Here is a 57,313-nt window from a genome sequence, read left to right on the forward strand (position 1 = left end):
GGAGGCACGGGTCGGCGCCGCCTCGTGCCTCCAGGCCGCCGCCGGCCACGTCCCGGGCTGCGCGACCGTCCGCGGATCCCCGAGCGCGTGCGGTGTCGTGCAGACCGGAAGGTGCCCGGACAGACCAGGCCTCGGCATGGTTGTGTGGGAGCACAGGTTCGCTGCACCACACGTCAAGGAGGACGGATGGCTATCGACCGGAGGATGTTCCTGCTCGGGGGAGCGGGGGTGCTGCTGCTCGCCGGCTGCTCCACCCGTCCCGAACGCACGCGCGTCGAGGACTGGCCCACGGAGCCGCCCGAGGGCGAGGCGACGATCAGCTGGTGGGCCGGTCAGGTCGCCTCGAAGGACGGCGGCGACCTGCGCCGGCGGCTCATCGCCGAGTTCCAGAAGGAGCACCCGAACATCCGGGTGCGCATCGTCAGCGCCCCGAGCGACACCGACACGAACCGGACCAGCCTGACGACGCAGATCGCCGCGGGGTCGAGCACGCCGGACGTGTACCTCGGCGACGTCGCGTGGCCCGGGCAGTTCGCCAAGAACAAGCTCGCGACCCCGCTGAACACGCTGGTCGGCCAGGACTTCTTCGACCAGTTCCCGGAGGGCCTCCGCCTGGCGGCGAGCGTCGACGGGACCTACTACATGTTCCCGCTCTACATCGACGAGTCGTTCTTCCTGTACCGGAAGGACCTGTTGGCCAAGCACTCGCTGCAGGTGCCGGGGTCGTGGGAGGAAGTGCGGGACACCGCGGCGAAGCTCGTCGACACCGGTGACGTGAGCTACGGCTTCGCGTTCCAGGGCGACGTGTACGAGGGCCTGACCTGCAACGTCACCGAGTTCGTCGCCGACGCGGGCGGTTCGCTGCTCAACGACGACCTGACGAAGCCCGAGACGACGAGCTCGGAGACCAAGCGCGCGTTCGAGTTCATGCGCTCGCTCGTGACGTCGGGAGCGTCTCCGCGGGCGACCCTGACGTACCAGGAGCAGGACACCAACGACGCCTTCTCGGGCGGCCGTGCGGCGTTCCTGCGCAACTGGTCGTACGCGTGGGGGATCGCGAACGGGCCCGACAGCCAGGTCGCCGGCAAGGTCGGCCTCGCCGCCCGGCCGACGTTCGACGGCATGGACGAGCACCACTCGACGATCGGCGGGTGGGGGAACTACATCAACCCGCACACCCAGCAGCCCGCTGCGGCGCTGACGTTCGCGAGCTGGATGTCGAGCGCGACCGCGCAGCAGTTCCTGACCCGCGAGGGCGGCGTCCTGCCGGCCCGCTCCGCCAGCCTGGTGAGCGAGGACGCGAAGCGCCAGCAGCGCCCGACGTACGACACGGCGGCGGGCATCACGCTCGTGCCCCGCCCGACGTCGACGGCGTACTACCCGAAGGTCTCGCAGGGCGTCTACCAGAACGGCAACAGCATCCTCGGCGGCCAGGCCTCGGTCGACGGCGGCACGCGCTCGATGGCCTCCGCCATCTCGCTCGCCCTCGAGGGGGCGGCGCTGTGAGCGCCGGCACCGCGACACGGCCGACCCGGCCGGGAGGCACGGATCGCCTCGATCCGCCGCCCCGGCTGACCGGGCGGTCGCGTCTCGACCGCATCCGCGCCCGCGGCGCCTGGGGCTTCGCGGCCCCGGCGCTCCTGGTCGTCGCGGCGGTGACGATCTTCCCGGTCGTCTACTCGATCGTGCTGAGCTTCGCGGACGTCGAGGTCGGGTACGAGGGCTTCACGATCCAGTCGTTCGGGCTCGACAACTACGCCGCGCTGCTGCAGAGCGCGGACTGGTACCGGGCGCTCGGCTTCACGGTGCTCTACACCGTGGTGACGGTCTCGGTCGAACTCGTGCTCGGCATGCTCGTGGCCCTGGTGCTCGAGCGCCTCGGGGCCACCCGCGGGTGGATGCTCGCGCTCATGCTCATCCCGTGGTCGCTCGTCACGATCGTGAACGCGCAGCTGTGGAAGTACATCTACGACAGCACCTACGGCGTCGCGACGTGGTTCTTCGGCCTGTTCGGGGACGCCCCGGTGATCCTCGGCGAACCGGTGCCCGCGATCACCGGCCTGATGGTCGCGGACATCTGGAAGACCACGCCGTTCGTCGCGATCATCCTGCTGGCCGGGCTCGTGCAGATCTCGGAGGACCACTACGAGGCCGCCGAGCTCGACGGCGCGAGCACCTGGCAGACGTTCTGGCGCGTGGTGCTCCCGCAGCTCACGCCGACCCTGACGATCGCGGTGCTGTTCCGCATCCTGCAGGCGTTCGGCGTCTTCGACCTGCCGTTCGTGCTGACGAACGGCGGACCGGGCACCGCCACCCAGTCGCTCGCGATCATGGGCTACAAGGTGCTCTTCCAGGACATCAACATCGGACCGGGCGCGGCGATCGCGACGTCCACCGCGATCATCGTCGCGGCCGGGTGTCTGCTGTTCCTCCGGGCGTTCCGGAACCAGGCCAAGGGAGGGGACGACTGATGCCTCGTCAACGTGTCCGCAGGGGCTGGCGCAAGTGGGTCAACACCGTGAACGTCAGCGGTGTCGTCATCGCGGTGCTCACGGCCCTGCCGCTGTACTGGCTCGTCTCGACGTCGCTCAAGCCGGCGTCGGAGATCGGGCAGTCGCCGCCCACCATCTGGCCGAACTCCTTCACCCTCGACAACTTCGTGGTGGCCTTCCGCGACAACGCCCTGGGCCAGTACATGATCAACAGCGTCATCGTGTCGGTGTCGACCACGGTGATCGTGCTCGCGCTCGCGTTCCTCGCCGGGTACGCGCTCGCCGGCCGGTTCATCCGCGGCCGCACGGCGATCATGACGTCGCTGCTCATGCTGTCGGTGTTCCCGGCGATCGCGGTCCTGACGCCGCTGTACCTGCTCGAACGCAACCTCGGGCTGCTCAACTCGTACCCCGGCCTGATCGTGCCGTACGTCGCGTTCAACCTGCCGTTCGCCATCTGGATCATGCGGAACTACCTGCAGGGCATCCCGTCGACCATCGAGGAGGCGTCGGAGATCGACGGCGCCGGTGCGTGGCGGACGGTGCTGTCGGTGATCCTGCCGATGGCGAAGCCCGGACTCTTCACGGTCGGCGTGTTCACCTTCACGGCGTCGTGGAGCGAGTTCCTGATGGCCCTGACGTTCAACAGCGAGAACTCGTTCCGCACGATCCCGGTCGGGATCGCGCTGTTCGGCACGCAGTTCACGGTGCCGTTCGCGCAGATCTTCGCCGCGAGCGTGGCGGCCACCGTCCCGATCGTGATCCTGGTGCTGGTGTTCCGGCGGTCGATCGTCTCGGGCCTGACCTCGGGGGCGGTGAAGGGCTGACCCGTCGCGGCACCCGGTGCGGATCGGTGGCTAGATAGGTAGGGAACTGACCTAGCTGCGCTTGCTGGACATTCGTCCGGGTGCCGCCTCGTGCGCCCGTACTCTGCCGTCAGGGGCTCGGGGAGCCGAGGTCGACCGCTGCCGCGATGCGGTCGATGATCCGCACCAACCTGCCCCGCTCTCGTTCCGACAAGGAGGCCAAGAGGTCGTGCAGCTGCTCGTTCGTGCCGGTCATCGCGCGCGCGTAGTCGCGCCGGGCCTCGGCGGTCAGTTCGATGTGACGGCTGCGCCCGTCGGCGGGGTTGGGGACCCGGCTGATGTGCCCGCTCTGCTCGAGCCGGTCGACCATGCCGGTGACCGCCGGACCCGTCAGTCCGAGGTGTCGCGACAGGTCCTTGACGCGGACGGTCCGACCGGCCTCCTCGGCACGCGACACGAACTGCAGCAGCGTCAGGTCGCCGCCGGAGACGCCGAGCTGGTCCCGCAGGCGGTCACGGAGTTCGGCGACCGCCGCCTCGAGTCGGGTCAGCGCGGCGCGGACATCGAGATCGCTCACGGCAGCGCTCCCTCTCGTCGGGTCGGGTCGGCGGTGCCACACGCCGTCGTCACCGAAGCAGCTTATCCACATAGCGCGAACTGTGGTTCGGACGTTATCCGGAACGCGCACCCGAGCCGCCGTGGTTGAGCGGCTGCGCGCCGGCGACCCCGTCGTCCCCCTGGGTGCCCCGGTCCGGTTCGAGGTCGCGGGTGCCGACCCGGACTCGGCCTCGCGCGACCTGGCGGCGGTGCACGGTGCGGAGCGCTGGTCGGTGCGACGCACGGTCGGCGACTTCGCGTATCGCTACACCGCGGTCGGCGACTCCGAGGTGAACATCCGGCGCTCGCAGCTGCGCGGCGCCCTGCGTGGCTCCGTGCCGGTCGGGGCCGACTACGTCGTGACGTGGCTCACCAGCGGGACGGCCTCGCTCGACTCCGGCCGGGTGCGGCTGGACCTGCACCGCGAGGTGCCCGTGCTCCTGCCGCCCGAGGAGCCCTTCGAGTTCGTGGCCGCCGACCACGACCAGCGGCTCGTGCACTTCGGCCGGTCCTACGTGCAGCGCATCGCCGCCGAGCACCTGGAGATCGTCGACCGACCCCTGCGCTTCGACCCGGTGCGGCCGCCCGAGCCGGGCACGGCCGAGCGGTGGCAGGACGCGCTCGTCGCGCTGTCCCGTGCCCTGCGGACCGACGGCCCCGACTCCGACGCCTGGCACCAGGCGAAGCGGTCGGCCGCCACCGCGTTCCTCGACACCTTCCCGCCGCGGGTCGACGACCTGCCGGCGGCGCTCTCGATGCCCCGGAACGCCCGACTGCGGGCCGCCGTGGAGTACATCCACGCGCACGCCGCCGAGGACGTGACGGTCGCGGAACTGTCCGAGGTCGCCGGGCTGAGCGTGCGCTCGGTGCAGGAGTCGTTCCGCCGGGTGTTCGACGTCTCGCCGCTGACCTACCTGCGCGGGGTCCGCCTGGACCGCGTACGGGCGGAACTGCTCGAGCTCGACGCGCACGCCGGGGTGGTCGGTGACGTCGCCAGGCGGTGGGGGTTCGCGCACCTCGGGCGGTTCTCGGCGGCCTACGCGGCGCGCTTCGGCGAGTACCCGAAGCAGACGCTGCGGCGCTGACGGGGCAGGTGCCGCTGCGGCGCTGACGGGGCAGGTGCCGCTGCGGCGCTGACGGGGCAGGTGCCGCTGCGGCGCTGACGGGGCAGGCGCCGCTGCGCCACTGACGGCCGGCAGCTGCCGCGCCGTTGCCGTCAGGCCGCGCTGGCGACGACGGCCGGGGCCGGAGCCGTGCTGGCGCGGACCCGCAGCGTCGTGGAGAGCCGGACGTGCTCGGCAGCGGACTCGCCGCGCAGCATGGTGAGCAGCATCTGCACCGCCTGTGAGCCGAGCTCGGCGAGGGGCTGGGACACCGTGGTGAGCGGCGGCGTCGTGGTGGACGCCTGCGGCACGTCGTCGAACCCGACGACCGACAGGTCCTGCGGTACCCGCAGCCCGACCTCGGCGGCGGCACGGAGCACACCGATGGCCGAGGAGTCGTTCGCGGCGAACACCGCGGTGGGGCGGTCGGCGAGCGTGAGCAGGTCGCGTGCGACGGCGGCGGACTGGTCCTCCTGGTACCCGCCGTCCCGCAGCAGCCGTTCGTCGACGGCGATGCCGGCGGCGGTCAGCGCGGCGCGGTACCCGGCGGCCCGCAGCTGGGCGGACGCCAGGTCGGCGCGGCCCTGCAGGTGGGCGATGCGCGTGTGCCCGAGCGCGATGAGGTGCTCGACGGCCTGCACGGCGCCGCCCTCGTTGTCGGCGTCGACGGTGGCGTGTCCCTCCGGCCCGGTGTGCGGGTCGATGGCGACGACGGGGATCGACGAGCTGGACAGCGCCGTGGTCGGCGTCACGACGATGGCTCCGTCGATCAGGGTGCCGGACAGGCGGGACAGCGACCGGCGCTCCCAGCCAGGACGGTCGGCCCCGGTCATGAGCCCGGCGTACGCCAGGAGCTCGTACCCGGTGCCGGTCGCGGAGCGCGAGATCCCGCGGAGCAGCTCGGTCGAGAACGGTTCGAACTCGGGCACCAGGATCCCGATGACGTCGGTGCGCGAGCTGCGCAGGCTGCGGGCGACCAGGGAGGTCTCGTAGCCGAGGTCGGCGACGACCTGCTGCACGCGGAGCATCGTCGCCGGGGCCACGCCGTCGCGCTGGTTGATCACCTTGGAGACCGTGGGGATCGAGACCCCGGCCACGCGGGCCACGTCGCCGATCGTCACCCGGCCGGCACCGGGACGCGCGCCCAGAGCCGAGTCCATGTGCACACCGTACCGCTGCGGTTGGCGGCCATCGGTAAAGAAAACGTTATCGATATCGATTGACAGACCTCCCGAGCGGGTGGCACGCTCTCCGCAGCGGCAGTGGATGTCGCTGTATGTCAACGACGACACCGAGGAGTTCCACGATGACGAGGAAGATCCGTGCCGCGGCAGCCATCGCGCTGATCGGGGCGACAGCACTGGTGGCCAGCGGCTGCTCGGCGGGCAGCGATGCCTCCGAGGACGGCGGCAAGGTCACGATGACCTTCTGGCACAACTCGACCACCGGACCCGGCAAGGCGTACTGGGACTCGACGGTCAAGGCGTTCGAGGCGAAGTACAAGAACGTCACCATCAAGACCCAGGCGATCCAGAACGAGGACCTGGACGGCAAGCTCCAGACCGCCCTCAACTCGGGCGACGCCCCCGACGTGTTCCTGCAGCGCGGCGGCGGCAAGATGGACGCGATGATCGCTGCCGGGCAGCTCATGGACATCTCCGACTCCATCAGCGCCGACGCGAAGAAGTCGATCAGCGCCGGCACCTTCGCCGGGTACGAGAAGGACGGCAAGACCTACGCGATGCCGGGCGCCGTGCTCCCCGAGGGCATCTGGTACTCGAAGGACCTGTTCAAGGAAGCCGGCATCGAGGGCACGCCCGAGACGATGGACGAGTTCAACGACGCCGTCGACAAGCTCAAGGCCAAGGACATCGACCCGGTCGCCGTCGGCGCGAAGGACGCCTGGCCGGCCGCGCACTGGTACTACAACTTCGCGCTCCGCGAGTGCAGCCAGAAGACGCTCGAGGACACCGCGAAGTCGCTCAAGTTCGACGACGACTGCTGGACCAAGGCGGGCGAACAGCTCGAGGACTTCAACGCCACCGAGCCGTTCAACAACGGCTTCCTCACCACGGCCGCCCAGCAGGGTGCCGGCAGCTCGGCCGGTCTCCTGGCCAACCACAAGGCGGCCATGGAACTCATGGGCGCGTGGGACCCGGGCGTGATCGCGTCGCTGACCCCGGACGCCAAGCCGCTGCCCGACCTCGGCTGGTTCCCGTTCCCGACCATCGACGGCGGCAAGGGTGACCCGAAGTCGATGATGGGCGGCGTCGACGGCAACTCCTGCTCCGCGCAGGCCCCGAAGAAGGCGTGCACCGACTTCCTGAACTTCATCGTGCAGAAGGACAACCAGGAGAAGTACTACACGGCCTTCAACGCCATCCCGGTGAACCAGGAGGCCCAGTCGGTCGTCGACGCGGACTACCTCAAGACGGCCCTGGCTGCCTACCAGGAGGCACCGTTCGTCTCGCAGTACCTCGACACCCTGTACGGCCAGAACGTCGGCAACGCCCTGAACACCAGCGTCGTCGACCTGCTCGCCGGCAAGGGCAGCGCGAAGGACATCGTCTCGACCACCAACCAGGCCGCGGCCAAGGGCTGAGCATGGCCCTCGACACGTCGCTCGGTACGACTCCGGCCTCCGGGTCGGACACGGCCGCTGGGACGTCCCCGGCGGGGAGCGGTTCGCCGCTCCCCGCCGGTCGGCGGACCACGCGCCGCATCGCGGACTGGCGCCAGCGCGTCGAGATCGCGGTCCTCGCCGGACCCGCGGTCATCGTCTTCGTGACGTTCGTGATCCTGCCCGTGGGCCTCGCCGCCTACTACGGGTTCTTCAAGTGGCAGGGCTACGGCCCGCCCACCGACTTCGTCGGGCTGCAGAACTACCTGATCATCTTCCAGGACAAGGCGTTCCACCAGGTCCTGATGCACAACGGCTTCATCGTCGTGCTGTCCCTCGTGCTGCAGGGGCCGATCGCGATCGTGCTCGCACTGCTGCTCAACCAGAAGATGCACGGCCGCGGCCTGGTCCGCGTGCTCGTCTTCGTGCCGTACGTCATCTCCGAGGTGATCGTCGGCACCGGGTGGAGCCTCATGCTCCAGTCGAACGGCGCCGTGAACGACATGCTGCAGGGCATCGGGCTCGGCGGCATGCGGGCGGACTGGCTGTCCAACCCGGACATCGCGATCTGGACGCTGCTGCTGATCATCTCGTGGAAGTACATCGGCTTCGCGGTGATCCTGTTCCTGGCCGGCCTGCAGAGCATCCCGGAGGAACTGTTCGAGGCCGCCGCGATCGACGGTGCCGGCTACTGGCAGATCCAGCGGCGCATCACGCTGCCGCTGCTCGGCCCGACGATCCGCATCTGGGCGTTCCTGTCCATCATCGGCTCGCTCCAGCTGTTCGACCTCGTCTACATCATCTGGGGCCAGTACATCTCGTCGACCGCCGGGACCTCGACGATGGCGACGTACATGGTCGCCAACGGCCGCACCTCGGGCAACTTCGGCTACGGCAGCGCCGTCGCGGTCGTGATGTTCGTGATCTCGCTCGCGGTCGCCCTGATCTACCAGCGCTTCGTGCTCCGCCGCGACACCGCGGGTGCACTCACCGAGAGGAAGAACTGATGGCCACCACGAGCATCGTCGCCCCCGGGCGGCGGGCCACGCGGGCGCGTCGGTCCAGCGCCGCCATCGGGCACGCCAACCCGCTGACCTACCTGGTCGCGATCCTGTTCGTCGCGGCGAACCTCGCCCCGGTGCTGTACATCGTGCTGGGCGGGTTCCGGACGAACTCGCAGATCACGACGAGCCCCGCCGGGCTGCCCGCTCCGTTCGAGTTCGGCAACTACGGCGCCGTGCTGTCCAGCGGCATCTTCTGGCAGCAGCTCGGCAACTCGACGATCAGCGCGGTCACCACGACCCTCGGCGTCGTCGTGCTCGGCCTGATGGTGAGCTTCGTGCTCGCCCGCTACCGGTTCGCCGGCCGCGGTGCGATGTACGCCCTGTTCGCCGCCGGCCTGATGTTCCCGATCACCGTCGCGATCACCCCGCTGTACCTGCTCGTCAAGGACCTCGGCCTGACGAACAGCCTGGCCGGCGTGATCCTGCCGCAGATCGCCTTCGCCCTGCCGACGACGGTCATCATCCTGGTGCCGTTCCTGCGGGCCATCCCCGACGAGCTCGAGGAGGCGGCGTCGATCGACGGCGCGAGCCGGCTCGGGTTCTTCTTCCGGATGATCGTGCCGCTGTCGCTGCCCGGCGTCGTGACCGTCGGCATCCTGGCGTTCATCGCGAGCTGGAACAGCTACATCCTGCCGCTGTTCATCCTGAACAACGAGGCGGCGTACACGCTGCCGCTCGGCGTGCAGGCGTTCTCGTCGCAGTACTCGGTCGACACCGCCAAGGTGCTCGCGTTCACGTCCATGTCGATGATCCCGGCGCTCGTGTTCTTCACGATCTTCCAGCGCCGCATCGTCGGCGGCCTGACCGGGGCGGTGAAGGGGTGACCACGTTCGACCAGGCCGTGGCCGCCAGCGGCCGCCTCGCGGCGGACGCGTCCGCCCCGACGGGCACCAGCGACACCACCGACGGACACAAGGCGCGGGGCGGCGCCGCCACGGGCCTCCCGTCCGCCCCGTCCCACGCCGCGACCGGCGCGGCCCCCGACCGCGCGACCACGCTGCTCGGCGCGATGACGCTGGACGAGAAGGTCGCGCAGCTCGTCGGCTACTGGCTCGACCAGAACGGCGTCGTCGCCCCCATGCAGGGCGAGATGGCGGCGGTGCAGCAGGGCACCACCCTGGCCGACATCACCCGTGACGGCATCGGCCAGTTCACCCGCGTCTACGGCACCCGCCCCGTCGAACCCGACGAGCGCGCCGCCTGGCTGTGGGCCGAGCAGCGGCGGCTCAAGCGCGAGACCCGGCTGGGCATCCCGGCGCTCGTGCACGAGGAGTGCCTGACCGGACTCGCCGCGTGGAAGGCCGCGACCTTCCCGACGCCGCTCGCGTGGGGCGCGTCCTTCGACCCGGAGCTCGTCGAGCAGGTGGGTGCCGCCATCGGCGCGTCCATGCGGCAGCTCGGGGTGCACCAGGGACTCGCACCGGTCCTCGACGTCGTCCGCGACCCGCGTTGGGGGCGGGTCGACGAGTGCATCGGCGAGGACCCCTACCTGGTGGGCACGGTCGGCACGGCCTACGTGCGCGGGCTGCAGTCGGCCGGGGTCGACGCGACGCTCAAGCACTTCCTCGGGTACTCGGCGTCGCAGGCGGGGCGGAACCACGCCCCGGTGCACGCCGGGGCCCGCGAGGTCGCCGACGTCTACCTGCCGCCCTTCGAGATGGCGCTGCGGGACGGGGGCGCCCGGAGCGTCATGAACTCGTACGCCGAGATCGACGGCGTGCCCGTCGCGGCGAACGGCGAGCTGCTGACCGACCTGCTGCGTGACCGGCTGGGCTTCGACGGCACCGTCGTCGCCGACTACTTCTCGGTCGCGTTCCTCGAGGTCATGCACGGCATCGCCGCCGATCGTGGCGAGGCCGCCGCCCTGGCGCTCGAGGCCGGCATCGACGTCGAGCTGCCCACCGGCGACGCGTACCTCGAGCCGCTCGTCGAGCGCGTCCGCAGCGGGCAGGTGGACGAGGGCCTCGTCGACCGGGCGGTGCTGCGCGTGCTCCGACAGAAGGAGCGGCTCGGGCTGCTCGAGCCGGACGTGTTCGAGGACGAGCCGCCGACCGGCATCGACCTGGACACCCCGCTGCACCGATCGCTCGCCCGGCAGCTGGCGGCCCGCTCGCTCGTGCTGCTGTCGAACGACGGCGGAGCGCTCCCGCTCGCCCCCGGGGCCTCGGTGGCGGTCATCGGCCCGAACGCCGACCGAGCCGAGGCCCTGCAGGGGTGCTACTCCTTCGCCAACCACGTGCTCGCGTCGCACCCCGACCTGCCGCTCGGGTTCGCGATCCCGACGGTGCGCGAGGCGGTCACGCAGGCGCTCGGGTCGACGGCCGTCCGGTACGCCGCGGGCTGTGCCGTCACGGGTGACGACCGCGCCGGCATCGCCGACGCCGTCGCCGTCGCGGCCGCCTCGGACGTCGCCGTGGTCGTCGTGGGCGACCAGGCCGGGCTGTTCGGCCGCGGAACCGTCGGCGAGGGGAACGACACCGAGTCCCTCGACCTGCCCGGTGTGCAGCGCGAACTCGTCGAGGCGGTCGTCGCCTCCGGCACCCCCACCGTGGTGGTGCTGCTCACCGGCCGGCCGTACGCGCTCGGCTGGGCGCTCGACGGCGACCAGCCGCGACCGGCCGCCGTCGTGCAGGCGTTCTTCCCCGGCGAGGGCGGCGGGCTCGCCGTCGCCGACCTGCTCACCGGGGCCGCCTCGCCCTCGGGCCGGCTGCCGCTGTCCCTGCCGCGCTCGGCGGGCGCACAGCCGTTCACGTACCTGCACCCGCGGCTCGGGGGTCCGTCCGACGTCACCGCCGCCGACTCCACGCCGGTGCGCCCGTTCGGGTTCGGGCTCACGTACACGGACTTCGCCTACGAGGACCTGGTCGTCGACGAGCACGTCCGGTCCGACGGGGTGTTCACCGCGTCGGTGACGGTCCGCAACACGGGGAGCGTCGACGGCGAGGACGTCGTGCAGCTCTACGGCCACGACGTGCACGGCAGCGTCACCCGGCCAGAGGCGCAGCTGCTCGGGTACGCCCGGGCCGCGCTCGCTGCGGGGGAGTCCACGCGGATCCGCTTCCGCGTGCCGGTGCAGCGCTTCGCGTTCACCGACCGCCGGATGCGCAAGGTGGTCGAGCCCGGCGACGTGCAGGTCTGGGTCGCCTCGCACGCGGCCGCATCACGGCCGGGAGGCCCGGTGCCGGCAGGTGGGATCGTCGCGTCCGGCGACGGTCCGGTCCGCCACCCGGTCCCCGGCACCGCCACGGAGCGCGCCACCGTCGCGGTCACCGGCACGGTGCACGAGGTGACACCGGACGACCCCCGCCTGGTGGAGTGGTCGCTCGCGTAGACACGGCGGGTGGTGTCGGTCCGTCCGGCGCCACCCGTCACTATGCTGAGCGCGTGGGGAGACACGCAGCGACGCAGACCGCCTCCGGGCGTCCGCCGCTGGGCCGTGCCCCGGGACCGATGCTGCCGACGCCGCTGCCCCCGTCGCGTCGCGCGGCGGCCGTCACACCGGAGCGGACCTCGCCGTCCCTCCGGCGTCGCACCGCGGCCGCGCTCGCGTTCACCGCTCCGGTGGCGCTGCTGGCCACACAGCTGACGGTGCCCGCCTTCGCCGACCTCGACGCGGTGGCCGTCCCCGCCGAGGCCGTCCCCGCTGCGGCCCCGCAGGTGTTCGCGGTCGCCTCCGTCAGCGCGCCGAGCGTCGACCGTGACGACTTCGCGGTGCAGACCCCGGCGCCGAAGCCCCCACCCAAGGCGAAGCGGTCCGTCGCGGCCGCCGCCATCGGCGCTCCCGACGTGCCGGCAGCGACCCCGGGGAGCGCCCAGGCGATCGCGGCCGAGATGGTGACCGCACGCGGGTGGGGTGCGGACGAGTACGGCTGCCTGGTCTCGCTGTGGAACAAGGAGTCGGGCTGGCGCACGACCGCCGCGAACCCGAACGGGGCGTACGGCATCCCGCAGGCGTACCCGGGTTCGAAGATGGCCTCGGCCGGTGCGGACTGGCAGACGAACCCGGCGACGCAGATCACCTGGGGCCTCGACTACATCGGTGGCCGGTACGGCTCGCCGTGCGGTGCGTGGGGGCAGAGCCAGGCGACCGGCGCCTACTGATCGGCCGCGCCGTGGGTCGCGAGTCCGGCCGGGTCGCGCACCGTGCGGAGCGGTGAGGCGACGACCCAGACGACGGTGAGCAGGGTCCCCGCGCAGCCCAGGGCGATCCCGGTGCGGGTGCCGAGCAGCTCGCCGACCAGGCCGCCGAGCCCCGCGCCGATCGCCACGACGCCGTAGGACAGCCAGCGCATCGTCGCGTTGACGCGTCCGAGCACGTGGTCGGGGGAGCGCAGCTGCCGCAGCGTCAGCGCGACGACGCTCGACAGCGAGGTCCCCGCGCCGTTGACCGCGAACACGGCGATCACCGCGATGACCGTGACCGGCGTCGACCACGACGGGTCGACGACCGGGAGCACCGCGAGGGCGATGCACTCGGCGGCGGCGCAGGCGACCAGGACCGGCCCGGCCCCGAACCGCCGCACGCTCGACGGTGCCGCGGCCGCCCCGGCCACGGCCCCGACGGCGCCGAGACTGAGGACCAGGCCGAGGAGCCCCGCGTCCAGGCCGAGCTGCCGGACGGCGTGCACGGTGAACAGCACCACGACCCACTGCGCGAACAGGTTGTAGATCCCGGCGAAGCCGACCAACGACACCAGGTAGCGATCGCGTCCGACGAACCGCAGGCCCTCGCCCAGGTCCCGCAGGGCGCTCCGTCCGGTCGAGGCGGGACGGGGTTCGGGTGCTCGGATGCCGAGCAGCGCCACCGCCGAGACGACGTACGTCAGGGCGTGGACGGCCAGGGCCCAGGGTGCGGACAGCACCTGGACGAGCAGGCCGCCGAGACCGGGGCCGCCGACCTCTGCCGTGGCCGCCGTGGCCTGCAGTCGCCCGTTCGCGCGTTCGAGCTGCCGCCGGCCGACCACCGTCGGCAGGAACGACTGGTAGCTCACCTCGAAGGCGACGGTGAACGCGCCGAGCAAGCCGACCAGCACGACGAGCACCGGCAGGGTCAGCGCACCGCTGAACGCCACCACGACCACCACGACGGTCAGGGCGGCGCGGGCGAGGTCGGACACGACGAGGATCGGCAGCCGACGCCGACGGTCGATCAGGACCCCGAGCGGCAGCGCGAGCAGCAGGAACGGGAGCCACCGCGCCGCGTTGAGGACACCGACCTCGGCGGCCGAGGCGTGCAGGACGACCACGGCGAGCAACGGGACGGCGAGCTCGCTCACCTGACCGCCGACCGCCGACGCGCCCTGGGCGACCCAGAACCGTGTGAAGTCCCGCCCCAGCGGAGTCGAGGTGTCGCTAATGGGTTCGAGGCTCTGCATGCATTAGACCCTGGCAGAGGTCCGCTAATGGCGCAACGATCGATCGGGCATTAGGCTGCGCAGCATGGCGACCACCGGATCCCCGACGTTCCCCGAGGTCGGCGGCCACGCCGCGCTCGACCTGGTCGACACGGTGCACTGGCGGCTCGACCCGCGTCGGTCGATCGACACGCTGGGCACCTTCGACGACGTCGTGGCGTGGTGCGACCAGATGGGTGTCCTGCCCGGCAGCGCCGAGCAGGTCACCAGGCTCGCCGCGTCCGCGCCCGAGGCGGCGGCACGGGAACACGCGGCCGTGCTGGCGCTCCGCGAGGCGGTGTACCAGGCGGTCTTCGACTCGTCAGCGGCCGCGGCCGACCACGTCGCGGCCGAGCACCTCGCCGCACTCGGGCGGGCGACGTTCGAGCGGGATGCCGACCAGGTGTCGTGGTCGTGGCGACTGCCCGCCGACCTGTCCGGCCCCCGGAGTGCCGTCGCCCTGCTCGCCCACTCGCTGCTGACGTCCGACCTCGCCGCCGCCCGCCAGTGCGGCGACGACGCCTGCGGCTGGGTCTACCTGGACACGTCGCCCCGGCACAACCGCGTGTGGTGCACGGCTGCCGGGTGCGGCAACCGCAACCGCGTCGCCCGCCACCAGGCGAAGCGCCGCACGGCGCGGCCGGACGGCGCCCGACCGGCCTGAGCACCGGGGACGCGAGGCGCGGGACGGACCCGGCCCGTGCCTCCCGTCCGTCAGCCCGTGGGCAGCCGGACCGTGACGACCAGACCGCCACCGGACCGCGCCCGCAGGCGCACGGTCCCACCGTGCGCGCGCACGACGGCGTCGACGATCGCCAGGCCGAGCCCGGCACCGCCGTGGTCGTCCCGCTGCCGCGCGGAGCCGCGTTGGAACGCCTCGATGAGCGTCGGCAGGACCTCCTGTGCGACCGTCCTGCCGGTGTTCTGCACCTCGAGCACGGCCTCGCCGTCGACGCTGCTCGTGTGCACCCGCACCCAGCCGGAGCCGATCTGCCCGTCGGCGCCCGACGCGACGTTGTGCACGATGCCGTTGTGCACCAGGTTCGTCACCAGCTGCAGCAGCAACGGTGGTGACCCGACGGCGGGGGCGGCCGAACCCTCCACGTCGAGCACGAGCCCGCGGGCCTCCGCCAGGGGGACGAGGGTCTCGGCGGCCTCCTCGGCGAGCAGGGAGAGGTCGACCGTGCGGTGCTCGAACGTCCCCTGGTCGGCGCGGCTCAGCAGCAGCAGCGCCTCGGTCAGGTCGATGGCGCGCGTGTTCACGGTCCGCAGCCGGGCGACGACGGCGGCCGGGTCGCGATCCGGATCGCGCTCGGCGACCTCGAGCACCGAGCGGGTGATCGCGAGCGGGGTGCGGAGCTCGTGGGACGCGTTCGCGGCGAAGCGCCGCTGCGCCTCGACGTGGGTCTCGAGCCGCGCGACCATGCCGTCGAACGCGTCCGCGAGGGAGCGGAACTCGTCGTCTCGGCCGGGCAGGTCGATGCGGTGCGACAGGGTGCCCGCGGCGACCCGGCGCGTGGCCTCGGTGATCCGGGTGAGCGGGGCGAGCACGCGGCCGGCCAGGAACCACCCGCCCACCAGGCCGACCACGAGCAGCACGACGAGCGCGAGTGCGGCCGGCGGCGCGAACGCGCGCACCAGGTCCCGCTGGACGGGGACGACGCCGGACGCCGTGTCGACCGGGTCGGCGGGGACGTACCGGAGCAGGAACACCCACACCACGGCCAACAGCAGCGCCCCGGTGACCACGACGAGACCGGCGTAGCTCAGGGCGAGGCGCAGCCGGACGCTCGGACCGGGCCGTCGGTCCGTCATCGCCGGTCGTCGCCCGTGTCGATCCGGTACCCGACACCCGGCACCGTGGCGATCACCCACGGTTCGCCCAGGCGCTTGCGCAGCGCCGACACCGTGATCCGCACGGCGTTCGTGAACGGGTCGGCGTTCTCGTCCCACGCGCGTTCGAGCAGGTGTTCGGCGCTCACCACCCCGCCGTCCGCCGCGACGAGCACCTCGAGCACGGCGAACTGCTTGCGGGTGAGGGCGACGTGCCGACCGTCGCGGAAGACCTCGCGGCGGAACGGGTCGAGTCGCAGGCCGGCGAGCTCGAGCACGGGCGGGCGGTGGTGTGCCCGGCGACGGGCGAGGGCGCGCAGACGGAGGACGAGCTCGCGCAGCTCGAACGGCTTGGTGAGGTAGTCGTCGGCGCCCGCGGCGAACCCCGACGCCTTGTCGTCGATGCGGTCCGCCGCCGTGAGCATGAGGACGGGTGTGCCGGTGCCGGAGGCCAGGATGCGGGCGGCGACCTCGTCACCGGACGGCCCCGGCACGTCGCGGTCGAGCACGGCCACGTCGTACGGGTTCAGCGCGATGAGCTCGAGTGCCGCGTCGCCGTCGGCGGCGATGTCGGCCGCGATGGCCTCGAGTCGGAGACCGTCGCGGACGGCCTCGGCCATCAGGGGTTCGTCCTCGAGGATCAGCACGCGCACGACCCGATGCTATTCGGCGGCACGTATCGTCCGCGTATGCGGGAACGCATACGCTCCGGCAACCGGCGTCACCGTTGACTCGTCCGCATGCCGAACCGATCCCGACCGTCGTCCTCCCGTCCCGCAGCGTCGCACCACCGTGCCACCCTCGTCCTGGTCTCCGCCGTCTCCGTCGTGCTGATCGGCATCGCGGTGCTCGGCGCCGTCGCCATCCGGTCCGCCGGGGCCTGGCCGACACCCGGCGCCGCACCGGCGTCCGCCGTCGGGATCGACACGGCCCGTCCCGGGGTCGGCGACGACCACGCCACCGGCGAGGCCGGCGGCGAGCTGCCCTCGGGGGCGTCGGTCTTCGACGACCACCTGCCCGGGGTGGCGCGGGTCGACGCCGACCTGCTCGAGGCCGTCCGGCACGCGGCGCGGGACGCCGAGGGCGAGGGCGTGCGGTTCGAGATGAACAGCGGGTGGCGCTCGCCCGCCCTGCAGGAGCAGCTGCTCGACGACGCCGTCGACGAGTACGGATCACGTGAGGAGGCCGCGCGCTGGGTCTCCACCCCGGACACCTCGGAGCACGTCCGCGGTGAGGCCGTCGACATCGGCGACTGGAGCGCGGCCGCGTGGCTGCAGGAGCACGGTGCCGCGTACGGGCTGTGCCAGATCTACACGAACGAGGCCTGGCACTACGAGCTCCGGCCGGAGGCCGCCACCGACGGCTGCCCGCAGATGTACGTCGACCCCACGACCGACCCCCGCATGCAGGGATGAGGGCGCCGTCACCCGATGGTCACCGGCCCGTGCTGCCGACGCGGTCGGGCAGCGGCGGGAGCGGTCGGTCGCTGTCCGCCACACGGGTGAAGCGGGCGATCAGGGGGCGGAGCAGCGACGACGTCAGGATGCGGTCGGTGACGGCCTGCCCGGCGAGCCCGATCCGGGACTGCGGGTACGCGAAGTGCACGATGCCCCTCGGGATGCCCTGGATCCGGTCGACCAGCGGCCGCATCCACGCGTCGAACGCGTCGAGGGCGGTGTCGACGTCGCGCCCCGGGCGGAGCGACGCCGCCAGCACGTACCCGCTCGTGAGTGCGAGCGCTGCGCCGCCCCCGCCCATCGGGGTGACGCACCAGGCCGCGTCGCCGACCACGCACACCCGGCCCCGGTGCCACCGCGGCATGCGGATCTGTGTGAGGTCGTCGACGTAGACGTCGTCCGAGGTGGCGAACGCGTCGAGCACCCGCTCGGTCTGCCACCCGGCACCGGCGTAGCGCGCGCCGAGCACGGCGAGGGTGTCCCCGCGGTCCCGTCCGGCCAGGGCCTCGTCGCTCGTGCACGCGAGGATCGCGCGGGTGGTGCCGTACGGGTCCGGCCGGAGGTGCACCTGCCGACCGCCCACGGCGTTGTACCAGCGCCAGCGGTCGTCGTCGGACGGGGTGCTCGGGATCGTGCCGAAGGCCATCGTGACCCCGAGTGCCCGACGGTCCACCTCGCCGTCCCCCGCGAAGAGCCGGTCCCGTGTGCGGGAACGGACGCCCTCGGCCACGACCAGCAGGTCGGCGCGGAGCACCTGCCCGGCGTCGGTGGTGACCGTGACGGGGTCGTCCGCGGTCGTCCCGTGCTCGACCTCGGCCACGGTGGTGCCGAAGACGAACCGGACGTCGTCGGGCAGGTCGTCGAGCAGGATGCGGGCCAGGTCGCCGCGCAGCACCTCGAGCTCGGCGGTGGCGCCGTCGGGTCCGTCGGAGGGCAGCTCGGCGCGGACGCGGCCCCGGGCGTCCACGATGACGGCTGCCGTCTCGGTCGTGTTCGCCGCGCGCACGGCGTCGGTCAGGCCCATCCGGTCGAGCACCTCGCGGGCCACGCCGCGGACGTCGACGTTCTGGCCGCCGTCGCGGAAGGCCGCCGCGCGTTCGAGCACGGTGACCTCCCACCCGACGTGGCGGAGCCACCAGGCGGCGGACAGGCCTGCGATGCTGGCTCCGGAGATGACTGCGTGTCGTGTGGTCATGCTTTACAGTAAAGCGACTGCACAGTAAAGGAACCTGATGGACGAGATCCGCCCCCTCGAGGTCACGTGGTCGGAGGACGAGGTCGCCGCGATGCACCAGCTCCGCGACTGGGCCGTGACGTTCGACGAACTGCAGCGGCACCTGTCGTCGTGGATGGGACTGCCCGTCTCCGACGCCAACGCACTCGGGCAGGTCGTCTGGGCGGAGCAGGCGGGCACGCCGCTGTCCCCGGCCCGGCTGGCACAGCAGATCGGCATGACGACCGGGGCGACGTCCGTCCTGCTCGACCGGCTCGAGACGGCCGGGCACGTGACCCGGCACCGGGAGAGTGCCGATCGTCGGCGGGTGACCCTGCGCCCGACGGAGTCGGCGCGCGCGGAGAGCGCCCGCTTCCTGGACTTCGCCGGTTCGGAGATCGCGGCCACCGTCCGTGCGACCGACCCACACGAACTGCGGGCCGCGCTCGGGTTCCTCCGGCGGATGACCGCTGCCGCCGCTGCCGCGAACGGTCGTCTGCAGCAGCGGGCCGCCCGCTCCTGACGGCGGCGGCGCGGCGGTCGGTCAGCCGATCGGTTCGATCCGGTCGGACAGGTCGAGCGACCACACGGCGACCCCGGCCAGGCCGAGCCGGTCCGCCAGCTGCACGCGTTCCCGCAACGAGCGCGCGTCGGACCACCAGAGCACCTCGCCGCTGGGCAGGGTCGCGGTCCACTCGCCGACCTTCGCGTCCCACTCCGGGGTCACGCCGGCCTTCCGGACCCGCAGACGGGCCTGGGCGTCGGAGAGCTGTCCGGCGGGACGCTTGCCCTTCCAGTGGTACCCGTAGCCGGCGACCCCGAGCACGATCTGGTCGGCGGGGGCGAGGGTCGCGAGCGCACGGGCCGCCTTCGACGACCAGGCGAGCGAGCCGACCGGCCCCGGCGACCCCGGCTCCCAGGGGCCGTGCTGGTCGTAGGCCATCAGGGTGAAGTGGTCGATCGGCGCGCGGAGGGCCCGGACGTCGTACCCGAGGTCGGCGTACCCGGCAGCCGAGGTCGACGCGGTCAGGGCGATGTCGAGCCGGACGTCGTCGCCGACGGCCGCCCGCAGCGCGCGCGCGAACGCGGTGAGCCCGCGGCGGTCGGCCGGGGTCAGCGCCTCGAGGTCGATCATGATCGAGTCCCACCCGCCGGTCCGGACGGCGGTGGCGAGGGAGCGGACGACCCGGGCGCGGTTGGCCGACGACGTCAGGAGCTTCCGCGCGATCGGCTCGCTGAAGTCCCCGTCGGCCTCGGAGTAGTTGCTGACGAGCAGCTGCGCGGTGCGGTCCGCGGCGTGCGCCCGGTTGCGCTGCGCCTTGGCGGCCCGGGACGGTGCGGTGACCTTCGAGCCCGACCGGTTCAGCAGCAGCCCGTCGACACCGACGACCGTGATGGCCGGCGCGTTGGCGTCGATCAGGGCCGGGTCGGCGTTCTCCGGCTGGAACCCGGTGACGTCGAAGCAGTCGGGCTCCACGGCGGACGGAGTGGCGGTGGACGACACGGTGGCCGACGGCGCGGCGGCGGCACGGTCCTGCTGGCCGGGAGCCGCGCACCCGGTGAGGGTGAGGCCGGCGACCAGCACGACGGCGGTCGCCGTCGTGCGGGGGCGTCGGGGGACGATGGGGTGCGCGCGCAACGGGGGCCTTCCGACGGGGCGGCCCACCGGACGGCCGGGCCTGCAGGCACCATCTTGCCGTGCCGGACGACCCGCTGCCAGCGGCGTCCGGCGCGCCCGTGCTACCGGACGCGGGCGGACAGGAACGCCACCTGTCGCTCCCAGTGCCGGAACCCGCCGCCCTCGTGCCCGTTGTACGGGTACACGGCGATCTCGCGGTCGGTGGACCCCAGGGCGTTGAACGCGGCGAACGTCGTGCGCGGCGGGACCACGTCGTCCATCAGCGCCACCGAGAACAGCGCGGGAGCGGTGATGCCGGGGGCGTGGTTCACGCCGTCGAGGTACGCGGCGGTCGCCCACACCGTGTCCGCCGCGTCCCGGTGCACGGCGAGGTACTGCGCGAGCTCCAGGTACGGCCCGCCGACCGCGACGTCGGTGCCGTTCCGCCAGTCGGCCAGGAACGCGACGTCCGGCAGCACCGCCACCAGGGGTCCGACGTGCGCCTCGACCAGGGCCGCCGCGGCGATCGCGATGCCGCCGCCCTGGCTGCCACCGGTCAGGGCGATGCGCTCCGGGTCGACCCCGGGCAGCGTCCGCACGGCGTCGACGAGCCGCACGGCGTCGGTGTAGACGCGGCGGTAGTAGTGGTCGGCCGGCGACCCGATGCCGTTCGTCATCCAGCCGCTGGCGTGCGGCCCCGAACCGTGCGGGTCCGGTGTGTCGCCGCCGGCCCACCCGCTGCCCTGGCCGCGGGTGTCCATGACCACGTGGACGTACCCGGCCAGGGCCCAGCCGACCCGCTCGCCGGGGCGACCCCGGCCGCCGCCGTACCCGAGGAACTCGACGACGACGGGCAGCGGACCGTCCCCGCCGTCCAGCGGACGCGTCACCCAGGCGCGGACCGGGTCGCCGGCGAACCCGGGGAACGTCAGGTCCTCGACGACGAGACCGGTCACCGGGGTCTCGGCCGGCACGAGGGTCGACCCGACCCCCTCGCCAGCGGTCCGGGCAGCGGCGATCGTGTCCGCCCAGAAGGCGTCGAAGTCGGCGGGACGACGGACGTCCGAGCGGTGGGTGCGGAGCGCGTCGAGGGGCAGGTCGGTCAGTGGCACGGGGTCCTCCTGGGACGGTGATGCCCCCGGCACCCTCGTCGAGGGCGCCGGGGGCGGGTGTCGGTCCGGTGCGTCGGTCAGCGCGCCGCGGCGCGGTACTGCTCGAGCACCTCGGGGTGCGGGTCGGACGGCACGGTGGTCGTCGCGGTGTCCCAGGTCGGCAGGGCGCCGGTGAGCGCCCACGCGGCCTGCTTCGCGGCACCGGCGGCGACGTACTCGCCGGGTTCCGGCACCAGGACGTCGCGGCCGAACACCTGCGCCGCGACGGCGCGCACCGCCGGGTTCCGCGCGGCACCGCCGATGAGCAGCAACCGCTCGACGGTGACGCCGGTGTCCTGCACCGCGGCCAGCCCGTCGGCGAGGGCGCAGAGCATCCCCTCGACGGCCGCCCGGGCCAGGTGCGCCCGGTCGGTGGTCGCCGGCGTCATGCCGAGCAGCGAGGCGGTCGCGTCCGGTCGGTTGGGCGTGCGCTCGCCGACGAAGTACGGCACCAGGACCAGGCCGTCGGCCCCGGCCGGCGCCTGCAGCGCCAGCTCGCCGAGTGCGTCGTGGTCGACGCCGAGCAGGCCACCGATCACCTCGAGCACGCGGGCCGCGTTGAGCGTCGTGACGATCGGGAGGCGCGACCCGGTCCCGTCGGCGAAGCCCGCCACGGTCCCGCTCGGGTCACGCACCTCGGCGTCGCTGACCCCGAAGACCGTGCCGCTCGTGCCGAGGGACACCGCGACGTCACCCGGGCCGAGACCCAGGCCGAGCGCTGCCCCGGCGTTGTCGCCGAGTCCGGCGCCGACGACGAGGCCGGACCGGGCGACCGCGCCGCCGGGCAGCGCGACGTCGGTGGACAGGGTGCCCATCGTCTCGTCGGGAGCGACCACGCGGGGCACGACCACGGCGTCGTCGTCACCCATCGATGCCGGTCGCATCGGCCGCCCGAGCGCGAGCTCGAACAGCTCCGGGTCGTACTCGCGGCGCACCGGGTCCCAGTACGCCGTGCCGCTGGCGTCGGACGCGTCCGTCGCCAGGGCGTCGAGGTCGGGGCCGAGCGGACTCTCGTCCGCCGGGCCGTACCCGCGGAGCCGCCACGACAGCCAGTCGTGCGGCAGCGCGACGGCCGCCACGCGGGCTGCGTTCTCGGGCTCCGCGTCGCGGAGCCACCGCAGCTTGGTGCCGGTGAACGACGCGACCGGCACCAACCCGGTCCGGGCGACCCAGGATTCCCGGCCGAGCTCGTCGACCATCTGCGCGGCCGCGTCCGCACTGCGCACGTCGTTCCAGAGCAGGGCGTCGCGGACCACGCGACCGTCGGCGTCGAGCGCGACCATGCCGTGCTGCTGCCCGGCGATCGCGACGGCGCCGACGTCGTCCAGGCCACCGGCGTCCGCGATCGCGGTGCCGAGGGCGTCCCACCAGTGACGGGGATCGACGGACGTGCCGTCCGGGTGGGTCGCGCGACCCTCCCGGACGACGGCGCCGGTCGCGGCGTCACGCACGGTGACCTTGCAGGACTGGGTCGACGAGTCGACGCCGGCGACGAGCTGGCGCCCGTCCGTGTTCTCAGCCCCTTCGGCGGCAGGCCGCCTCAGCGCGCGGAACGCAGCCGCTGGCGCGTCTGCCGTCAATTCCGCGCGCCCATCAGGTGCTCCATCGCCAGCTGCTGCAGGCGGACGAAGCCGAAGCCCTTGCCGCCGAAGTAGGCGTCGGCGTCGAAGTCCTCGTAGGCCGAGCGGTCGGCGAGGAAGTCGTCGTACGACTCGCCGCTGTTCAGCGTCGGCTTCGACAGCTCGTCGACCTTGGCCGCCGACAGGGCCTCCTGCACCTCGGGGTCGGCACGGAACGCCTGCGCACGCTCCTTGAGGAGCAGGTACATGCGCATGTTGGCCGACGCCGAGTCCCAGACGCCGGTGATGTCCTCGGTGCGGCTCGGCTTGTAGTCGAAGTGGCGCGGGCCGTCGTACGCCGGGCCGCCCTGCGGGGCACCGTGCTCGAGCAGGTCGACGAGCGAGAACGCGTTCTGCAGGTCGCCGTGACCGAACACCAGGTCCTGGTCGTACTTGATGCCGCGCTGGCCGTTCAGGTCGATGTGGAACAGCTTGCCCTGGTAGAGCGCCTGGGCGATGCCGGCCGTGAAGTTCAGCCCGGCCATCTGCTCGTGGCCGACCTCCGGGTTGATGCCGAACAGCTCGGGACGCTCGAGGGTCTCGGTGAACGCGATCGCGTGGCCGAGGGTCGGCAGCAGGATGTCGCCGCGGGGCTCGTTCGGCTTCGGCTCGATGGCGAAGCGGATGCCGTAGCCCTTGTCGGTGACGTACTGCGCGAGCAGGTTGACGGCTTCGCGGTAGCGCTCGAGCGCGGCCTGCACGTCCTTCGCGCTGTCGTACTCGGAGCCTTCGCGGCCGCCCCACATGACGAACGTCGACGCGCCGAGCTCGGCGGCCAGGTCGATGTTGCGCAGGACCTTGCGGAGCGCGAAGCGACGCACCTGCCGGTCGTTCGAGGTGAAGCCGCCGTCCTTGAAGACGGGGGCGGAGAACAGGTTCGTCGTGACCATCGGGACGACGATCCCGGTCGAGTCGAGCGCGCCCTTGAGGCGGTCGATCTGGGTCTGCCGCTCGGCGTCGGTGGAGCCGAACGCGAACAGGTCGTCGTCGTGGAAGGTCAGGCCGTAGGCGCCGAGCTCGTCGAGCTTCTCGACCGCCTCGACCACGTCGAGGGCCGGACGGGTCGGGCCGCCGAAGGGGTCGGAGCCGTTGTAGCCGATGGTCCAGAGACCGAAGGAGAACTTGTCTGCACGGGTGGGCGTCGTTGCCATGGTGGTCACCGTTCGTCGTCGAAACAAAATGTTGCCGCGCCCAACATAAGGGGTAGTGTTGACTCTGGCAAGGACGTGATCGCAAAGGAGCGAGCGGATGGCAAGAGTGTCGACGGAGCAGCAACGACTCCGGGTCGCCATGGTCGGGCACGGCTTCATGGGAGCCGCGCACTCACAGGCCTGGCGGACCGCCCCACGGTTCTTCGACCTCGGGGCCGTGCCGGAGATGGCGGTGGTCGTCGGGCGTGACCCGGAACGCACCGAGGCGGCGCGCGTGCAGTACGGCTGGCAGGCCGCGTCGACCGACTGGCGCGCGGTCGTGGCCGACCCGGACATCGACGTCGTCGACATCGTCTCGCCCGGGTCCTCGCACGTCGAGATCGCCGTCGCGGCGCTCGAGGCGGGCAAGCACGTGCTGTGCGAGAAGCCCCTCGCCAACACCGTCGCCGAGGCCGAGGCGATGACCGCTGCCGCCGAGGCCGCCCGGGCACAGGGCGTCCGGGCGATGGTCGGCTTCAGCTACCGCCGGGTGCCCGCCATCGCGTTCGCCCGGCAGCTGGTGCAGGACGGCCGGATCGGCACGGTCCGCCAGGTGCGTGCGCTCTACCTGCAGGACTGGCTCGCCGACGAGGACGGCCCGATGACCTGGCGGCTCGACAAGTCGCTCGCCGGTTCCGGGGCACTCGGCGACATCGGGGCGCACGCCATCGACCTCGTCGAGCACGTCACGGGGGCGCAGCTGACCAGCGTCTCCGGGCTGCTCGAGACCTTCGTGACGGAGCGCCCCCTGCTCGCCGACGGCGTCGGGCTCTCCGGTACCGCGTCGAGCGAGCGCGGACAGGTCACCGTCGACGACGCCGCGTTCTTCACCGCGCGGCTCGGCGGTGGCGCGGCCGACGGTGCGATCGGCACCTTCGAGGCCACCCGGTACGCGACCGGCCGGAAGAACGGCCTGACACTCGAGATCAGCGGGTCCGATGGCGCGATCCAGTTCGACCTCGAGTCCATGAACGAACTGCGGCTGTACGAGTCGTCGGCGCCGGCGGGGGAGCAGGGCTTCCGCCGCATCCTCGTGACCGAGCCCGAGCACCCCTACATGGCCGCGTGGTGGCCGACCGGGCACCTCATCGGGTACGAGCACACCTTCAGCCACCAGGTGAAGGACTTCGTCGACGCGATCGCGTCCGGCACCGACCCGTCGCCCTCGTTCGAGGACGGCCTGCACGTGCAGCGCGTGCTCGACGCCGTCGAGCGCAGCGCAGCTGCCGGCAGCAGCTGGACGGTGACCTCGTGACCGCCGCGGACGGTACCCGCCGGGCGCTCGTCGTGCGCGGGGGCTGGGACGGTCACATGCCCGTCGAGACCACCGACCTGTTCGTGCCGTTCCTGCGGGACAACGGCTTCGACGTCCGCGTCGAGGACGGCACCGCGGTCTACGCCGACGCCGCCGTCATGGACGAGGTCGACCTGATCGTGCAGGTCGTCACGATGTCGACGATCGCCGACGACGAGTTCGCCGGGCTGCAGCGCGCCGTGCTGGGCGGTGCAGGCCTGGCCGGGTGGCACGGCGGCATCGCGGACGCCTTCCGCAACACCGCCGACTACCTGCACATGGTCGGCGGACAGTTCGCCCACCACGCGGGCAAGCACCCGGACGAACGGGTCGGCGAGCAGTCGGACAACTACATCCCGTACACGGTGCACATCACCGACCTCGGGCACGAGCACCCGATCACGCAGGGCATCGAGGACTTCGACCTCGTCACCGAGCAGTACTGGGTGCTCAGCGACGAGTACAACGACGTGCTGGCGACCACGACGCAGGAGGCCCGGGACTTCGACGCCTGGAACCGGCCGGTCACCGCGCCCGCGATCTGGACCAGGCAGTGGGGCGAGGGACGGGTGTTCGTCTCGGCTCCGGGTCACCGGCTCGAGGTCGTCGAGTCGCAACCGCTCCGCACCATCATCGAACGGGGACTCCTGTGGGCAGCACGGTGAACGAGGGGGTGCTCCGCGTCGGTGTCGTCGGCGTCGGGGTCATCAGCCAGCAGTACTTCGAGCACTTCCCGGCGCTGCCCGGGCTCGAACTCGCCGCCGTGGCGGACATCGACGTCGAGCGTGCCCGGACCGTCGGGGCGGCCCAGGGGGTCCGCGGCACGAGCGTCGACGAGCTCATCGCCGCCGACGACGTCGACGTGGTGCTCAACCTGACGATCCCGGCGGCGCACGCCGACATCGCCACCCGGGCGCTCCGGGCCGGCAAGCACGTCTACGGCGAGAAGCCGCTGGCGATGTCGACGGCCGAGGCCGGCCCCGTCCTCGAGCTCGCCCGTGACACCGGACTGCGCGTCGGCAGTGCCCCCGACACCGTCCTCGGCACCGGCATCCAGACCGCGCGGGCCGCCCTGGACGACGGCCTGGTCGGCACGCCGGTCGGGGCAGCCGTCTCGTGGAGTGCTCCCGGCCACGAGCTCTGGCACCCGGCTCCGGCGTTCTACTACCAGCCCGGCGGCGGCCCGCTGCTCGACATGGGGCCGTACTACCTGACGAGCCTCGTGACGTTCTTCGGACCGGTCGTCCGGGTCAGCGGCAGCGCCACGCGCTCCACCCGCGAGCGGACGATCGCGACCGGGCCGAACGCCGGCACGGCGATCCCGGTCGACGTCGACACGCACGTCGTCGCGGTCCTCGAGCACGAGGGCGGCGTGGTCTCCACGGTCACCGTCTCGTTCGAGGTCTGGGCGACCCGGGCCCCGCTGTTCGAGGTGTACGGCACCGCCGGCACCCTGGGCGTGCCCGACCCGAACCGGTTCTCGGACACCGTGTCGATCGCCACCGCCGACGACCGCTCCTGGCGCGACCTGCCGGTGTCCGCCGGGTACGCCGATGCCGGTCGCGGCTACGGGCTCGCCGACATGGCGCACGCGATCGGCACCGACCGGCCGCACCGAGCCTCCGGCGACCTGGCGTTCCACGTGCTCGAGGTCATGGAGGCCGTCTCGGCCGCCGCCCGTGACCACGCGGTCGTCGACGTGCACTCCCGCGTCGAGCGCCCCGCCACCGTCCCCGCCGGGTCCGCACCCGGGTCCTGGTGACGGACCCCGACCACCGCGAGGAAGGACGACGACGATGACGACGACGGACGCGAGCGACACGACGGGGGCGACCCGGGCCTCCCGGCCGGTCACCCTGTTCACCGGCCAGTGGGCCGACCTGCCCTTCGAGGAGGTCGCCCGCCTGGCGGGCGAGTGGGGGTACGACGGCCTGGAGATCGCCTGCTGGGGTGACCACCTGGACGTCCGGCGCGCGGCGACGGACCCGGAGTACGTGGCGGACCGGCTCGCGATCCTGGAACGCAACGGCCTGCGGGTCTGGACCATCGCGAACCACCTGGTCGGACAGGCCGTGTGCGACGACCCCATCGACCAGCGGCACGAGGACATCGTCCCGCCGCACGTGTGGGGCGACGGCGATCCCGAGGGCGTGCGGCAGCGTGCCGCCGAGGAACTGCAGTGGACCGCCCGGGCCGCGGCCGCGCTCGGCGTCGACACCGTCACTGGTTTCTCCGGATCGTCGATCTGGAAGGCGGTCGCCGGGTTCCCGCCCGCGCCGGCGAGCATGATCGACGCCGGGTACCAGGACTTCCACGACCGCTGGTCGCCGGTCCTCGACGTCTTCGAGGAGGTCGGCGTCCGCTTCGCGCTCGAGGTGCACCCGTCCGAGATCGCGTACGACTACTGGACCGCTCGCCGCACGTTGGAGGTCTTCGCGGACCGGCCGGCGTTCGGGTTCAACTTCGACCCGTCGCACTTCGTCTGGCAGGACCTGGACCCCGCGGCGTTCCTGCTCGACTTCGCCGACCGGGTGTACCACGTGCACTGCAAGGAGTCGGTGAAGCAGCTCGACGGGCGGAACGGACGACTCGGCTCGCACCTGCCGTGGGGCGACCCCCGGCGCGGGTGGGACTTCGTGACCGCCGGGCACGGGGACGTGCCGTGGGAGCGGGTGTTCCGCGTGCTCAACCACATCGGGTACACGGGGCCGACGAGCGTCGAGTGGGAGGACGCGGGCATGGACCGGCTGGTCGGCGGCCCGGAGGCACTGGCGTTCGTCCGGCGGCTCGGGGCGATCGCCCCGCCCGAGGCCTCGTTCGACGCGGCGTTCTCCCGCTCGCGGTAGCGGGCGCGGAGGGCGCGGCGGGTGCGGGCGGCGCCGCGGGGCCGTTGTCCCGCGGTGGGCGACATCCCACGGGCTCCCGACTGCGAAGATCGTCGCTCAGCACGAAGACTCGCGCGCACCCCCGCACGCGGCCGGCACCACACACCACACACCACACCACCGAGGAGGACGCATGGCACAGCAGCCCGCGGCGCCGAGCAACGCCGCACGCGTCCTCCGACTCGTGCACGAGGACGGGCCGATCACCCGCGCCGAGGTCACCCGCCGCACCGGCCTGAACCGGTCGACCACCCTCGCACTGGTGGGTGAGCTGGTCGAACTCGGGCTGCTGCACGAGGACGTCCCGGTCACCGGCGCCCCCGGATCCGGGGTCGGACGGCCGAGCCCCGTGGTCCGCGCCGCCGCCGACGTGGTGGCTGCCGCCGTCACGGTCGAGATCGACGCCGTCGAGGTCGCCCTCGTCGGACTCGACGGCACGGTCCGGGCGCGGCTGGTCGAACCGCAGCACCGCCCCCCGACCGCCGCCGAAGCCGTCGAGACCGTCGGCGCACTGCTCGACGCGGTCCGCACGACCGCCGACCGCAGCCGCGACCGCACCGGGGCGCTCCGGCTCGTCGGGGTGGGCGTCGCCGTCCCCGGCACCGTCCGCGTCGAGGACGGCAGCGTGCAGTACGCACCCCACCTCGGCTGGCACGACGAACCCCTCGCCGGCCCGCTGGCCGACCGGACCGGGCTGCCGATCCGGGCGGCCAACGACGCCAACCTCGGCGCGTGGGCCGAGCGGCTCGCCGGCAGTGGGCGCGGTGTCGACGACCTGGTGTACCTGAACGGTGGCGCGAGCGGCATCGGTGGCGGCGTGATCACCGGCGGCCGACCGCTGAGCGGCGCCGACGGGTACGCGGGCGAACTCGGCCACACGTTCGTGGCCGCGAACGGCGTCCGCTGCCACTGCGGTGCCGTCGGGTGCCTGGAGACCGAGGCGTCCCGCGAGGCGCTCGCCACCGCCGCAGGCACGGCCCCGGACGACCTGGTCGGACTCGCCGTGGCGCTCGCCGCGGGTCGCCCGGAGACCGAGCGGGTCGTCGACCGGCAGGTGGCGGCGCTCGCGACGGCGCTGCGCAACGCGATCCACACCGTCAACCCCGAGGTCGTCGTGCTCGGCGGGTTCCTCGGGGTGCTCCTGGAACACGTCGGCGACCGGATCGTCGACGCCGTCCGGGCGCAGTCGATGACGGGCATGACCGACCGACTGCGCATCGTGCCCGCCGCCCTCGGCACCGACGTGCTGCTCCACGGTGCCGCCGAGATCGGGTTCCGCGACCTGCTGCGCAACCCGCTCGCCGTCACCACCGCCGTCCCCGTGTCCGCACCGGCCGACGGCGCTGTCCCCACAACGACCCAGCACGACCGCGACGACGCGGTCGAGGAAGCGAGAACCGCATGACCTCCATCCAGCGCCAGCGCACCAGCGTGCTGCTCGGCACCCAGGACCTGACCGTCGAGGACCGCCCCGTCCCCGCCGTCGAGCCCGGCGACGTGCTCGTCCGCGTCGCCGCGGTCGGCGTGTGCGGCTCCGACGTGCACTACTACCGGCACGGCCGCATCGGCGACTTCGTCGTCGAGGAGCCGCTGGTGCTCGGCCACGAGCTCGCCGGCACCATCGCCGCCGTCGGCGAGGGCGTCGACCCGTCCCGCGTGGGGGAGCGCGTCGCGATCGAGCCGCAGCGCCCCTGCCACCGCTGCGCACAGTGCCTGGCCGGCCGCTACAACCTCTGCCCGCACATGCGCTTCTACGCGACCCCGCCGGTCGACGGCGCGTTCACCGAGTTCGTCACCATCGAGGCCGAGTTCGCGCACGTCCTGCCCGACGCCGTGTCGTTCGAGGCCGGCGCGCTCCTCGAGCCCCTGTCCGTCGGCATCGCCGCCGTCCGCAAGGCGGGCATCGTGCCCGGCTCGTCGGTGCTCATCGCCGGTGCCGGCCCGATCGGCATCATCTGCGCGCAGGTCGCGAAGGCGTTCGGTGCCACCCGCATCGTCGTCAGCGACCTGGTGCCGGAGCGTCGCGAGCGCGCCCTGCAGTACGGCGCGACCGAGGTGGTCGACCCCACCACGGTGTCCGTCGTGTCGGACATCGTCCCCGTCGACGCGTTCATCGACGCCAGCGGTGCGCCCCGAGCGGTGTCGGACGGCATCAAGGCGGTCGGTCCGGCGGGCGCCGCGGTGCTCGTCGGGCTCGGCAACTCCGAGATGACGCTGCCGGTCGAGCACATCCAGAACCTCGAGGTCACGGTCACCGGCATCTTCCGGTACACGAACACCTGGCCGGTCGCGATCCAGCTGGTCGCGTCCGGACAGGTCGACCTCGACTCGCTCGTCACCGGCCGCTACGGGCTCGACGAGGTGCGCGAGGCCCTCGAGAGCGACACCGACCCGGAGTCGCTCAAGTCCGTCGTCTACCCCGGCGGGGTCCCGGCCTGACCAGGCGGGTACCCGACGCGCCCACGGTGCGGACGGGAGGCGCGGGGCTGGCCCGCCCCGCGCCTCCCGTCCGCACCGGCTCTGCCGGCGGTGTCGGCCCAGCCCGGCACGTGACCCGGAACGGGGCCACCGCCGCGTCACCGGGACGCGCTACGGTTCGCGCATGACCGCTTCACCGGCCGCCGTCGTGCCGCAGCGCACCGACCGGCGCGCGCTCGTCTCCTGGGCGCTGTGGGACTGGGGCTCCGCCGCGTTCAACGCGGTCGTCACCACCTTCGTGTTCAGCACGTACCTGGCGAGCCCGGCCTTCGTCGACCCGGCGCTCGTCGGCGACACGTCGGCGGCGGGCAAGGCGATCGTCGAGCGCGAGCTCGCCCACAACGCCGCCGTGGTGTCGACCGCGCTCACCATCGCGGGGATCGTCGTCGCGCTCGTGGCCCCGGCGATGGGCCGCCTGGCGGACTCGTCCGGCCACCGGCGTCGGTCCGTCCTCATCGCCACGATCGGCGTCGCGCTGTCCATCGGCGGCATGGTGTTCGTCGCGCCGAGCCAGCCGTACCTGCTGCTCGGAGCGGCCCTGCTCGGCATCGGCACCGTCGCGTACGAGATCGCGACCGTCGGCTACAACGCCATGATCGGACAGGTCGCCTCCGGGGAACGCACCGGCCGGGTCTCCGCCATCGGGTGGGCGGCCGGGTACTTCGGCGGGATCGTGCTGCTCGTCCTGCTGCTCGTGCTCTGCATCCAGGACTTCCGGGGGGACGGGGTCGTCGGCGGCCTGCTGCAGCTGCCGGCGACGGTCGCCACCGGCCAGTGGGACGTCCGCGTCGCGATCGGCATCGCCGCTGTCTGGCTGGCCGTCAGCTCGATCCCGCTGTTCCTCACCGTGCCCGAGGCCGTCCCCGACCGCACCCGTGGCGGCGGCGTGCTCGGTGCCTACGCCGACCTCGCCCGCGACGTCGCCCGGCTGTGGCGCGAGCGACGCAACGTCCTCGCGTTCCTGCTCGCCAGCGCGGTCTTCCGCGACGGCGTCGGTGCGGTGTTCACCTTCGGCGGGATCGTCGCGGCCCAGGTGTTCGGGTTCAGTCCGTCGCAGGTCATCCTGTTCGCCATCGCCGCGAACGTCGTGGCCGGCATCGCGACCTTCGTGTCCGGACGCCTCGACGACCGCTTCGGCTCGCGGGCGCTCATCATGGTCTCGCTCGTCGGACTCGCCGTGTGCGGGGTCGGGGTCTTCGCCGCCGGCAACGAGACGCAGTGGTTCTGGGTGCTCGGCCTGACGCTCGCCGTGTTCGTCGGTCCGGTGCAGTCGTCGTCCCGTGCCTACCTGGCACGGCTCGCGACTCCCGGCCGCGAGGGTGAGCTCTTCGGCCTCTACGCCACCACCGGCCGGGCGGCGTCGTTCCTGGCGCCGGCGCTGTTCGGCGTCGCGGTGACCGTCGGCGGGTCGACGCGGTTCGGCATCCTCGGTGTGGTCGTGGTGCTCATCGCGGGGCTCGTGCTGATGGCGTTCGTGAAGCCGGAGCCGGCGGTGGCGCGGGCCTGAGGGTCGGCGGGGCGCCGCCACGGCCTGGAGGCCCGGTGCACGTCCGTCCACCGGCTGCGGTCGTGCCCGCGGTCGCGCACAGGGCCGTGGTCGGGTCCGGCGCTCCGAGCCGCGGTGCGCCAGGATGGGTGCATGACCGACCAGCGCATCGCCGTCGTCGTCCTGGCCGCCGGGCAGGGCACGCGCATGAAGTCGTCCACGCCCAAGGTGCTGCACCGGCTCGCCGGGCTGCCGCTCATCGGGCACGTCCTGCGCACGGCGTCGTCGCTCAGCCCGGAGCACGTCGCCGTCGTCGTGCGGCACGAGCGCGACCGGGTCGCGGCTGAGGTCGTCGAGCGGGCACCCGACGCGATCATCGTCGACCAGGACGACGTCCCCGGCACCGGCCGGGCGGTCGAGGTCGCGGTCCAGGCACTGCCGGCCGACTTCGACGGCGCGGTCGTGGTGTTGTCCGGCGACGTCCCGCTGCTCGACGCCGCATCGCTCCGGCTCCTCGTCGACGCCCACGTCGGCGGCGGCAACGGCGCCACGTTCGTGAGCGCGATCGCACCGGACCCCACCGGCCTCGGGCGCATCGTCCGCGACGCCGACGGGGCGTTCGTCGGGGTCGTCGAGCACAAGGACGCCACCGACGCGCAGCGCGCGATCACCGAGACGAACGCCGGCATCTACGCCTTCGACGTCGCCCACCTGCGTGCCGTGCTGCCCGCGCTCACCACCGCCAACGCCCAGGGCGAGAAGTACATCACCGACGCGCCGACGCTCATCGCCGGTCGCGGTGGCATCGTCGACGTCGTCACGCTGACCGACCAGTGGCTCGTCGCCGGTATCAACGACCGCGCCCAGCTGTCCGACGCCGCCCGGGAGCTCAACGCCCGGATCGTCCGCCGGCACCAGGTCGCCGGCGTCACGGTGCAGGACCCGGCGACCACCTGGATCGACCTCGACGTCACCATCGAACCCGACGCCGAGATCCTGCCCGGCACCCAGCTCGTCGGCGCGACGGCGATCGCCGCCGGTGCCGTCGTCGGGCCGGACACCACGCTCCGCGACACCGAGGTCGGGGCCGGCGCGACGGTGAACCGGGTCGACGCCACCCTCGCGGTGATCGGTGACCGGGCCTCGGTGGGGCCGTTCGCCTACCTGCGACCGGGCACGATCCTCGGCGACGACGGCAAGATCGGCACCTTCGTCGAGACGAAGAACGCCCGGATCGGCCGGGGCAGCAAGGTGCCGCACCTGTCCTACATCGGTGATGCCGAGGTGGGCGAGGACTCCAACATCGGGGCGAACACGATCACCGCGAATTACGACGGTGTGCACAAGCACCGCACCGAGGTCGGCTCGAACGTCCGCACCGGCTCGCACAACGTGTTCGTCGCCCCGGTTAGGATTGGCGACGGTGCGTACACCGGCGCCGGGACGACCGTCCGCAAGGACGTCCCGGCGGGATCGCTCGCGATCAGCTACGCCCCACAGCGCAACACCGACGGATGGGTCGAGGAACACCGACCCGGCACACCGGCGGCCGAGGCTGCTCGGCTCGCGAACGGCGAACAGGTCTGACGGCTCTCGGGCCGATCATCACGGCCCCGCGTGGGTCAGGGAGTGAGCACCGCACTTGTCCGGAATCAAGACAACCGGCCAGAAACGACTCGTCCTCGTCTCAGGGCGAGCACACCCGGCGCTCTCTGCCGAGATCGCGGAGGAGCTCGGGGTCGACCTCGTGCCGACCGACGCGCGGACCTTCGCGAACGGTGAGCTCTACGCCCGCTTCGACGAGTCGGTGCGCGGCTGCGACGCCTTCGTCATCCAGTCGCACACGGCGCCGATCAACGAGTGGCTCATGGAGCAGCTCATCATGGTCGACGCGCTCAAGCGTGCGTCGGCGAAGCGGATCACCGTCGTGGCGCCGTTCTACCCGTACGCCCGACAGGACAAGAAGGGCCGCGGGCGCGAGCCGATCTCGGCCCGTCTCGTCGCCGACCTGTTCAAGGCCGCCGGCGCGCACCGCATCATGAGCGTCGACCTGCACGCCGCGCAGATCCAGGGCTTCTTCGACGGCCCGGTCGACCACCTGTTCGCGATGCCCGTGCTCCTCGAGCGCTTCCGCGAGATCCTCGACCCCGAGACCCTGACGGTCGTCTCGCCCGACATGGGCCGGGTCCGCGTCGCCGACATCTGGTCCGAGAAGCTCGGCGCCCCGCTCGCCATCATCCACAAGCGGCGCGACCCCCTCGTGCCGAACCAGGTCTCCGTGCACGAGATCGTCGGCGACGTCAACGGTCGGGTCTGCCTGCTCGTGGACGACCTCATCGACACCGGCCGCACGATCGCCAAGGCCGCCGAGGCGCTCAAGAACGCCGGGGCCACGGGCGTCGTCGTCGCGGCGACCCACGCGGTGTTCTCCGACCCCGCCACCGAGCTGCTGCAGAGCGAGTTCATCGACCGCGTGGTCGTGACCGACACTCTGCCCCTGCCGGAGGAGAAGCGCTGGGACCGCCTCGAGGTCCTGCCGATCGCGCCGCTCATCGCCCGTGCCATCCACGAGGTCTTCGACGACGGCTCCGTGACGTCGATGTTCGACGGCGCAGCGTAGCGGAGCCGTCGAACGAATGGGCACAGCCGACGGCGCTGCACCGTCTCGTCATCGTGACGAGTCTGCGAGACCCTGGTGACCCACCCCGCGCGTGACGCCCTCGCGGCCCGGCTCCGGGCCGCGGGGAGCGTCTTCGCCGAGGACGAAGCCGACCTGCTGCTCGAGGCCGGGGACGGTGAGCCGGTGCGACTCCGGACCCTCGTGCAGCGTCGGCTGGTCGGGGAGCCGCTCGAGTACGTGCTCGGCTGGGCGGCCTTCGACGGGCACCGCATCCGCGTGACACCCGGGGTGTTCGTCCCGCGTGCCCGGACCACCGTGGTGGTCGAGCACGCCGCACGCCGACTCCAGCGGTACGACCGTGTGGTCGACCTGTGCTGCGGCGCGGGGGCGATCTCGGTCGCGCTGTTCGGTCGCGTCGGCGCGCTCGACCTCGTCGCCACCGACATCGACCCCGATGCCGTCGGCGTGGCGGCCGAGAACCTCGGTGACCGCGGCATCGTCGTCGCGGGTGACCTGTTCGCCCCGCTGCCCGAGCGCTTCCGCGGCGCGGTCGACGTCGTCGCGGTGAACGCCCCGTACGTGCCGACGGCGTCGATCGACCTGATGCCGACCGAGGCCCGCGAGCACGAGCACCGCGTCGCGCTCGACGGCGGCGGTGACGGCCTCGACCTGCACCGCCGGATCGCCGCGGGTGCGGGGGAGTGGCTCCGCCCCGGTGGCGCCGTCGTCATCGAGGTGTCCGAGGCGCAGGCGTCGGTCTCGGCGGGACTCTTCACGTCGGCCGGCTTCGATGCCGTGGTCGAGCGGGACGACGAGGTCGACGGTACCTGCGTCGTCGCGACCCTGCCCGCCTGACGTTCCCGCGCACGTCCCGCGCGCGCGGGCGGCCGTGCCGATCGGTCACGACCTGCCGCCTCTGTCCGCCGAGGCGGCACGTCGTGTCGCCCGCGCGTCCGCGAACCGACAGGTCCTGCACCTTCGGCGCGACGCACGTGGCGTGTCGCGCGGCCAGGGCGAGGCGCGGGGCGGGCCGACACCGCGCCTCCAGGCCGTCGGGTGACGGGAGCGCGTCCGCACCGAGCGGTCACGACACGCCGCTCAGGTCCGCCGAGGTGCACGACCCGTCGCCCGCGCGTCCCCGAACCGACACGTTGCGCACCCGCGGCGCGACGCACATGGCGTGTGGTGCGCCCAGGGCGAGGCGCGGGGCGGGCCGACACCGGGCCTCCAGGCCGTCGGGCGACCGGAGGACGTCCGCACCGAGCGGTCACGACGCGTCGCTCAGGTCCGTCGAGGTCGCACGACGTGTCGCCTCCGAGCCCGCGAACCGACACCTTCCTCACCCGCGGCGCGACGCACGTGGCGTGTCGCGCGACCCGCCAGCGGCGTCAGCGCGCGTCGACCGTCACCGAGTGCCAGCCGGTCGCACCGTTCGGTGCCGGCGGCCGCTCCACGCTCGTCTGCACCTGGCCGTCGGCGCTGATCGCCCGCACCTCGATCCGGTGCGACCCCTCGGTCGGCGTCCACCGCAGCACCCACTGCCGCCAGGTGTCGGCCGACGCCGAGTCGGCGAGCTCCGCGCGCTGCCACGTGTTGCCGTCGACGCGGACCTCGACCGCCTTGACGCCGGTGTGCGGCTGCCAGGCGACCCCGGCGATCGCGACGCGCTCCCCGGCCGTGACGGTGGTGCCGTTCCGCGGGGTGTCGATGCGGGACTCCAGCTTGACGGGCCCGCGCTCGGACCACCCGCGGGGCGTCCAGTACCCCTGCGCGTCGGCGAACCGCGTGACCTCGAGCTCGGTGACCCACTTCGTCGCCGAGACGTAGCCGAACAGCCCGGGCACGACCATCCGCACCGGGAAGCCGTGCTCGGCGGGCAGCGGCTCACCGTTCATCCCGACGGCGAGCAGCGCTGCCGTCCCGTCGTCCTGCAGGACGTCGAGCGGGGTGCCGGCGGAGAACCCGTCGACGCTCCGCGAGAGGACCATGTCGGCGCCGGCCGTCGGCCGCGCCCGTGCGAGCAGGTCGCGGATGGGGTACCCGAGCCACCGGGCCGTGCCGATCAGGTCGCCGCCGACCTCGTTCGAGACGCAGCTCAGCGTGGCGACGTGCTCCTCGAGCGGCAGGGCGAGCAGCTCGTCCCAGCGCAGGGTGATCTCCTGCTCGACGGCACCGTGCACGCGGAGCGACCAGTCGGCGGGGTCGACGGCGGGGACCCGGAGCGCCGTGTCGATCCGGTAGAAGTCGGCGTTCGGGGTGAGGTACGGCGTGATCCCCTCGACGTCGAGCGACGCACCGGCGGGCACCGCGGGCCCGCGCACCGCCGCGCCAGGCAGGCGGACGGCCCGCCTGGCAGCGGCGGCCGCCTGCATCGCGGACGACCCCAGCCGGGAGGCGGTGCCGACCACGACCGCGACCGTCGCCGTCGCGACGCCCCAGACGAGGAACGCGCGGCGCTCCACCGAGGCGGGCCGCGGTGACGCCGTGGGCACGGCCGCCGCGGCCTCCCACCGGCGGAGCCGACGGAGCACCACGCGCAGGACGACCACGGCCGCCGCCACGCCCAGGACCGTGGGAGCGCCGTCGAACGTGCCGCTCCCCGACCGGGTGCTGACCGCGAGCAGCGCGAGCACCCCACCGGCGGCGAAGACGAGCGCACCGAACGGAGGGCGCGCTCGTTCGAGCACCCCGGCCCCGGCGCTGATCGCGACCACGAGCACGGTCATGAGGACGAACAGGGCGACCTTGTCGCCGGTACCGAACAGCGCGACCATCAGGTCCTTGGCGCCCGGGGGAGCGAGGTCGATCACGGCCGAGCCGACGGCGACGAGCGGACTCCCCGCGCCGCCCAGCAGGAGCGCCCCGAACTCGGCGACCCCGAGGAACGCGGCGGCGGCGACGACGCCCACCGCTGCCGCGAGCAGGGCCGGTCGTCGCAGCGGAGTGGTGCTCGGCTGCACGGTCGGCTCGTCCGTCGGCGTCTCGGTGGTCACGGCACGAGCGTAGGTCGCGGGGCCGCTCGTCGGCTGTGCGCGGGCTTCCCCCGGCGTTCACCGCCCCTGGCCAGCAGGTGGCGCGCAGGTCGTGGGAGGATCGGTCCGTGCTGCAGCGTCCCGATGGTGTCCCGCGGTCCGGCCGTGCGCGGGGGACCGGACGCCGCCCGACGTCACCGGCCCGACGCCTCTCGACCCTGCGCTGGGTGGTCGTCGGTGTGTGGCTCGCGCTGCTGGTCGCCCGCATCGTCGTCGTCGCCGTCGTCCCGGGTGCCGACCTGTCCTGGTACGGGATCGTCGAGTTCGGGGCGATCGGACTCGGCGTCGTGGTGATCGTCGCCGCGGTCGTCCGGACGGCGGTGGCTCGACAGCGGCACGCGGACGAGGCCCTCGCACTCGCCATCCGTCGCATCGATCCCACCGTCTGGCTCGTGCCCGCTGCGCCGACGCCCGAGCTGCAGGAGGCCGTGGCCGAGGTGCGCCCGGAACCACGTCTCGGTGCCCGGGTCACCTGGGCCTTCGGGGCGACCGAGGCATCGCTGTGGGAGCTCGACGACCGCCGGGCGACCCGGCTGCTCGTGATCCGGTGGAGCCGCGTCGTACACGTCGGACTCGAGGACGTCCCGGTCGCGCGCGACGCCGCCCGACGAGGCTGCGCCGTCGTCATCCACTACGTCCGACCGGACGACCGGCCCGCCGTGACGTCGTTCTTCGTGCGGACGGGGCCGGGGTCACGCCGACTGGTGGGGCGTGGGCCCCGGCTGGAGCGGCTCGTGGCCGACCTGGCGCGGGAGCGCATCGTCGCCTGAGCGCACCGAGGGCCCCGCGATCGGCGAGACCCTCGGCACGCGGCCCGGCGGCACGGTCAGTGGGTCGACGGCTCCTGCTCGACCTCGCGGCGGTCGTCGTCCGACCACAGCGTGTGGAACGTGCCCTCCTTGTCGACGCGCTGGTACGTGTGGGCGCCGAAGAAGTCACGCTGCCCCTGGATCAGGGACGCCGGCAGCCGGTCGGATGCCAGGGAGTCGAAGTACGACAGCGCCGACGAGAACCCCGGAGCGGGGATCCCGGACGCCGCCGCGATGCCGACGATGCGTCGCCAGGCCGCTTCGCCCTCGGCGACCGCGTTCGCGAAGTACGGGTCGACCAGCAGGCTCTCGAGCGAGGGGTTCTCGTCGTACGCCTCGACGATGCGGTTGAGGAACTGGGCGCGGATGATGCAACCACCGCGCCAGATCTTCGCGACGTTGCCCAGGTCGATGTCCCAGCCGTACTCCTCGGCCCCGGCGATGATGAGGTCGAAGCCCTGCGCGTAGGCGACGACCTTCGACGCGTACAACGCCGCGCGCACGTCGTCGGCGAAGGTGTCCGGCACCGGGGCGACGTCCGGACGGCTGCGCACCGACTGCTGGACGGCGGCACGCTGCGTCGGCTTGGAGGACACCGCACGGGCGAACACCGCCTCGCCGATGCCGGAGACGGGGATGCCGAGCCCCACGGCGTTCTGCACCGTCCACACGCCCGTGCCCTTCGAGCCCGCGGCATCGCGGATGACGTCGACGAGCGGCTTGCCGGTGTCGGCGTCGGTCTGCTTGAGCACCTCGCCGGTGATCTCGATCAGGTACGACTCGAGGTCGCCCTTGTTCCACTCGTCGAAGACGCCGACGAGTTCCTCGACCGACAGCCCGCCGGCGCGTCGGAGCAGGTCGTAGGACTCGGCGATCAGCTGCATGTCGGCGTACTCGATGCCGTTGTGCACCATCTTCACGAAGTGGCCGGCGCCGTCGGTGCCGATGTGGGTCACGCACGGCTCGCCCTCGGCCACCGCGGCGATCGACTTGAGGATCGGGCCGAGGGTCTCCCAGGCCTCGTCCGATCCGCCCGGCATGATCGACGGACCCTTCAGCGCGCCCTCTTCGCCGCCGGAGATGCCGGTGCCGACGAAGTTCAGGCCCTGCTCGCGCAGCTCGTGCTCGCGGCGGATGGTGTCGTGGAAGTTCGCGTTGCCGCCGTCCACGATGATGTCGCCCGGTTCGAACCGCTCGGCCAGCTGTCCGATGACGGCGTCGGTGCCGGCTCCCGCCTGCACCATGATGATCGCCGTGCGCGGCTTGGCCAGGGACGCGACGAAGCCGTCGATGTCCTCCGACGCGATGAACCCGGCGTCGCCGTGCTCGTTCAGCAGCTCCTCGGTCCGGGCGTACGTGCGGTTGTAGACCGCCACGGTGTTGCCTTCGCGCGATGCGAGGTTCCTCGCGAGGTTGGACCCCATCACTGCGAGTCCGACGACCCCGATGTTCGCCTGACCGTTGTTGTCTGCCACGAGCGTCTCCTTCGTCCTGTCGGTGGCGCCCAACCTACGACCGCTGCCCTGGAACTGCACGGGTGTTGCGGCAACTGGGGACCACTGCCCGGACGGTGAATACTGTGGAGGGATGACCGAGCGCGCTGTCCACCCGCCCGTCCTCGTCATGGGGGTCTCGGGCTCCGGCAAGTCGACCGTCGGCCGAGCCCTGGCCGACGCGCTCGTGGCACGGGGCGAGCCGTGCGTGTTCGTCGACGCCGACGACCTGCACCCGGCCGCCAACAAGGAGAAGATGCGCCAGGGCATCCCGCTCACGGACGACGACCGCTGGCCCTGGCTCGACGCCTGCGCGGCACGCGTCGCCGCCGTCGAGGCGGACGGTTCGCGCTGCGTGATGGCGAACTCCGCCCTGAAGCGCGTCTACCGCGACCGACTCCGCGCGTCGGCACCGGGTCTCGTCATCGCGTTCCTGGACGGATCCCGCGACCTCATCGCCGAGCGGCAGGCCCATCGCCACCACGAGTACATGCCGACGTCGTTGCTCGACTCGCAGTTCGCGACGCTCGAGCGGCTCCAGTCCGACGAGGCCGCGGTCGACGTGGACATCGACGGATCGGTCGACGACACCGTGCGGCACATCCTGGCGGCACTCGCCGTCACCGCGGCCTGAACCGGGCGTCGACGACTCGGCGCTGTTCCTGCACAGGGCCTGGCCCTGCTTCGGCCGTCCCCAAGAAGTCCCCGGCGCGGCATCTGCGGTGTGCGCTGCTCCTACGGTCGTGCCATGATCACGATCACTGCTCCCCGGACCGATACCACCGTTGATACCATCGACCGCATGGCGATGACCCTCCGACTCGACGAATCCGAGGCCGCGGCGCTGCGCCGACGTGCCGACCTCGAGGCGCGCTCCATGCAGGACGTCGCCCGGGCCGCCATCCGGGAGTACATCGAGCACCACAGCCGCACCGACCTCATCGACGGCATCCTGGACAGCGAACTCCCCCGGTACGCCGAGGCACTCGAGCGACTCGGCGGGTGATCCACCTCACCGCCGACGAAGCGCTGCACATCGCCCGGCGGACCCTCGGCCCAGGCTGCACCGTCCGCGACGTCGGGTTGCTCGAGGCGGCGGTGGCACGGCCAGCGGCGTCCGTGGGCGGGAGCGACGCCTACCCGACGTTGGTCGAGAAGGCCGCGGCGCTGGTCCACTCCACCGTGCGGAACCATGCCCTGGTCGACGACAACAAGCGCCTCGGGCTGATGCTGTTGGTCGTCTTCCTCGGCGTGAACGGCACGCGGTTGCACGCCTCGAACGACCAGGCCTACGACTTCATCGTCGCGGTCGCCGAGGGAGAGCTCGATGCCGTGCCCGACATCGCTGCTGACCTGGCCCCGCTGATCTCGGCCGACCGCACGCCCGCACGACGCCCCGTCAGCGCCGCACCGCACTGATCGCGCCGTGCGGCCGGTGCTCGGGCGCGGTGCGTGTGACGGTGTCCACGACCTCGAAGCCCGCTTCGTCGAGCAGCGCCGCCAGGGACGCGACCGGCCACCGGTGGGCGGTGACGACCGCGTGGTCGAAGGCCTCGACCGCGGGACCCTCGAAGAACCCGAGCAGCAGACCGCCGCCGGGGGAGAGCACCCGCCGGAACTCGGCCAGCGGGACGCCGATGCGAGCGGGATCGTGGTGGATCACCGAGTACCAGGAGAGGACCCCGTCGACGCTGCCGTCCGCGATCGGCAGCGCGTCGAGCGAGCCGACCCGGAAGTCGACGTCCTCGGAGCCGTACGTGCGGCGCGCGTGCTCGACGAACTCCGGCACGGCGTCGATGCCGGTCACGCGGTGCCCCTGCCGAGCGAGGGACGCCGCCCAGTGCCCGGGGCCGCACCCGGCGTCGAGCGACGGACCGCGACGGCCTGCTGCCCAGGCGTCCACGAGTGTCCGGTCGTCGGGGTGGACGGCCGCCATCGAGCCGAGCAGCGCCGCGTACTCGTCGGCCCGAGCGCTGTACGCCGCCGTCGCCCGCTCCGTCATGCGCCCGACCGTACCGGGCGACGACGGAGCGAGTGCGACCGGTGCCGGGCAGCGTGACCGCGGCCGGCCGCCGGCCGTCGGGCGGGTGCGGCCGGTACCCGGCAGCGTGACCGCGGCCGAGCCCCCGGGCGCCCGGCGCTCAGAGCTTGAACGTCGCCCGCGGGATGTCCGACACGATCCGCTGCGCCGTGCGGACCGCGTCCTCCTCCGACATCTGGTGGGTGACGACGAGCGACGCCAGGTACGCCGCGTCCGCCCGTCGGGCCATGTCGTGCCGCGCCGGGATCGAGCAGTACGCCCGGGTGTCGTCGATGAACCCGGACGTCTTCGTGAAGGACGCCGAGTCGGTGACCGCGGACCGGTACCGCCCGATCGCGGCCGGGGTGTCGATGAACCACCACGGCGCCCCCGCGTACACGGCCGGGTAGAAGCCGGCGAGCGGACCGATCTCGCGCGAGAACACGGTCTCGTCGACGGTGAAGAGCACCAGGTGGAAACCGGGGGCGGTGCCGAACGCCTCGAGCAGCGGACGCAACGGCTCCGTGAACGACCCGACGGCGGGCAGGTCGTGCCCCGTGTCCGGCCCGAAGCGGTCGAGGGTGGGGGTGTGGTGGTTCCGGATCACCCCGGGGTGCAACTGCATGACCAGGCCGTCGTCGACGCTCATCTCCGCCCAGCGGAAGAGCATGTCGTGCCGGTACGCGGTGGCGTCGGCGTCCGACACCGAGGACGGGTCGCGGAGCGCAGCCGCGTGGATGCGTTCGCGCTCGCTCGACGGCAGCGGCGCGGACCCGGCGTCCAGCACCCCGGTGTCGGTGGCGGTCGCGCCGTGGCCGATGAAGTACTGGCGGCGTGCGCGGAGTGCCGCCAGCAGCCCGGCGTGGGTGCCCGTGTCGATGCCCGCAGCCTCACCGATCGACGTAACCACGGGCCTCCAGTCCGACCGCGTCGGGTCGAACACGGCATCGGCGCGGAAGGTGGGGAGCACCCGGCCGGTGAAGCCCGGGTCGGCGGCGAGCCGCGCGTGCGCGGCGAGGTCGTCGGCCGGGCCGTCGGTGGTGGCGAGGACCTCGATGCCGAACGTGTCGAACAGGGCGCGGGGCCGGAAGGCGGGTGACGCCAGCTGGCTGGCGATCTGGTCGTACTGCGCGTCCGCGTTCGCGGCCGACGGCTGCTCCGTCAGACCGAACACGTCGTGCAGTTCCGTCTCGAACCAGTAGCGCACGGGTGTGCCCAGGAAGTCGTCCCAGTGCTCCGCGAGCTGCCGCCAGACGGCGCGGCCTGGAGGCGCGGGGTGCGTCCCCGACAGGTCCTCGCGTCCCAGCGCCTCCAGTCCGACCCCGTTCGCGTGCAGCAGCCGGAGCACGTAGTGGTCGGGCGTGACGAGCAGCGCTGCCGGGTCCGGGAACGGTCGGTCGGCCGCGATCAGCGCGGCGTCGACGTGTCCGTGCGGCGAGATGATCGGGGCGTCCTTGACGGCGTCGAAGACGGTCCGAGCGACCGCCCGGGCGCCGGCGTCGGCCGGGAACAGCCGGTCGGGGTGGGGCGCGAGGCGGGCGGGGGTGCTGGACTGGGTCATCGTCGACTCCTTCGGTGGGACAGCGGGACGGGTCACGCGGGGACCGGTGCGGGTCATGAGCGGACCGGCGCGGGGCCGGTGGACCCGCGCACGGTCAGGTGGGTGGGCAGGGCGACGGCACCGGACATGTGCTCTCCGGGCAGCTCGTCGGCGGGGAGTGCCCCGAGCCGGCCGAGCAGCATCCGGATGGCGACCCGGCCGGCGCGCTCGATCGGCGAGGTCATCGTGGTGAGCGGCGGGTTGCAGAAGTCCGCGCCGAAGATGTCGTCGCAGCCGACGATGCTCATGTCCTCGGGGACGCGGACCCCGCGCTCCCGCAGGCGGGCGAGCATGCCGATCGCGATCAGGTCGTTGAAGGCGACGCAGGCGGTGGCCCCGGCGTGCACGGCGGCGTCGGCGGCCGCGGCGCCCGAGTCGACGAAGGGTGCGTGCGGTCCGATGCGCGCGACCCGCACGCCCAGGCGTCTGCCGACCTGCACGAGCGCACGCCAGCGGCGCTCGTTCGACCACGAGCTGTCCGGCCCGGCGACGTAGAGCACGTCGCGGTGGCCGAGCGAGACGAGGTGCTGCACGGCCTGCTCGACCCCGCCCGGGGTGTCGATGAGCACGGAGGGCACACCGGCGGGCCGACGGTTGACGACGACGAGCGGCAGACGCTCGGCGAAGCGGGCGATCTGCGCGTCGGACAGCCGTGACGCGGTGAGCACGACGCCGTCGGCCTTCGCGCCGACCGCGGTGAGTGCGGCCATCTCGGCGTCGGCGGACTCCTCGGTGTCGACGAGCAGCTGGGTCCACCCGGCGGCGGCGAGCTGGTGCTGCGTGCCCCGGATGACGTCGAAGTAGAACGGGTTCGTGATGTCGGAGACGAGCACGGCGACGGCGCGGGTCCGGCCGGAGGTCAGTGCCCGCGCCTGCGAGTTGGCGACGTAGCCGAGTTCGCGGGCGGCCCGCCGGATGCGCTCCTGGGTGGCGGGGTTGACCCGGTCCGGCAGCGACAGGGCTCGGGACACGGTCGACGGTGCGACGCCGGTCGCCTCGGCGATGTCCCGGATGGTCACCCGCCGTGTGGTGTCCGTGTCTGCGCTGCTCACGAGGCCGAACGTATTCGGCTCTGGCAACAAGTGGCAACCGGTTGCCGCATGTTGCCAACGGCGGGACAGTGGTGCCACCGAGCAGCGCCGCTCGGAGGAGGTCTCGAGGAGGAAACCCCCGGATGAGAACGCGAAGCACGAACACGCGACGCCTACGGCCCCGCACCCTCGTCGGTGCAGTCGCCGTGGTCGCCCTCGCCGCACTGTCCCTGCAGGGATGTGCCGTGGTGAACGGCAGCGGCGACGACCCGAACACCCTCCGCGTGATGATGGGCGCGGACACCACCTACCCGAAGGAACGCAAGCAGTGGCAGCGCGAGACCGCCGCCGAGTTCAAGCGCACCACGGGGGCGGACATCCAGTGGGAGACGTACTCGTCCGCCCAAGAAGAACTGACCGCGATCCAGACGAGCGTCATCTCCGGGCAGGGCCCCGACGTCTACGCGATCGGCACCACCTTCACCCCGACCGCCTACGCCACCGGCGCCTTCGTCGAGATGGGCACGGAGGAGTGGGACGCGATCGGCGGCAAGGACCAGTTCGACCCCGCGTCCTTCGGCATCTCCGGCCCGAGCGAGTCGAAGCAGATCGGCATCCCGTTCGCCAGCCGCCCGTTCGTGATGGCGGTGAACACGGACCTGCTCGCGAAGGCCGGCATCAAGGAGATGCCCACCACCTGGGACGAACTCACCGCGGCCGCGAAGGCCACCACCGGTGACGGCCGCCACGGCATGGCGATCGCGTACGCCGACGGCTTCGACCCCTGGAAGTTCGTGTGGGGGATGGCCCAGAACGCCGGCAACACGATCGTCGACGGGTCGACGGCCGAGATCGACAGCGAGGCCGTCGCGAACGCCTACCGCACCTACTTCGACTGGGTGACGAAGGACGGCGTCGTCGACCCGGCCGCGATCGGCTGGAACAACGCCCAGGCACTCGCGCAGTTCACCGACGGCAAGGCCGCGTTCTTCCCGATGACGACCACCACGGCGATCAACTCGTTCGAGGGGACCGAGGTCGACGGCAAGTACGAGTTCGCCCTGCTGCCGACCGTGCCACCGGGTGCGACGACGCGTCCGAGCGACGGCATCGAAGCGGCGAGCATCCTCTCGGGCGACAACTGGGTCGTGGCCGACTACGGCACCAAGCAGGACCTGTCGTTCGACTTCATCGAGCAGCTCAGTGCGCCGGAGGCACAGCTCGAGTACTACGAGCTGTTCGGCAACCTGCCGACCAACGTCGACGCCGCCGCGCGGCTCGCGGCGGACAACCCGCAGCTCGAGCCGATCATCGACGCCGGACGCCTGTCGAAGCCGACCGCCTTCACCGGTGCGTGGTCTGACATCCAGCTCGCCCTGGTCGACGTCGTCGTGCAGTCGATCCCGTCGCTCAAGTCCGGCGAGGTCACCGACGACGAACTCCGGAAGCGGCTCGGAGCAGCGCAACGCGACGCCCAGGCCACCCTCGACCGCCAGAAGAACGGAGGGCTGTGATGACCAGCACGCAGACCCGTCCCCGCACCGACGCGGCACCACCGCGGCCGGTCCGCCCGGTCGGGAAGACACCCCTGTACAAGCGCGAGCGTCCGCTGTGGATGCTCCTGCCCGGCGGCGTCCTCATGCTCGCCGTCATCGTGGTGCCGCTCCTGGTGGGCTTCTTCATCGCGATGCTCGACCTCGACCAGTACACGCTGCGCGAGTGGTTCAGCGCCCCGTTCGTCGGGTTCGCCAACTTCACCGAGGCGTTCACGAACTCGCCGCTGCTGCACTCCATCTGGATCTCGGTGTCCCTGTCGGTGCTCGTCACCGCCGTCACCGTGCCGATCGGGGTCGCCGCGGCGATCTCGACGCAGAACCGGTTCCCGGGCCGCGGGCTCGTCCGCTCGATCTACCTGATCCCGTACGTGCTGCCCGCGTTCGTCGTCGGCACGTTCTTCCGCACGATGCTCCAGCCGCAGGGCGTCGTCAACTCGATCCTGCACACCGACGTGCTGTGGCTGAACGGCTCGGCGTCCTACTGGGCGCTCGCCGGGGTGATGATCTGGACGAGCTGGCCCTTCGTCTACCTGCTGTCCCTGGCCGGGCTGCAGGCCGTCGACAACGAGGTGCACGAGGCCGCCGCCCTCGACGGGGTGACGTGGTGGGCGAAGCTGCGGTACATCATCTTCCCGTACCTGCGCGGTCCGCTGAGCCTGGCGGTGATCATCTCGATCCTGCACAACATCAACAACTTCACGCTGCCGTTCGTGCTGTTCGGCGTCCCGCTGCCGTCGAGCGTCGAGGTCATGCCCGTCCTGACGTACATCGCGAGCTTCCAGTCGTTCCGCTTCGGCCTGTCCGCGGCGATGGCGATCTGCTCGCTCGTGATCGTCGCGATCCCGCTGTTCGTCTACCTGCGGGCGGTCAAGCTCGACACCGGTGACGACGCGGGTCCCTCGCGCAGGCAGCGCCGCGCCGACCGCGCCACGCTCGCCGCCGCCCCGACCACCGCCGACATCGACGGAGCACGAGCATGACCACCTTCGGCACCACGCGCACCCGCCCCACCGCGACGCTCACCGAGAGCATCACGGCACCCGGCCGACGCCACAAGCGCCCCTACGACACCGACGTCACACGCCTGCTGCCCCGCTGGTTGCTCGTCACCGTGATCGCCGTCATCATCGCGTTCATCGCCGTGCCGGTGCTCTACATCCTGTTCGGTTCGGTCAACTCGGACGTCGCGGTCGCCCGCGGCGAGTACTTCCCGTCCGAGTTCACCCTGTCGAACTACGTCGAGATCTGGTCCACGGTCGCCCTCGGCGAGGGACTGGTGAACTCGATGCTCACCGCCGGCGCGGTCGCCGTCGCGAGTGCGGCGCTCGCCGTGTCCACCGCCTACGTGCTCGTCCGGTTCCGGTTCCTCGGGCGGCTGACGATCCTGCGCGGGCTCCTCGCCCTGCAGTCCATCCCGGGCACACTCCTGCTCCTGCCCGTCTTCGTGGTGTTCTCGAACATCGCCAGCGCCACCGGCGTGCAGATCATCGGGACACGCTGGGGCCTGTTCGTCACCTACCTGACGTTCGCCCTGCCGTTCTCGACGTGGGTGATGGTCACGTACCTGCGCGGCCTGCCGAAGGAGCTCGAGGAGGCCGCCCGCATCGACGGCGCCAGCTCGACGAAGATCCTGACGAAGATCGTGCTGCCGCTGTCGTGGCCGGGCATCGTCGTCTCCGCGATCTTCGCCTTCCTGCTCGGCTGGAACGACGTCCTGTTCTCCACGATCATGACGACCCCGAACACCCGCACCGTCGCCGTGGTGCTGCAGGTGCTCGGCACCACCCAGGAGGGCGGTGCCGTCCCGATCTACGGCCAGATGATGGCCGCGTCGATCGTCTGCGCGGTCCCCGTCGTCGCCCTGTACCTCATCTTCCAGCGCTACCTGGTCGGCGGCCTGACGGCCGGCTCCGTCAAGTAGCCCTGTGCAGTCCGCCGAATCGTCCACAGATCTGACTGGAGGCCCGGTGCGCGTCCGCCCCGCCGGTCACCCTGGTCGCATGAAGGGAACGCAATGACCCAGCCCAGTTGGGAACTCTCCGGATTCGGCGACGAGATCGACGCCGATCCCGTCGTCCAGGTCGCGGTGCTGCAGGCACTCGGCGCCAGCGCGATCGAGGTCCGCAGTGCCTGGGGCGTCAACGTCGTCGACCTCGACGACGACCAGCTCGCGGCGCTCCACCGCGTCCTCCAGGAGCGCGGGCAGGCGGTGTCCGCCATCGCCTCGCCGATCGGCAAGGTGTCCGTCGACGAACCCGTCGAACACGAGGTGTCGCGCCTGTCCCGGGCGATCCGAGCAGCGCACGCCCTGGGCACGACGAACATCCGGATCTTCTCGTTCTACTTCGCAGGCCGCCAGCCCGAGGCCGTCCGCGACGACGTACTCGTCCGCATGCGCGCCCTCGCCGACCTCGCCGAGCGCGACGGGGTGACCCTGCTGCACGAGAACGAGAAGGACATCTACGGCGACGTCCCCGCGCGGGTGCTCGACATCGTCGAGAGCGTCGGTTCGCCCGCGCTCCGGCTGGCCTGGGACAACGCGAACTACGTGCAGTGCGGCGTCCGGCCCTTCACCGACGGCTGGGAGCAGCTCGCCCCGTACGTCGACTACCTGCAGGTCAAGGACGCCCTCGCCGCCGACTCCTCCGTGGTGCCCGCGGGCGAGGGCGACGGCGAACTGCTCCAGACGCTCACCGCACTCCGCGACGCCGGGTACTCCGGCTACGCCTCCCTCGAACCGCACCTCAGCGACGTCACCTCCCTCGGCGGGTTCTCCGGCCCGGCGGCCTTCGGGCGCGCCGGGCGGGCCTTCCGGACGCTCACCGACCAGATCGGAGTCACCCTGCGATGACCGAAGCAACCCCGCTCAAGCTGGCCGTCGTCGGCGCCGGCGTCATCGGACGCCACCACGCCCGCGTCGCCGTCCAGCACCCCGACCTGCAGGTCGTCGCCCTCGTCGACGCGATCCCCGCCGCGGCCACGAGCGCCGCGGACGAGGTCGAGACGATGGGGGTCCCGCGGCCGATCACCACCGAGACCATCGAGCAGGCCATCGCCGCCACCGACATCGACGTCGTGGCGATCTGCTCGCCGTCCGGCATGCACGTGCAGCTGGCCGAGGCCGCCCTGGCCGCCGGCAAGCACGTCGTCATCGAGAAGCCGCTCGACACCACGATGCCCCGGGCCCGGCAGATCGCGGCGCTCGCCGCCGACGCCCGCGCTCGCGGTCTCGTGACGAGCGTCATCAGCCAGCACCGGTTCGACCCGGCGTCGGCCGCGGTGGCCGAGGCCGCGCACGGTGGCCGGTTCGGCACGGTCACCTCGGGGGTCGCGAGTGTCGCCTGGTACCGGTCGCAGGGCTACTACGACTCCGGCGACTGGCGTGGCACCTGGGCGCTCGACGGTGGTGGCGCCGTGATGAACCAGGGCGTGCACACCGTCGACCTGCTCGTCTGGGCGCTCGGTCGGCCCGAGGATATCTCCGCGCAGACCGGCCTGCTCGCCCACGACCGCATCGAGGTCGAGGACACCGCCGTCGCCACCGTCCGGTTCCGCGGCGGCGCCCTCGGGGTGATCCACTGCACGACGGCCGCCTACCCGGGCCTGTCGGCACGCTACGCGGTGTACGGCACCCACGGCTCCGCCATCGTCGACGACGACCGGCTCGCGTACTTCCACGTCGCGCCGGACACGGCCACGCTCGAGTCGGCGTCGACGACCGCGAACGCGACGGCCGTCGCCGACGCCGTCGACCAGAAGGACGAGGTCGTGCCGCCCGAGCACGTCGTCGGCGGGCCGGCCGAACCCGACCACTTCGCCGCCGGACACGCACGCCAGTACACCGACATCGTCGCGGCGATCCGCGAGGGCCGCGATCCGGGCGTCACCGTCGACGACGCCCTCGTCTCCCTCGCCACCGTCCGCGGCCTGTACGTCAGCGCGACGCTGGGGCATCCCGTCCGCATCGACGACGTCATCCAGGGCGAGTACGACCAGGTCGTGCCCGTCGTCGGAGCCCCCGCCGCCACCGAAGGAGCCACCCGATGAAGTTCTCCGTGTTCACCGCCTCGACCCCCGACTGGACCCCGCAGCAGGCGGCCGAGACGCTGGCCGGACAGGGGTGGGACGGCATCGAGTGGCGGATCGTCGACGACCGCACCGAGGACGGCTCCTCCGGCTTCTGGGCCGGCAACCGCTCGACGTGGCAGTTCACGGGCATCCAGGACCAGGTGGCCGAGATCGCCCGGATCACCGACGCTGCCGGGCTCGGGTACTCCGGCATCGGCGGCTACCAGCCCGCCGCCGACCACGAGGGCGTCGACACCATGCTCCGCGTCACGTCGGAACTCGGCGCTGGTCAGGTCCGGGTCACGATGCCGATGTACCGCCGCGAGCAGGAGCGCACCGGCGAGACGTACCCCCAGGTGTTCGACCGGACCCGCGTCGACCTGGAGTGGGCCGCAGGCCGGGCCGCCGAGCTCGGGGTCAAGGCACTGGTCGAGCTGCACCACATGACGATCACGCCGTCGGCCTCGGCCGCGCGACGACTGGTCGACGGCCTCGACCCGGCACACGTCGGGGTGATCCACGACCTCGGCAACCTCGTCATCGAGGGGCAGGAGGACCACCTCGCCGCGTTCGAGCTGCTCGGGCCGTACCTGGCGCACGCCCACGTGAAGAACGCCCGCTGGGTGGACACGGGGGAGACCCGCGCCGACGGCAGCCGGATCTGGCAGAACGAGTGGGCACCCCTGCGCGACGGCCAGGCCTCGGTGTCCGAGTACCTCGACGCCCTGCGGCAGCACGGCTACGACGGCTGGGTCACCATCGAGGACTTCTCGACCGACCTCCCGCTCGCCGAGCGCACCGCCGACAACCTGGCGTACCTGCGCTCGCTCGTGCCGGTGACCGCATGACCCGTCGTGCCGGCATCGTCCACCTGGGCGTCGGGGCCTTCGCGCGCGCCCACCTCGCCTGGTACACGGCGCACACCGACGGCGAACCATGGGGCATCACCGCGTTCACCGGGCGCTCGCCGGCCGCGGCGGATGCGCTCACCGCGCAGGACTGCCGGTACACGCTGGTCACCCGCGCCGCGGACGGCGATGCTGCCGAGGTCATCGACACGATCGTGGCGGCCCACCCCGGCACCGACGACGCGGCCTGGCGGCACGTGGTCGCGTCACCGGACACGACCATCGTCACGCTGACGGTCACCGAGGCCGGCTACCGGGCCGACTCCGACGTGCCGTCCCGGCTGGTCGACGGGCTCGCCGCCCGCCGCGCCGCCCACGGAGGCCGGATCGCGCTGGTGTCGCTCGACAACCTGACGCACAACGGTGCGGTGCTCCGCGACGCCGTGCTGTCCGCGGTGTCCGACCCCGCTCTGCTCGCGTGGATCGACGAGCACGTCACGTTCCCCTCGTCGATGGTCGACCGGATCACCCCCGCGACGACGGCCGACGACGTCGCACGTCTGGCGGAACTGCCCGGGGCGCTCGACGGCGACCGGGTGCCGGTGGTCACCGAACCGTTCGCCGAGTGGGTGCTCGAGGACGCCTTCGACGGGATCGACCGGCCCGCGTGGGAGAGCGCCGGCGTGCGGGTCGTCGACGACGTGACGCCGTACGAGCAGCGGAAGCTCTGGCTGCTCAACGGCGCGCACTCGCTCCTGGCGTACCTCGGCCTGCAGCTCGGCCACGAGACCGTGGCGTCCGCGATGGACGACCCCGTGTGCCGCACGGCCGTCGAGCTGCTCTGGGACGAAGCCGCGCTCGAACTGCCGCTGCCCGACGCCGAGGTCGCCGACGCCCGCGCGGCCCTGGTCGACCGGTTCGCCAACCCCCGCATCCGCCACACCCTGCGGCAGATCGCGGTCGGCGGCTCGCAGAAGCTGCCCGTCCGGGTCGTCGACGTCGTGCGGCGCCGACTGGCGCGCGACCCGTCCGCCGAGGTCGGCACCGGTGCCGCGACCCTGATCGCCGCGTGGTGGCTGCACGTGACCGGGCAGCCCGACCTGGTGGACGACCCCGGCGCTCCCGGGCCAGACTCGAGCCTGCACGACGTCCTGGCCGTCATCGCCCCAGACCTCGACACGACCCCCGTGGTCGCCGCCGTGACGGCGGCGGCCGACGGGATCCGCAGCGCCGCGGCAGCAGTCCGCGCGCCCTCCGACGAAGGAGTCCACGCATGACCGACACGAACACCACGAACCCGGCGGCCCCGTTCCCCGGCGCGAGCGACGGCGGACCGGCCCAGGCGACCTCGGGTCGTCCGGACACCTGGGCCTCCGCCGACCGCGGGCAGCTGATCGACCGGGCCGAGGTCATCGTCACGAGTCCGAACCGCAACTTCGTCACGCTCAAGCTCACGACCGCCGACGGGGTGACGGGGCTCGGCGACGCGACGTTGAACGGTCGTGAGTTGGCGGTCTCCGCGTACCTCTCCGAGCACGTCGTCCCGCTGCTGGTCGGCCGTGACGCCAGCCGCATCGAGGACGCCTGGCAGTTCCTGTACCGCTCGTCGTACTGGCGCCGGGGTCCCGTGACGATGGCCGCGATCGCCGCCGTGGACATGGCCCTCTGGGACATCAAGGCCAAGGTCGCCGGCATGCCGCTCTACCAGCTGCTCGGTGGGGCGTCCCGCACGGGGCTGATGGCGTACGGGCACGCCTCCGGCAAGGAACTCCCGGAGCTCTTCGACTCCATCCGCGAGCACCAGGAAGAGGGCTACCGCTCGATCCGGGTGCAGACCGGTGTCCCCGGGCTCGAGAGCATCTACGGCATCGCGTCGAACACGACCTCCGAGGGCAACGCCGGGGTGCGGTACGACTTCGAGCCGGCGCAGCGCGGGGCGTTCCCGGCGATGGAGGACTGGGACACCCGCGCGTACCTGCGCCACGTGCCCACCGTGTTCGAGGCCGTCCGCAACGAGTTCGGCCCCGAGCTGCCGCTCCTGCACGACGGCCACCACCGGATGACCCCGCTGCAGGCCGCCAAGCTCGGCAAGTCCCTCGAGCCGTACGACCTCTTCTGGCTCGAGGACTGCACCCCCGCCGAGAACCAGGAGGCACTGAAGCTCGTCCGCCAGCACACCACCACACCGCTGGCGATCGGCGAGGTCTTCAACACGATCTGGGACTTCAAGGACATCATCCGCGACCAGCTCATCGACTACGTCCGCGGGGCCGTCACGCACATGGGCGGCATCACCCCGCTGCGGAAGACGATGGACTACGCGGCGATGTACCAGATCCGGTCCGGGTTCCACGGCCCGACCGACATCTCGCCGGTGGGCCTCGCCGCCCAGATGCACCTCGGGCTGGCGATCCACAACTTCGGCATCCAGGAGTACATGCAGCACGGTCCCCAGACCAACCAGGTGTTCCGGCAGACGTTCACGTTCACCGACGGCTACCTGCACCCGGGCGACGAGCCGGGCCTCGGCGTCACGCTCGACGTCGACGAAGCCGGCAAGTACCCGTACGAGCAGGCCTACCTGCCGTTCAACCGCCTGGCCGACGGCACCGTCCACGACTGGTAGTCCGCGGCGCCGCGGCGGGCAGAGTGGAGGCGTGGAAGACCTCGGGTTCGCGGACGTCGCCAGGGAGCTGCTGCTCGTCGCGCCCGGGGACTTCGTCGCCGAGCGGACCGCACGCCAGCGGGCGGTCCGGAAGGACGACCGTGCGCTCGCCGCGGCGATCGGGAAGCTCCGGAAGCCCGCGCCCGCCGCGTGGGTGGTCGACCTGCTCGCCCACGACGGAGCGCTCGACGACGCCGTCGACCTCGGGCCGTCGCTCCGGAAGGCCCAGGCCGACGCCGACCCCGACGCGATCCGCGCGCTCCGACGGCAGCGCGCCGAGGTGGTCGAGGCGCTGACGCAGGCCGGGTCGGACCTGGCCTCGGACGCCGGGCACCCGGTCACGCCGGCGGTGCTCGACCAGGTGCGCTCGACCATCGAGGCGGCGATGGCCGATCCGCACGCCGGAGCGGCCGTCACGTCGGGGCTGCTCGTGGCGCCGCTCGAGAGCGTGGGGTTCGACACGGTCGACCTCGACGGATCGCTCGCCGACCCGGACGCGGTCCCCGACGCCTGGTCCGGCAGTGGTGCGCCGCCCATCCCCATCGCGGAGGCGAGGGGCGCGCGGAAGGCGACCCGCGCCTCCCGGCCCGCGAAGCGCGGTGGACCGGAGCCGGAGCCGGAGCCGGAGCCGGAGCGGGAGTCGGACGCCGATCCCGAACCGACGCGCGACCCCGCCGCCGACCGGAAGGCCGCGCGCCAGGCCGAGACCGCAGCGCGCACGGAGTCCCGAGACGCCGACGCGGCACTCGACGCCGCCGAGGCTGATCTCGAACAGGCGGAGGAGCGCCGCGCGGAGTTCCGGCGTGCCCTCGAGCAGGTCGAAGCCGACATCGCCCGGCTCGAGGCAGCCCGCGACGAGGCCGAGGCCGCGAGCGACCGAGCACGGGAACTCCTGGCCGCCTCGCAGCAGCACCGCCGTGACCTCGGCCGCTGACGGACCCCGGCCCGGGCGGTGCCGTCGGGTGGGCGACACGCGCGGCCCGTCCTGCTAGACTCGGTCCCTGACTTCGGCGAGGGCTGCGCGCGCGCAGCCGTGATCGACGCGGTGGGATACCCGGCCAGACTCTGGGATCGTTCCTCACGCGTGCACGCGTTCGAGTTGCAACACCACAGACCCCCCACGATGCCGGCATCCCGGCGTCGTCCCCGACGACCAGGAGGCACCATGGCCGACTACACCAAGCTCGCAGCGGAAGTCCGCACCAAGTTCGGCAAGGGCGCTGCGCGCAAGCTCCGCGCTGCCGACAAGATCCCCGCCGTCGTCTACGGCCACGGCACCGAGCCGCAGCACGTGTCCCTGCCGGGTCACGAGACCATGCTGCTCGTCCGTACCGCCAACGCGGTCGTCGACCTCGACATCGAGGGCGCTGCGCAGCTCGCCCTGGTCAAGGACGTCCAGCGTGACCCGGTGCGTCAGATCATCGAGCACATCGACCTCGTGGTCCTGCGCCGCGGCGAGAAGGTCACGGTCGACGTGCCCGTCGTCGTCGAGGGCGAGTCCTTCTCCGGCACGATCCACGTGCAGGACCTCAACACGGTCTCGCTGCTCGTGCTCGCGACCGACATCCCGGAGCACGTCACGGTCGACGTCGAGGGCCTCGAGGACGGCAAGCAGATCACTGCCGCCGACCTGACCCTCCCCGAGGGCGCCGAGCTCGAGACCGACCCCGAGGCGCTCGTCGTGCAGATCGTCACCCCGCGTGGCACCGCCGACGACGACGCTGCGGACGAGGCCTCGGCCGAGGCCGGCGCCGAAGCCGGTGCCGAGGGCGGCTCCGAGCCGGTCTCCGAGTAACACCCCTTCGCGGGCATCTGGTCGACGCTGATGGCGGAGTGCTGATGACGGGCAACACGCTCGTCGTGGTCGGGCTCGGGAACCCCGGGCCCGGCTACTCCGGCAACCGCCACAACGTCGGCCAGATGGTCCTCGACGAACTCGCGTCCCGCATGGGTGCGACGTTCAAGAAGCACAAGACGCCGAACCAGGTCGCCGAGGGGCGCCTGGTGCCCGGCGGCACACGACTCGTGCTCGCGAAGCCCGGGTCGTTCATGAACACCTCGGGTGGGCCGGTCTCGTCGGTGCTCGGGTTCTACAGCGCCACCCCGGCCGACCTCGTCGTCGTGCACGACGAGCTCGACCTGCCGTTCGACACCGTCCGGCTCAAGGGCAGCGGTGGGCACGGCGGCCACAACGGTCTGCGGGACATCATCAAGGCGACGGGCACGAACGAGTTCATGCGCGTGCGCGTCGGCATCGGTCGTCCGCCCGGTCGCCAAGACCCCGCCGACTACGTGCTGCGTGACTTCGCCGCAGCCGAGAAGAAGACACTGCCGATCCTGCTGGCCGATGCCGCGGACGCGGTCGAGGCGATCGCCGACGTCGGGCTGCTCGCCGCCCAGCAGCGGGTGCACGCACCGTCCTGACCGGTCCGGCTGCCGCACTGCGCACATCCGCCCTGTCCCATCTCCGCGCTGTCCCCGAACTGGGGGACGGTCCTGTACCCCGTGACGAGTAGGTTCACGTGGGGGCGACGGGCCCCGTGACGACGACCGGGGGCGTGGATGGTGCAGGGCAGGACGATCTCGAGCGGCGTCCGGGCCGCACTGCTGCCGACCGGGGTCTCGGTGGTCGTGGGTGCGCTGGTCGCGATCGGTGTCCTGAACGGGTTCGCCAGCACGGCGGCCGTCGCCGACACCGTCACCTGGACACCGCAGACGGCCGAGACCGCCGCACCGCCGGTGGCCGCCTTCTTCGCCGCACCCAACGACGTCGACCACGACGCTCGGGGACGCCTCGTCGTCGCGGACTTCGCGGCGAACGGTCTGCTGCGGCGCGACGCCGACGGCTCCTGGCAGACGATCGCCGTGTTCGGGACGCACGCCACCGCCGTGTGGAACCCCTCCGCGGTCGTCGCCCTGGCCGACGGTCGGTTCGTGGTGGCGGAGGCCGGTCGCCGCACCGTCGCCCTGCTGGACGGCGGGACCTTCACCCGGATCCCGGCCCCGCCCACCCGCCGATCGGTGTCCGAACTCGCAGTCGACGGCTCGACGGTCTGGGCGAGTGCCCCGGGGAGCGGCGCGCTCTGGACCGCCGACCTGAGCGTGGGCGACTGGACCCGGGTGGACGGGCCGTGGACCGATCCGGGCGGCGTCGCCCTGACCGAGGACGGCCGCGCGCTCGTGGTCAGCGACGCCCAGCAGGACGAGGTGTGGCGACTGGACCGGTCGGACGGCACAGCCACCGCACTCGGGTTCCCGGTCACCGACCGTGT

The 57,313-nt window shown here is 72.6% G+C and carries 53 protein-coding genes (1 of these 53 cut by a window edge); 38 read left to right on the forward strand and 15 right to left on the reverse strand.

The window, feature by feature from the left end; genetic code table 11:
* Nucleotides 1-186 precede the first annotated feature (186 nt).
* From LEL83_RS11795 to LEL83_RS11805, 3 genes are read left to right on the forward strand one after another with little or no spacing between them, the layout of a single operon-like run.
* Nucleotides 187-1,506, forward strand: a complete 1,320-nt coding sequence (locus LEL83_RS11795; protein WP_225558958.1) for an ABC transporter substrate-binding protein — start codon at nt 187-189, stop codon at nt 1,504-1,506.
* A complete protein-coding gene (locus LEL83_RS16275) occupies nt 1,503-2,471 on the forward strand; it encodes a carbohydrate ABC transporter permease (protein WP_198657780.1) in 969 nt (322 codons plus the stop codon). Before LEL83_RS11795 ends, LEL83_RS16275 begins: the two co-directional genes overlap by 4 nt.
* Nucleotides 2,471-3,319, forward strand: a complete 849-nt coding sequence (locus tag LEL83_RS11805) for a carbohydrate ABC transporter permease (RefSeq protein ID WP_225558959.1) — start codon at nt 2,471-2,473, stop codon at nt 3,317-3,319. Before LEL83_RS16275 ends, LEL83_RS11805 begins: the two co-directional genes overlap by 1 nt.
* Nucleotides 3,320-3,428: 109 nt before the next feature.
* Here LEL83_RS11805 and LEL83_RS11810 read toward each other — a convergent pair whose 3' ends face one another.
* A complete protein-coding gene (locus LEL83_RS11810) occupies nt 3,429-3,875 on the reverse strand; it encodes a MarR family winged helix-turn-helix transcriptional regulator (RefSeq protein ID WP_225558960.1) in 447 nt (148 codons plus the stop codon).
* 121 nt (nt 3,876-3,996) lie between these two features.
* Between LEL83_RS11810 and LEL83_RS11815 the strand changes: the two genes are divergently transcribed.
* Nucleotides 3,997-4,980 (forward strand): AraC family transcriptional regulator, encoded by a 984-nt coding sequence (locus LEL83_RS11815; protein WP_198657783.1) that lies wholly within the window; start codon nt 3,997-3,999, stop codon nt 4,978-4,980.
* 131 nt (nt 4,981-5,111) lie between these two features.
* Here LEL83_RS11815 and LEL83_RS11820 read toward each other — a convergent pair whose 3' ends face one another.
* Nucleotides 5,112-6,158: a LacI family DNA-binding transcriptional regulator gene (locus LEL83_RS11820; RefSeq protein WP_225558961.1), complete on the reverse strand. Its 1,047-nt coding sequence runs from the start codon at nt 6,156-6,158 to the stop codon at nt 5,112-5,114.
* A 146-nt stretch (nt 6,159-6,304) separates the two neighbouring features.
* On the opposite strand from LEL83_RS11820, the gene LEL83_RS11825 reads away from it, so the two are divergent.
* From LEL83_RS11825 to LEL83_RS11845, 5 genes are all read left to right on the forward strand, one after another.
* Nucleotides 6,305-7,600 carry an ABC transporter substrate-binding protein gene (locus tag LEL83_RS11825; protein WP_198657785.1) on the forward strand — a complete coding sequence of 432 codons (1,296 nt, stop codon included), beginning with the start codon at nt 6,305-6,307 and terminating at the stop codon, nt 7,598-7,600.
* Between the two features lie 2 nt (nt 7,601-7,602).
* Nucleotides 7,603-8,625 carry a carbohydrate ABC transporter permease gene (locus tag LEL83_RS11830; RefSeq protein ID WP_225558962.1) on the forward strand — a complete coding sequence of 341 codons (1,023 nt, stop codon included), beginning with the start codon at nt 7,603-7,605 and terminating at the stop codon, nt 8,623-8,625.
* On the forward strand, nt 8,625-9,506 hold the full coding sequence (locus LEL83_RS11835; RefSeq protein ID WP_225558963.1) for a carbohydrate ABC transporter permease: 882 nt from the start codon (nt 8,625-8,627) through the stop codon (nt 9,504-9,506). Before LEL83_RS11830 ends, LEL83_RS11835 begins: the two co-directional genes overlap by 1 nt.
* A gap of 173 nt (nt 9,507-9,679) precedes the next feature.
* Complete coding sequence (locus LEL83_RS11840) at nt 9,680-12,013, forward strand: beta-xylosidase/alpha-l-arabinosidase (protein WP_225558998.1); 2,334 nt, start codon at nt 9,680-9,682, stop codon at nt 12,011-12,013.
* A 53-nt stretch (nt 12,014-12,066) separates the two neighbouring features.
* A complete protein-coding gene (locus tag LEL83_RS11845; RefSeq protein WP_225558964.1) occupies nt 12,067-12,783 on the forward strand; it encodes an aggregation-promoting factor C-terminal-like domain-containing protein in 717 nt (238 codons plus the stop codon).
* On the opposite strand, the gene LEL83_RS11850 is transcribed toward LEL83_RS11845, so the two are convergent.
* Complete coding sequence (locus LEL83_RS11850) at nt 12,777-14,057, reverse strand: MFS transporter (protein WP_225558965.1); 1,281 nt, start codon at nt 14,055-14,057, stop codon at nt 12,777-12,779. The genes LEL83_RS11845 and LEL83_RS11850 overlap by 7 nt on opposite strands.
* A 64-nt stretch (nt 14,058-14,121) precedes the next feature.
* On the opposite strand from LEL83_RS11850, the gene LEL83_RS11855 reads away from it, so the two are divergent.
* Entirely contained in the window at nt 14,122-14,739 is a 618-nt protein-coding gene (locus LEL83_RS11855; RefSeq protein WP_225558966.1) for a CGNR zinc finger domain-containing protein, read from the forward strand.
* 50 nt (nt 14,740-14,789) lie between these two features.
* On the opposite strand, the gene LEL83_RS11860 is transcribed toward LEL83_RS11855, so the two are convergent.
* A complete protein-coding gene (locus LEL83_RS11860) occupies nt 14,790-15,890 on the reverse strand; it encodes a sensor histidine kinase (protein WP_225558967.1) in 1,101 nt (366 codons plus the stop codon).
* Nucleotides 15,887-16,561 (reverse strand): response regulator transcription factor, encoded by a 675-nt coding sequence (locus LEL83_RS11865; protein ID WP_198657791.1) that lies wholly within the window; start codon nt 16,559-16,561, stop codon nt 15,887-15,889. Before LEL83_RS11865 ends, LEL83_RS11860 begins: the two co-directional genes overlap by 4 nt.
* A gap of 87 nt (nt 16,562-16,648) precedes the next feature.
* On the opposite strand from LEL83_RS11865, the gene LEL83_RS11870 reads away from it, so the two are divergent.
* Nucleotides 16,649-17,323, forward strand: a complete 675-nt coding sequence (locus LEL83_RS11870) for a M15 family metallopeptidase (RefSeq protein WP_225558968.1) — start codon at nt 16,649-16,651, stop codon at nt 17,321-17,323.
* Nucleotides 17,324-17,342: 19 nt separating this feature from the next.
* Here the strand turns inward: LEL83_RS11870 and LEL83_RS11875 are convergent, their stop codons facing one another.
* A complete protein-coding gene (locus LEL83_RS11875; protein ID WP_225558969.1) occupies nt 17,343-18,560 on the reverse strand; it encodes an FAD-dependent monooxygenase in 1,218 nt (405 codons plus the stop codon).
* A 37-nt stretch (nt 18,561-18,597) separates the two neighbouring features.
* Between LEL83_RS11875 and LEL83_RS11880 the strand changes: the two genes are divergently transcribed.
* Nucleotides 18,598-19,101: a MarR family winged helix-turn-helix transcriptional regulator gene (locus LEL83_RS11880; protein WP_198657794.1), complete on the forward strand. Its 504-nt coding sequence runs from the start codon at nt 18,598-18,600 to the stop codon at nt 19,099-19,101.
* A gap of 21 nt (nt 19,102-19,122) precedes the next feature.
* Here the strand turns inward: LEL83_RS11880 and LEL83_RS11885 are convergent, their stop codons facing one another.
* From LEL83_RS11885 to xylA, 4 genes are all read right to left on the reverse strand, one after another.
* Nucleotides 19,123-20,217: a glycosyl hydrolase family 18 protein gene (locus LEL83_RS11885; RefSeq protein WP_225558970.1), complete on the reverse strand. Its 1,095-nt coding sequence runs from the start codon at nt 20,215-20,217 to the stop codon at nt 19,123-19,125.
* 101 nt (nt 20,218-20,318) lie between these two features.
* Entirely contained in the window at nt 20,319-21,308 is a 990-nt protein-coding gene (locus LEL83_RS11890) for an acetylxylan esterase (RefSeq protein ID WP_225558971.1), read from the reverse strand.
* A gap of 77 nt (nt 21,309-21,385) precedes the next feature.
* The gene (gene xylB, locus LEL83_RS11895; protein ID WP_225558999.1) at nt 21,386-22,891 is read right to left on the reverse strand and encodes a xylulokinase; all 1,506 of its coding nucleotides are present in this window, start codon (nt 22,889-22,891) and stop codon (nt 21,386-21,388) included.
* 32 nt (nt 22,892-22,923) lie between these two features.
* Complete coding sequence (gene xylA / locus LEL83_RS11900) at nt 22,924-24,117, reverse strand: xylose isomerase (protein ID WP_225558972.1); 1,194 nt, start codon at nt 24,115-24,117, stop codon at nt 22,924-22,926.
* 97 nt (nt 24,118-24,214) lie between these two features.
* On the opposite strand from xylA, the gene LEL83_RS11905 reads away from it, so the two are divergent.
* The 10 genes from LEL83_RS11905 (at nt 24,215) to LEL83_RS11950 (ending at nt 35,774) form a co-directional block, all read left to right on the forward strand.
* On the forward strand, nt 24,215-25,411 hold the full coding sequence (locus LEL83_RS11905) for a Gfo/Idh/MocA family protein (RefSeq protein WP_225558973.1): 1,197 nt from the start codon (nt 24,215-24,217) through the stop codon (nt 25,409-25,411).
* A 56-nt stretch (nt 25,412-25,467) separates the two neighbouring features.
* Entirely contained in the window at nt 25,468-26,115 is a 648-nt protein-coding gene (locus LEL83_RS11910) for a ThuA domain-containing protein (protein WP_263867491.1), read from the forward strand.
* The gene (locus tag LEL83_RS11915; protein ID WP_225558974.1) at nt 26,100-27,212 is read left to right on the forward strand and encodes a Gfo/Idh/MocA family protein; all 1,113 of its coding nucleotides are present in this window, start codon (nt 26,100-26,102) and stop codon (nt 27,210-27,212) included. The genes LEL83_RS11910 and LEL83_RS11915 overlap by 16 nt, the downstream gene beginning before the upstream one ends.
* A gap of 34 nt (nt 27,213-27,246) precedes the next feature.
* On the forward strand, nt 27,247-28,296 hold the full coding sequence (locus LEL83_RS11920; protein WP_225558975.1) for a sugar phosphate isomerase/epimerase family protein: 1,050 nt from the start codon (nt 27,247-27,249) through the stop codon (nt 28,294-28,296).
* A 172-nt stretch (nt 28,297-28,468) separates the two neighbouring features.
* The gene (locus LEL83_RS11925) at nt 28,469-29,740 is read left to right on the forward strand and encodes an ROK family protein (protein WP_225558976.1); all 1,272 of its coding nucleotides are present in this window, start codon (nt 28,469-28,471) and stop codon (nt 29,738-29,740) included.
* Nucleotides 29,737-30,774 (forward strand): NAD(P)-dependent alcohol dehydrogenase, encoded by a 1,038-nt coding sequence (locus LEL83_RS11930; RefSeq protein WP_225558977.1) that lies wholly within the window; start codon nt 29,737-29,739, stop codon nt 30,772-30,774. Before LEL83_RS11925 ends, LEL83_RS11930 begins: the two co-directional genes overlap by 4 nt.
* Nucleotides 30,775-30,937: 163 nt before the next feature.
* Nucleotides 30,938-32,320: an MFS transporter gene (locus tag LEL83_RS11935; protein ID WP_225558978.1), complete on the forward strand. Its 1,383-nt coding sequence runs from the start codon at nt 30,938-30,940 to the stop codon at nt 32,318-32,320.
* Nucleotides 32,321-32,452: 132 nt separating this feature from the next.
* The gene (gene glmU, locus LEL83_RS11940) at nt 32,453-33,886 is read left to right on the forward strand and encodes a bifunctional UDP-N-acetylglucosamine diphosphorylase/glucosamine-1-phosphate N-acetyltransferase GlmU (RefSeq protein ID WP_225558979.1); all 1,434 of its coding nucleotides are present in this window, start codon (nt 32,453-32,455) and stop codon (nt 33,884-33,886) included.
* Nucleotides 33,887-33,941: 55 nt separating this feature from the next.
* Nucleotides 33,942-34,919, forward strand: a complete 978-nt coding sequence (locus tag LEL83_RS11945; RefSeq protein WP_198657805.1) for a ribose-phosphate diphosphokinase — start codon at nt 33,942-33,944, stop codon at nt 34,917-34,919.
* 75 nt (nt 34,920-34,994) lie between these two features.
* Nucleotides 34,995-35,774: a putative protein N(5)-glutamine methyltransferase gene (locus LEL83_RS11950; RefSeq protein WP_308009909.1), complete on the forward strand. Its 780-nt coding sequence runs from the start codon at nt 34,995-34,997 to the stop codon at nt 35,772-35,774.
* Nucleotides 35,775-36,307: 533 nt separating this feature from the next.
* On the opposite strand, the gene LEL83_RS11955 is transcribed toward LEL83_RS11950, so the two are convergent.
* Nucleotides 36,308-37,912 (reverse strand): molybdopterin-dependent oxidoreductase, encoded by a 1,605-nt coding sequence (locus LEL83_RS11955; protein ID WP_225558980.1) that lies wholly within the window; start codon nt 37,910-37,912, stop codon nt 36,308-36,310.
* 107 nt (nt 37,913-38,019) lie between these two features.
* Between LEL83_RS11955 and LEL83_RS11960 the strand changes: the two genes are divergently transcribed.
* Nucleotides 38,020-38,721, forward strand: coding sequence for a hypothetical protein (locus LEL83_RS11960; RefSeq protein ID WP_225558981.1), 702 nt, complete (start codon nt 38,020-38,022; stop codon nt 38,719-38,721).
* 56 nt (nt 38,722-38,777) lie between these two features.
* On the opposite strand, the gene gnd is transcribed toward LEL83_RS11960, so the two are convergent.
* Nucleotides 38,778-40,235, reverse strand: a complete 1,458-nt coding sequence (gene gnd / locus LEL83_RS11965; RefSeq protein ID WP_225558982.1) for an NADP-dependent phosphogluconate dehydrogenase — start codon at nt 40,233-40,235, stop codon at nt 38,778-38,780.
* Nucleotides 40,236-40,347: 112 nt separating this feature from the next.
* On the opposite strand from gnd, the gene LEL83_RS11970 reads away from it, so the two are divergent.
* The 3 genes from LEL83_RS11970 to LEL83_RS11980 all read left to right on the forward strand — a co-directional run bounded on the left by LEL83_RS11970 (nt 40,348) and on the right by LEL83_RS11980 (nt 41,672).
* Nucleotides 40,348-40,887 carry a gluconokinase gene (locus LEL83_RS11970; protein ID WP_225558983.1) on the forward strand — a complete coding sequence of 180 codons (540 nt, stop codon included), beginning with the start codon at nt 40,348-40,350 and terminating at the stop codon, nt 40,885-40,887.
* Between the two features lie 168 nt (nt 40,888-41,055).
* On the forward strand, nt 41,056-41,259 hold the full coding sequence (locus LEL83_RS11975) for a hypothetical protein (protein ID WP_225558984.1): 204 nt from the start codon (nt 41,056-41,058) through the stop codon (nt 41,257-41,259).
* On the forward strand, nt 41,256-41,672 hold the full coding sequence (locus LEL83_RS11980) for a type II toxin-antitoxin system death-on-curing family toxin (RefSeq protein WP_225558985.1): 417 nt from the start codon (nt 41,256-41,258) through the stop codon (nt 41,670-41,672). The genes LEL83_RS11975 and LEL83_RS11980 overlap by 4 nt, the downstream gene beginning before the upstream one ends.
* Here LEL83_RS11980 and LEL83_RS11985 read toward each other — a convergent pair.
* From LEL83_RS11985 to LEL83_RS11995, 3 genes are all read right to left on the reverse strand, one after another.
* Nucleotides 41,653-42,255: a class I SAM-dependent methyltransferase gene (locus LEL83_RS11985; RefSeq protein WP_225558986.1), complete on the reverse strand. Its 603-nt coding sequence runs from the start codon at nt 42,253-42,255 to the stop codon at nt 41,653-41,655. The genes LEL83_RS11980 and LEL83_RS11985 overlap by 20 nt on opposite strands.
* Nucleotides 42,256-42,394: 139 nt before the next feature.
* Nucleotides 42,395-43,834, reverse strand: a complete 1,440-nt coding sequence (gene uxaC, locus LEL83_RS11990; protein ID WP_225558987.1) for a glucuronate isomerase — start codon at nt 43,832-43,834, stop codon at nt 42,395-42,397.
* A 53-nt stretch (nt 43,835-43,887) separates the two neighbouring features.
* A complete protein-coding gene (locus tag LEL83_RS11995; RefSeq protein ID WP_225558988.1) occupies nt 43,888-44,925 on the reverse strand; it encodes a LacI family DNA-binding transcriptional regulator in 1,038 nt (345 codons plus the stop codon).
* Between the two features lie 122 nt (nt 44,926-45,047).
* Between LEL83_RS11995 and LEL83_RS12000 the strand changes: the two genes are divergently transcribed.
* The 12 genes from LEL83_RS12000 to LEL83_RS12055 all read left to right on the forward strand — a co-directional run.
* Nucleotides 45,048-46,418 carry an ABC transporter substrate-binding protein gene (locus LEL83_RS12000; RefSeq protein ID WP_225558989.1) on the forward strand — a complete coding sequence of 457 codons (1,371 nt, stop codon included), beginning with the start codon at nt 45,048-45,050 and terminating at the stop codon, nt 46,416-46,418.
* Nucleotides 46,418-47,440, forward strand: a complete 1,023-nt coding sequence (locus tag LEL83_RS12005) for a carbohydrate ABC transporter permease (RefSeq protein WP_225558990.1) — start codon at nt 46,418-46,420, stop codon at nt 47,438-47,440. The genes LEL83_RS12000 and LEL83_RS12005 overlap by 1 nt, the downstream gene beginning before the upstream one ends.
* A complete protein-coding gene (locus LEL83_RS12010; protein WP_198657817.1) occupies nt 47,437-48,381 on the forward strand; it encodes a carbohydrate ABC transporter permease in 945 nt (314 codons plus the stop codon). The genes LEL83_RS12005 and LEL83_RS12010 overlap by 4 nt, the downstream gene beginning before the upstream one ends.
* Before the next feature lie 93 nt (nt 48,382-48,474).
* Nucleotides 48,475-49,311: a sugar phosphate isomerase/epimerase family protein gene (locus tag LEL83_RS12015; protein WP_225558991.1), complete on the forward strand. Its 837-nt coding sequence runs from the start codon at nt 48,475-48,477 to the stop codon at nt 49,309-49,311.
* The gene (locus LEL83_RS12020) at nt 49,308-50,507 is read left to right on the forward strand and encodes a Gfo/Idh/MocA family protein (RefSeq protein ID WP_225558992.1); all 1,200 of its coding nucleotides are present in this window, start codon (nt 49,308-49,310) and stop codon (nt 50,505-50,507) included. The genes LEL83_RS12015 and LEL83_RS12020 overlap by 4 nt, the downstream gene beginning before the upstream one ends.
* Nucleotides 50,504-51,376 carry a sugar phosphate isomerase/epimerase family protein gene (locus LEL83_RS12025; RefSeq protein WP_225558993.1) on the forward strand — a complete coding sequence of 291 codons (873 nt, stop codon included), beginning with the start codon at nt 50,504-50,506 and terminating at the stop codon, nt 51,374-51,376. The genes LEL83_RS12020 and LEL83_RS12025 overlap by 4 nt, the downstream gene beginning before the upstream one ends.
* On the forward strand, nt 51,373-52,653 hold the full coding sequence (locus LEL83_RS12030; protein ID WP_225558994.1) for a mannitol dehydrogenase family protein: 1,281 nt from the start codon (nt 51,373-51,375) through the stop codon (nt 52,651-52,653). Before LEL83_RS12025 ends, LEL83_RS12030 begins: the two co-directional genes overlap by 4 nt.
* Nucleotides 52,650-54,002, forward strand: coding sequence for a D-mannonate dehydratase ManD (manD, locus tag LEL83_RS12035; protein WP_225558995.1), 1,353 nt, complete (start codon nt 52,650-52,652; stop codon nt 54,000-54,002). Before LEL83_RS12030 ends, manD begins: the two co-directional genes overlap by 4 nt.
* A 31-nt stretch (nt 54,003-54,033) precedes the next feature.
* On the forward strand, nt 54,034-54,975 hold the full coding sequence (locus tag LEL83_RS12040) for a hypothetical protein (RefSeq protein ID WP_225558996.1): 942 nt from the start codon (nt 54,034-54,036) through the stop codon (nt 54,973-54,975).
* A gap of 231 nt (nt 54,976-55,206) precedes the next feature.
* Nucleotides 55,207-55,836 (forward strand): 50S ribosomal protein L25/general stress protein Ctc, encoded by a 630-nt coding sequence (locus tag LEL83_RS12045; protein ID WP_198657823.1) that lies wholly within the window; start codon nt 55,207-55,209, stop codon nt 55,834-55,836.
* A 44-nt stretch (nt 55,837-55,880) separates the two neighbouring features.
* Nucleotides 55,881-56,465, forward strand: a complete 585-nt coding sequence (pth, locus tag LEL83_RS12050) for an aminoacyl-tRNA hydrolase (RefSeq protein ID WP_225558997.1) — start codon at nt 55,881-55,883, stop codon at nt 56,463-56,465.
* A gap of 138 nt (nt 56,466-56,603) precedes the next feature.
* Nucleotides 56,604-57,313, forward strand: part of the annotated coding region (locus tag LEL83_RS12055) for an SMP-30/gluconolactonase/LRE family protein (protein WP_308009910.1) (this coding region is incomplete at its 3' end). The annotated region continues 408 nt past the right edge of the window; 710 of its 1,118 annotated nt are in view.

The organism is Curtobacterium oceanosedimentum (assembly GCF_020297365.1).
Taxonomy (GTDB): Bacteria; Actinomycetota; Actinomycetes; order Actinomycetales; family Microbacteriaceae; genus Curtobacterium.

Coding starts and splice junctions, on each gene's coding strand:
- LEL83_RS11875 (WP_225558969.1), bottom strand. CDS start 18,560: ATGACCACACGACACGCAGTCATCTCCGGAGCCAGCATCGCAGGCCTG.
- LEL83_RS12005 (WP_225558990.1), top strand. CDS start 46,418: ATGACCAGCACGCAGACCCGTCCCCGCACCGACGCGGCACCACCGCGG.
- glmU (WP_225558979.1), top strand. CDS start 32,453: ATGACCGACCAGCGCATCGCCGTCGTCGTCCTGGCCGCCGGGCAGGGC.
- LEL83_RS11805 (WP_225558959.1), top strand. CDS start 2,471: ATGCCTCGTCAACGTGTCCGCAGGGGCTGGCGCAAGTGGGTCAACACC.
- LEL83_RS11925 (WP_225558976.1), top strand. CDS start 28,469: ATGGCACAGCAGCCCGCGGCGCCGAGCAACGCCGCACGCGTCCTCCGA.
- uxaC (WP_225558987.1), bottom strand. CDS start 43,834: ATGACCCAGTCCAGCACCCCCGCCCGCCTCGCGCCCCACCCCGACCGG.
- LEL83_RS11975 (WP_225558984.1), top strand. CDS start 41,056: ATGGCGATGACCCTCCGACTCGACGAATCCGAGGCCGCGGCGCTGCGC.
- LEL83_RS12015 (WP_225558991.1), top strand. CDS start 48,475: ATGACCCAGCCCAGTTGGGAACTCTCCGGATTCGGCGACGAGATCGAC.
- LEL83_RS12000 (WP_225558989.1), top strand. CDS start 45,048: ATGAGAACGCGAAGCACGAACACGCGACGCCTACGGCCCCGCACCCTC.
- LEL83_RS11930 (WP_225558977.1), top strand. CDS start 29,737: ATGACCTCCATCCAGCGCCAGCGCACCAGCGTGCTGCTCGGCACCCAG.
- LEL83_RS11905 (WP_225558973.1), top strand. CDS start 24,215: ATGGCAAGAGTGTCGACGGAGCAGCAACGACTCCGGGTCGCCATGGTC.
- LEL83_RS11860 (WP_225558967.1), bottom strand. CDS start 15,890: ATGACGGACCGACGGCCCGGTCCGAGCGTCCGGCTGCGCCTCGCCCTG.
- LEL83_RS11985 (WP_225558986.1), bottom strand. CDS start 42,255: ATGACGGAGCGGGCGACGGCGGCGTACAGCGCTCGGGCCGACGAGTAC.
- LEL83_RS12010 (WP_198657817.1), top strand. CDS start 47,437: ATGACCACCTTCGGCACCACGCGCACCCGCCCCACCGCGACGCTCACC.
- LEL83_RS11920 (WP_225558975.1), top strand. CDS start 27,247: ATGACGACGACGGACGCGAGCGACACGACGGGGGCGACCCGGGCCTCC.
- LEL83_RS11830 (WP_225558962.1), top strand. CDS start 7,603: ATGGCCCTCGACACGTCGCTCGGTACGACTCCGGCCTCCGGGTCGGAC.
- LEL83_RS11825 (WP_198657785.1), top strand. CDS start 6,305: ATGACGAGGAAGATCCGTGCCGCGGCAGCCATCGCGCTGATCGGGGCG.
- xylA (WP_225558972.1), bottom strand. CDS start 24,117: ATGGCAACGACGCCCACCCGTGCAGACAAGTTCTCCTTCGGTCTCTGG.
- LEL83_RS11880 (WP_198657794.1), top strand. CDS start 18,598: ATGGACGAGATCCGCCCCCTCGAGGTCACGTGGTCGGAGGACGAGGTC.
- pth (WP_225558997.1), top strand. CDS start 55,881: ATGACGGGCAACACGCTCGTCGTGGTCGGGCTCGGGAACCCCGGGCCC.
- LEL83_RS11850 (WP_225558965.1), bottom strand. CDS start 14,057: ATGCAGAGCCTCGAACCCATTAGCGACACCTCGACTCCGCTGGGGCGG.
- LEL83_RS11970 (WP_225558983.1), top strand. CDS start 40,348: ATGACCGAGCGCGCTGTCCACCCGCCCGTCCTCGTCATGGGGGTCTCG.
- LEL83_RS12030 (WP_225558994.1), top strand. CDS start 51,373: ATGACCCGTCGTGCCGGCATCGTCCACCTGGGCGTCGGGGCCTTCGCG.
- LEL83_RS11870 (WP_225558968.1), top strand. CDS start 16,649: ATGCCGAACCGATCCCGACCGTCGTCCTCCCGTCCCGCAGCGTCGCAC.
- manD (WP_225558995.1), top strand. CDS start 52,650: ATGACCGACACGAACACCACGAACCCGGCGGCCCCGTTCCCCGGCGCG.
- LEL83_RS12020 (WP_225558992.1), top strand. CDS start 49,308: ATGACCGAAGCAACCCCGCTCAAGCTGGCCGTCGTCGGCGCCGGCGTC.
- LEL83_RS11910 (WP_263867491.1), top strand. CDS start 25,468: ATGCCCGTCGAGACCACCGACCTGTTCGTGCCGTTCCTGCGGGACAAC.
- LEL83_RS12045 (WP_198657823.1), top strand. CDS start 55,207: ATGGCCGACTACACCAAGCTCGCAGCGGAAGTCCGCACCAAGTTCGGC.
- LEL83_RS11820 (WP_225558961.1), bottom strand. CDS start 6,158: ATGGACTCGGCTCTGGGCGCGCGTCCCGGTGCCGGCCGGGTGACGATC.
- LEL83_RS11795 (WP_225558958.1), top strand. CDS start 187: ATGGCTATCGACCGGAGGATGTTCCTGCTCGGGGGAGCGGGGGTGCTG.
- LEL83_RS11835 (WP_225558963.1), top strand. CDS start 8,625: ATGGCCACCACGAGCATCGTCGCCCCCGGGCGGCGGGCCACGCGGGCG.
- LEL83_RS11855 (WP_225558966.1), top strand. CDS start 14,122: ATGGCGACCACCGGATCCCCGACGTTCCCCGAGGTCGGCGGCCACGCC.
- LEL83_RS11935 (WP_225558978.1), top strand. CDS start 30,938: ATGACCGCTTCACCGGCCGCCGTCGTGCCGCAGCGCACCGACCGGCGC.
- LEL83_RS12025 (WP_225558993.1), top strand. CDS start 50,504: ATGAAGTTCTCCGTGTTCACCGCCTCGACCCCCGACTGGACCCCGCAG.